Annotated in this window: 41 protein-coding genes and 1 tRNA gene; 31 read left to right on the top strand and 11 right to left on the bottom strand. The window is 62.6% G+C overall.

Annotated elements, in window-relative coordinates; genetic code table 11:
- The first annotated feature begins 197 nt into the window (after window positions 1-197).
- Together D460_RS0130830 and D460_RS0130825 are read left to right on the top strand one after the other, a co-directional pair.
- Window positions 198-274: transfer RNA gene (locus tag D460_RS0130830), tRNA-Met, on the top strand.
- 227 nt (window positions 275-501) lie between these two features.
- On the top strand, window positions 502-1,497 hold the full coding sequence (locus D460_RS0130825) for a hypothetical protein (protein ID WP_018902477.1): 996 nt from the start codon (window positions 502-504) through the stop codon (window positions 1,495-1,497).
- A gap of 20 nt (window positions 1,498-1,517) precedes the next feature.
- Here the strand turns inward: D460_RS0130825 and D460_RS34205 are convergent, their stop codons facing one another.
- On the bottom strand, window positions 1,518-1,757 hold the full coding sequence (locus D460_RS34205) for a hypothetical protein (protein ID WP_018902476.1): 240 nt from the start codon (window positions 1,755-1,757) through the stop codon (window positions 1,518-1,520).
- Between the two features lie 160 nt (window positions 1,758-1,917).
- Here D460_RS34205 and D460_RS0130815 point away from each other — a divergent pair, with 160 nt between their 5' ends.
- From D460_RS0130815 to D460_RS0130760, 12 genes are all read left to right on the top strand, one after another.
- Window positions 1,918-2,895, top strand: a complete 978-nt coding sequence (locus D460_RS0130815) for a MoxR family ATPase (RefSeq protein WP_018902475.1) — start codon at window positions 1,918-1,920, stop codon at window positions 2,893-2,895.
- Window positions 2,892-3,845 (top strand): DUF58 domain-containing protein, encoded by a 954-nt coding sequence (locus D460_RS0130810; protein ID WP_018902474.1) that lies wholly within the window; start codon window positions 2,892-2,894, stop codon window positions 3,843-3,845. The genes D460_RS0130815 and D460_RS0130810 overlap by 4 nt, the downstream gene beginning before the upstream one ends.
- Window positions 3,845-4,351 (top strand): DUF4381 domain-containing protein, encoded by a 507-nt coding sequence (locus tag D460_RS0130805; protein WP_018902473.1) that lies wholly within the window; start codon window positions 3,845-3,847, stop codon window positions 4,349-4,351. Before D460_RS0130810 ends, D460_RS0130805 begins: the two co-directional genes overlap by 1 nt.
- Window positions 4,338-5,327, top strand: coding sequence for a VWA domain-containing protein (locus D460_RS0130800; protein WP_018902472.1), 990 nt, complete (start codon window positions 4,338-4,340; stop codon window positions 5,325-5,327). Before D460_RS0130805 ends, D460_RS0130800 begins: the two co-directional genes overlap by 14 nt.
- Window positions 5,324-6,877, top strand: coding sequence for a VWA domain-containing protein (locus tag D460_RS0130795; RefSeq protein ID WP_018902471.1), 1,554 nt, complete (start codon window positions 5,324-5,326; stop codon window positions 6,875-6,877). Before D460_RS0130800 ends, D460_RS0130795 begins: the two co-directional genes overlap by 4 nt.
- Window positions 6,874-8,196: a BatD family protein gene (locus D460_RS0130790; protein WP_018902470.1), complete on the top strand. Its 1,323-nt coding sequence runs from the start codon at window positions 6,874-6,876 to the stop codon at window positions 8,194-8,196. The genes D460_RS0130795 and D460_RS0130790 overlap by 4 nt, the downstream gene beginning before the upstream one ends.
- A 197-nt stretch (window positions 8,197-8,393) precedes the next feature.
- On the top strand, window positions 8,394-10,058 hold the full coding sequence (locus D460_RS0130785) for an arylsulfatase (protein WP_018902469.1): 1,665 nt from the start codon (window positions 8,394-8,396) through the stop codon (window positions 10,056-10,058).
- A 78-nt stretch (window positions 10,059-10,136) separates the two neighbouring features.
- Entirely contained in the window at window positions 10,137-11,582 is a 1,446-nt protein-coding gene (locus D460_RS0130780; RefSeq protein ID WP_018902468.1) for a transporter substrate-binding domain-containing protein, read from the top strand.
- A 114-nt stretch (window positions 11,583-11,696) separates the two neighbouring features.
- Window positions 11,697-12,338 carry an alpha/beta family hydrolase gene (locus D460_RS0130775; protein WP_018902466.1) on the top strand — a complete coding sequence of 214 codons (642 nt, stop codon included), beginning with the start codon at window positions 11,697-11,699 and terminating at the stop codon, window positions 12,336-12,338.
- A gap of 157 nt (window positions 12,339-12,495) precedes the next feature.
- Window positions 12,496-13,404 carry a glycine betaine ABC transporter substrate-binding protein gene (locus D460_RS0130770; protein WP_280741340.1) on the top strand — a complete coding sequence of 303 codons (909 nt, stop codon included), beginning with the start codon at window positions 12,496-12,498 and terminating at the stop codon, window positions 13,402-13,404.
- Between the two features lie 92 nt (window positions 13,405-13,496).
- Window positions 13,497-14,111 (top strand): L,D-transpeptidase, encoded by a 615-nt coding sequence (locus tag D460_RS0130765; protein WP_155947899.1) that lies wholly within the window; start codon window positions 13,497-13,499, stop codon window positions 14,109-14,111.
- Between the two features lie 65 nt (window positions 14,112-14,176).
- Complete coding sequence (locus D460_RS0130760) at window positions 14,177-14,494, top strand: hypothetical protein (protein WP_245267847.1); 318 nt, start codon at window positions 14,177-14,179, stop codon at window positions 14,492-14,494.
- A gap of 56 nt (window positions 14,495-14,550) precedes the next feature.
- On the opposite strand, the gene D460_RS0130755 is transcribed toward D460_RS0130760, so the two are convergent.
- From D460_RS0130755 to D460_RS0130740, 4 genes are all read right to left on the bottom strand, one after another.
- The gene (locus tag D460_RS0130755) at window positions 14,551-16,794 is read right to left on the bottom strand and encodes a glycoside hydrolase family 2 TIM barrel-domain containing protein (protein WP_018902462.1); all 2,244 of its coding nucleotides are present in this window, start codon (window positions 16,792-16,794) and stop codon (window positions 14,551-14,553) included.
- A gap of 90 nt (window positions 16,795-16,884) precedes the next feature.
- A complete protein-coding gene (locus D460_RS0130750) occupies window positions 16,885-17,796 on the bottom strand; it encodes an SMP-30/gluconolactonase/LRE family protein (RefSeq protein WP_018902461.1) in 912 nt (303 codons plus the stop codon).
- A gap of 113 nt (window positions 17,797-17,909) precedes the next feature.
- Window positions 17,910-18,731 carry an SDR family oxidoreductase gene (locus D460_RS0130745; protein ID WP_018902460.1) on the bottom strand — a complete coding sequence of 274 codons (822 nt, stop codon included), beginning with the start codon at window positions 18,729-18,731 and terminating at the stop codon, window positions 17,910-17,912.
- A gap of 101 nt (window positions 18,732-18,832) precedes the next feature.
- Window positions 18,833-20,020 carry a phytanoyl-CoA dioxygenase family protein gene (locus D460_RS0130740; RefSeq protein ID WP_018902459.1) on the bottom strand — a complete coding sequence of 396 codons (1,188 nt, stop codon included), beginning with the start codon at window positions 20,018-20,020 and terminating at the stop codon, window positions 18,833-18,835.
- A gap of 105 nt (window positions 20,021-20,125) precedes the next feature.
- On the opposite strand from D460_RS0130740, the gene D460_RS0130735 reads away from it, so the two are divergent.
- The 6 genes from D460_RS0130735 (at window position 20,126) to D460_RS0130710 (ending at window position 28,375) form a co-directional block, all read left to right on the top strand.
- Window positions 20,126-21,142: a LacI family DNA-binding transcriptional regulator gene (locus tag D460_RS0130735; RefSeq protein WP_018902458.1), complete on the top strand. Its 1,017-nt coding sequence runs from the start codon at window positions 20,126-20,128 to the stop codon at window positions 21,140-21,142.
- A gap of 92 nt (window positions 21,143-21,234) precedes the next feature.
- Window positions 21,235-22,455, top strand: a complete 1,221-nt coding sequence (locus D460_RS0130730; RefSeq protein ID WP_018902457.1) for an adenylate/guanylate cyclase domain-containing protein — start codon at window positions 21,235-21,237, stop codon at window positions 22,453-22,455.
- 153 nt (window positions 22,456-22,608) lie between these two features.
- Entirely contained in the window at window positions 22,609-23,040 is a 432-nt protein-coding gene (locus tag D460_RS0130725; protein ID WP_018902456.1) for an OsmC family protein, read from the top strand.
- A gap of 350 nt (window positions 23,041-23,390) precedes the next feature.
- Window positions 23,391-23,999: a TetR family transcriptional regulator gene (locus D460_RS0130720; protein ID WP_018902455.1), complete on the top strand. Its 609-nt coding sequence runs from the start codon at window positions 23,391-23,393 to the stop codon at window positions 23,997-23,999.
- Window positions 24,000-24,055: 56 nt separating this feature from the next.
- Window positions 24,056-25,204 carry an efflux RND transporter periplasmic adaptor subunit gene (locus D460_RS0130715; protein ID WP_018902454.1) on the top strand — a complete coding sequence of 383 codons (1,149 nt, stop codon included), beginning with the start codon at window positions 24,056-24,058 and terminating at the stop codon, window positions 25,202-25,204.
- 24 nt (window positions 25,205-25,228) lie between these two features.
- Window positions 25,229-28,375, top strand: coding sequence for an efflux RND transporter permease subunit (locus D460_RS0130710; protein WP_018902453.1), 3,147 nt, complete (start codon window positions 25,229-25,231; stop codon window positions 28,373-28,375).
- A 256-nt stretch (window positions 28,376-28,631) separates the two neighbouring features.
- Here the strand turns inward: D460_RS0130710 and D460_RS0130705 are convergent, their stop codons facing one another.
- The 3 genes from D460_RS0130705 to D460_RS0130695 all read right to left on the bottom strand — a co-directional run bounded on the left by D460_RS0130705 (window position 28,632) and on the right by D460_RS0130695 (window position 31,616).
- Window positions 28,632-29,552 carry an ROK family protein gene (locus D460_RS0130705; protein WP_018902452.1) on the bottom strand — a complete coding sequence of 307 codons (921 nt, stop codon included), beginning with the start codon at window positions 29,550-29,552 and terminating at the stop codon, window positions 28,632-28,634.
- A gap of 73 nt (window positions 29,553-29,625) precedes the next feature.
- Complete coding sequence (locus D460_RS0130700) at window positions 29,626-30,960, bottom strand: ATP-binding protein (RefSeq protein ID WP_018902451.1); 1,335 nt, start codon at window positions 30,958-30,960, stop codon at window positions 29,626-29,628.
- The gene (locus D460_RS0130695) at window positions 30,957-31,616 is read right to left on the bottom strand and encodes a response regulator (protein WP_018902450.1); all 660 of its coding nucleotides are present in this window, start codon (window positions 31,614-31,616) and stop codon (window positions 30,957-30,959) included. The genes D460_RS0130700 and D460_RS0130695 overlap by 4 nt, the downstream gene beginning before the upstream one ends.
- Window positions 31,617-31,865: 249 nt before the next feature.
- On the opposite strand from D460_RS0130695, the gene D460_RS0130690 reads away from it, so the two are divergent.
- The 8 genes from D460_RS0130690 (at window position 31,866) to D460_RS0130655 (ending at window position 41,046) form a co-directional block, all read left to right on the top strand.
- Complete coding sequence (locus D460_RS0130690; RefSeq protein WP_018902449.1) at window positions 31,866-32,816, top strand: sugar-binding transcriptional regulator; 951 nt, start codon at window positions 31,866-31,868, stop codon at window positions 32,814-32,816.
- A 150-nt stretch (window positions 32,817-32,966) separates the two neighbouring features.
- On the top strand, window positions 32,967-34,280 hold the full coding sequence (locus D460_RS0130685; protein WP_018902448.1) for a sugar ABC transporter substrate-binding protein: 1,314 nt from the start codon (window positions 32,967-32,969) through the stop codon (window positions 34,278-34,280).
- A gap of 129 nt (window positions 34,281-34,409) precedes the next feature.
- Entirely contained in the window at window positions 34,410-35,282 is an 873-nt protein-coding gene (locus tag D460_RS0130680; protein WP_026283720.1) for a sugar ABC transporter permease, read from the top strand.
- A 1-nt stretch (window position 35,283) separates the two neighbouring features.
- Window positions 35,284-36,114 carry a carbohydrate ABC transporter permease gene (locus D460_RS0130675; protein ID WP_018902446.1) on the top strand — a complete coding sequence of 277 codons (831 nt, stop codon included), beginning with the start codon at window positions 35,284-35,286 and terminating at the stop codon, window positions 36,112-36,114.
- An 18-nt stretch (window positions 36,115-36,132) separates the two neighbouring features.
- Window positions 36,133-37,113 (top strand): ABC transporter ATP-binding protein, encoded by a 981-nt coding sequence (locus D460_RS0130670; protein WP_018902445.1) that lies wholly within the window; start codon window positions 36,133-36,135, stop codon window positions 37,111-37,113.
- A gap of 101 nt (window positions 37,114-37,214) precedes the next feature.
- Window positions 37,215-38,696 (top strand): mannitol dehydrogenase family protein, encoded by a 1,482-nt coding sequence (locus D460_RS0130665; protein ID WP_018902444.1) that lies wholly within the window; start codon window positions 37,215-37,217, stop codon window positions 38,694-38,696.
- Window positions 38,697-38,773: 77 nt separating this feature from the next.
- Window positions 38,774-39,463: an HAD family hydrolase gene (locus D460_RS0130660; protein WP_018902443.1), complete on the top strand. Its 690-nt coding sequence runs from the start codon at window positions 38,774-38,776 to the stop codon at window positions 39,461-39,463.
- A complete protein-coding gene (locus D460_RS0130655) occupies window positions 39,463-41,046 on the top strand; it encodes an FGGY-family carbohydrate kinase (protein ID WP_018902442.1) in 1,584 nt (527 codons plus the stop codon). Before D460_RS0130660 ends, D460_RS0130655 begins: the two co-directional genes overlap by 1 nt.
- Before the next feature lie 11 nt (window positions 41,047-41,057).
- Here D460_RS0130655 and D460_RS0130650 read toward each other — a convergent pair whose 3' ends face one another.
- Window positions 41,058-41,912, bottom strand: coding sequence for a MurR/RpiR family transcriptional regulator (locus D460_RS0130650; RefSeq protein WP_018902441.1), 855 nt, complete (start codon window positions 41,910-41,912; stop codon window positions 41,058-41,060).
- 219 nt (window positions 41,913-42,131) lie between these two features.
- Between D460_RS0130650 and D460_RS0130645 the strand changes: the two genes are divergently transcribed.
- The gene (locus tag D460_RS0130645) at window positions 42,132-42,845 is read left to right on the top strand and encodes a sulfate transporter family protein (RefSeq protein WP_018902440.1); all 714 of its coding nucleotides are present in this window, start codon (window positions 42,132-42,134) and stop codon (window positions 42,843-42,845) included.
- Window positions 42,846-42,847: 2 nt separating this feature from the next.
- On the opposite strand, the gene nth is transcribed toward D460_RS0130645, so the two are convergent.
- Complete coding sequence (nth, locus tag D460_RS0130640; protein ID WP_196809393.1) at window positions 42,848-43,654, bottom strand: endonuclease III; 807 nt, start codon at window positions 43,652-43,654, stop codon at window positions 42,848-42,850.
- Between nth and D460_RS0130635 the strand changes: the two genes are divergently transcribed.
- Window positions 43,653-44,165: a DUF2244 domain-containing protein gene (locus D460_RS0130635; protein ID WP_026283719.1), complete on the top strand. Its 513-nt coding sequence runs from the start codon at window positions 43,653-43,655 to the stop codon at window positions 44,163-44,165. The genes nth and D460_RS0130635 overlap by 2 nt on opposite strands.
- Window positions 44,166-44,245: 80 nt before the next feature.
- Entirely contained in the window at window positions 44,246-45,118 is an 873-nt protein-coding gene (locus D460_RS0130630) for a bifunctional helix-turn-helix domain-containing protein/methylated-DNA--[protein]-cysteine S-methyltransferase (RefSeq protein WP_018902437.1), read from the top strand.
- A 154-nt stretch (window positions 45,119-45,272) separates the two neighbouring features.
- Here the strand turns inward: D460_RS0130630 and D460_RS34200 are convergent.
- Window positions 45,273-45,533 (bottom strand): transposase (locus D460_RS34200; RefSeq protein WP_018900532.1); only part of this gene is annotated, 261 nt, incomplete at its 5' end.

The following is a 45,533-nucleotide window of genomic DNA, read 5'->3' as shown; positions in this document are numbered from 1 at the left end:
CATACAGAATGAAACTTCGACGCACCTCAGCTATAATGGTGCGTCCCTTACAGGAACAAAACCCATAGGGTTTTGCTCCGGCACGACGACGGAAACGTCGTACGGGAGCAACCGCTTCGCAGTTGCCCCGGCAGAACGACAAACCGCTACGCGGTTCGTCGATGTTAGGATGAGGCGCAAGCGCCTCACCTTGAGGACGCGGGGTGGAGCAGCCCGGTAGCTCGTCAGGCTCATAACCTGAAGGCCGCAGGTTCAAATCCTGCCCCCGCAACCAATCTTATCTCCCAAAGCACAGACTACACAAACTTCGGCGTAGACCGTCCGGCCGGTGGCCAACGGTCCGCCCATAATGTCGAGCGAGCTCAAGGGCGCGGTCCGCGCCGTAAAATTTACCGTAACGTACTTTCATAGATGTCTGATTGGGTGAAACATGAGCCCGGACAGCAAGGCTCTCAGCGCGATCCTTGCGAATGCGTGAATGCGCAATTTTGCAGGGCCCTCATGCCATCGAACTCATTCGATCAGCTGATGCCATCGGGACTTGCCCTGCCGCCCGGTCAGGTCAAGGAGGAATTGGATCGCATCCTGGATAGCCCGGACTTCAAGTCGACGACACGGCGCCGGAAGCTTCTCAGATATCTGGTCGAAGAGTCGCTTGCCGGTCGCGACAAGGGGTTCAAGGGCTATACGATCGCCACGATCGTGTTCGGACGCGATGAGAGCTTCGATCCCCAAAGCGACCCGGTGGTCCGGCTCGAGGCGCGGCGATTGCGCCATGATCTCAACAGCTACTATGTCTCCGCCGGTCGCAACAGTCCGTTGCGGATCACCATCCCGAAAGGGCAATACGCGCCTGTCATGGAGTGGTTCGACAGTACGAGCGCGTCGGATGATTTAATTGGACATCTCGATGTGGCCGACAGGCCGGGCCCCGATATGGCGCCGGCACCGGTCTCCGCGCACGTCATTGAGACATGGCGTTTCGCAGGCCGCTCTCTCCTTTTCTGGATGGTCATGTTCTTGGTCGCGGTCGTAACCGTCACGGTCGTGCTTCTTGCCCGAAACGCAACGACGCAGATCCATGGCCCGGCGCTGGCTGTGCTGCCCTTCAAGGCGTCCGACGTGTCGCAGCCGATCCTGGGCGAAGGTTTCTCCGACGAGGTGCTGGCGAGGTTGAGCCGTTTTCCCGATATCCGTCTCTATCTCCCGCAGAGTGCGCTGGAGCCGACGGCGGATCCTGTCGATGTCGGACGGCGGTTGGGGCTGACATATGTGATCGACGGCGTCATTCAGTCCGTCGCGGGTTCCGACAGCGTGCGCGTGACCGTTCGTCTCACAGAGGTCTCGACGCGGCGGCTTGTCTGGATCGGAAAGTATGAACGGCCTTATGCCAGCGGCGCGTTTCTCGCCATGCAGGATGACATCGCGGCGTCGATCGCGGCCGCGTTGGGAAAGACGCAAGCGGACATGCGGTCTCACGAGAAGGCAAATCCCTGATGGCTCAAGGTCGCGAATGGTTAGTGCCTGTTCCAATCGACGGAATGCTCGAGCAACTCCTGGATCTCCAACTCGATCTCCTCGCTCAATCGGCGGAAATCGTCAGCCTTGCGCTCGTCCGCGATCCAGCGTTCCAGCGCGCATCGCGCGGTCGCGTAGTCTTCGCAGAGGCTGCGGAATTCGGGCGCACGGGCATAGAGGCGACGAATGCTCAGTTCGTGCGCGGGAAACCGGCTGATAATCGCGGACAATTGCTCCATGGCGACCATTTCCGCATGGGAACTCTTTTGCGATTATTGCGCGCGTGGACGGCGGCGGTAGGTGCGCACATGTACGAACATGTTCAGTGCTTGCCGGGGTGTGGACCGGTAACTAGCTTACCGGAGATAGAGCTGACCGGGCAGCAGCGGAGGAACAGAAGTGACGGCACGTGAGGATATTCTTGACCTGGGAAAGCGTGTCGGGAAGTCGATCATCGGCCAGGATGCGATGGTCGAGCGGCTGCTGCTTGGCTTGCTCGCCAATGGCCATCTACTCGTCGAAGGCCTGCCCGGCCTTGCCAAGACCAGAGCCATCAAGAGCCTGGCGAAGAACCTGGATTCGGAATTGTCGCGTGTCCAGTTTACCCCCGATCTTTTGCCCGCCGACATCACCGGTTCTGAGATCTATTTTTCCGAGGGCGGGAAGGGTGAATTCAAGTTCCAGCAGGGGCCGATCTTCGCGAACCTGATCCTCGCCGACGAGATCAACCGCGCACCCGCCAAGGTGCAGTCCGCGCTGCTTGAAGCGATGGAAGAGCGGCAGGTGACCGTCGGGGGCAAAAGCTATCCTCTTCCCGACCTCTTCATGGTGATGGCGACGCAGAACCCGATCGAGCAGGAGGGCACGTACCCGCTTCCCGAAGCACAGCTCGACCGCTTCCTCATGCATGTCGAGGTTGGATACCCCGACGAGACGTCGGAAGGGGCGATCATGCGTCTCAATCGCGACGAAGAAAACGCCTCTCACGAGAAGAGGCCGAATTCGACGATCGAGCGGCTCAACCCCCAATCGATCTTTGATGCGCGCAAGGAGATCGGTGCGGTCACCGTCTCCGAGCCCGTCGAAAAATATATCGTCGCTCTCGTCATCGCCACGCGCTACCCGGATCGTTACGACAAGGATCTTGCCAAACAGCTGCAGGTCGGCGTGAGCCCGCGCGGGGTGATCGGGCTCGACAAGGTGTCGCGTGCTTACGCCTGGCTGCAGGGACGCGACTACGTGACGCCTGACGACGTCAAGGCGGTGGCGAACGACGTCTTCCGACATCGCCTCATTCTGTCCTACGAGGCGCATGCTTCCAGCACCACGGCCGACCAGGTCATCGATCGCATCGTTGAGCTGGTGGCCGTCTCATGAGCGGCAAGCGGGATCGCGAGGTTGGCGTTCATGTGACGACACAGCAGCTGGTCGCGCTCGAGGGGCGTGCGCGAGACCTTACCTTTGTCCAGAAGGCGCGCAGTCACCAGCAGTTGGCCGGGCGCATGCAATCGGCCATGCGAGGCCGCGGTCTCGTCTTCGAGGAGCTGCGCGAGTACCTTCCCGGCGACGACGTACGGTCGATCGACTGGCGCGTCACGGCACGCACCAGCAGGCCGGTCGTCAGGGTTTACGGCGAGGAGAAGGAGCGCCCCGCCATTCTCGTCGTCGATCAGCGGATCAACATGTTCTTCGGAAGTCGGCTGGCGATGAAATCGGTCGCGGCGGCGCAGGCTGCGATGCTGACGGCCTGGCGCATTCTGGGCTCCGGTGATCGCGTCGGCGGCTTTGTGTTCGACGACCAGACCATAAGCGACGTGAAGCCGCATCGCAGCCGAAATGCGGTGATCGCTTTCGCCGACAGGATAGCAAGCCTGAACGGCGGATTGAATTCGACCTACGCGGTTCTCCCGTCGCCGACTGCGCTCGATGAGGTGCTGCACCGGGTGGCCGAGATCGCCCAGCATGATTTTCTTGTCGTCGTTGTCAGCGATTTCAACGGCCACAGCGAGACGACGCGCCAGTTGCTGCTGCAGCTCTCCTCGCGAAACGACGTCGTCTGTCTGCTGGTCTACGATCCCTTCCTGCTCGAATTGCCGTCCTCTGGTGACATTGTCGTCAGCGGTGGAACGTTGCAGGCCGAGTTGCCACTGGGCCAGCCGGCGGTGCGCCGGTCCATCGACACGTTCGCCAAGGATCGTGGCGACGAACTTCGCGCCTGGCAGCGCCAGCTCGGGCTGCCGATGCTGCCGATCTCCGCAGCCGAAGAGGTCGCGCCTCAATTACGAAGCCTGCTGGAGCAATCCGCCTGGCGGCAACGGAGGCGGTGATGGAAGAGCAGGCCCGATCCGATCCGATCACCGAGGCTGCCCTTCGCTCCTTCAAGGACATCGCGGTCCCGCAGCCCGTCTCCTGGATGCCGCAGACTTGGGGGTGGCTCGCCCTGGCGCTGATCCTGCTGGCGGCAATCCTGCTGTGGGGGTTGCTTCTCTACAGACGCTGGCGCCGCAACGCCTATCGTCGCGAGGCGTTGCGGCTTCTCGACGAGATCGCGGGCGATTTCCAAAGCCGAGGAACGCGCGCTGGAGCAGGCGCGCGGCTGGGCGAATTGCTCAAGCGAACGGCGCTCGCGGCCTGGCCACGCAAGACGATCGCGGCGGTCTCGGGCGACGAGTGGGTCGGGTTTCTGAGCTCTCATGGCGAAATCGGCGACGCCTTGAAACGCTATCTCGACGATCTCGAATATCGCGGCGGCGCGATATTGGGCGCCGATGCCACGGATGATCTCCTGCGCGATGCGCGGCGCTGGATCGAGAGGCATCATGTATCAGCTTGATATGCCATGGGCGCTGCTGCTTCTGCCTCTTCCGCTGCTGGTCTGGTGGCTGGTGCCGGCGCATCGCGAGACCTCGGCGTCGGTCCGGCTGGCTTTCTTCGATCAGGTCGCCCGCGCCGCCGGTGTCGAGCCCACGGTTGGCTCGGTGGTCCCCAGACGGTCCTGGGCGCAAATAGTCGTCGATGTTCTTGTCTGGTGCCTCATCGTCGTCGCCTTGGCGCGCCCACAATATGTGGAACCGCCATTGGAGAAGACCGAGCCGCAGCGCGACATTCTCCTGGCACTCGACCTCTCCCAGTCGATGGACACCCGCGATTTCGTGGCGCCCGACGGAGCATCGAAGGCACGTGTCGATGCGGTGAGAGCTGTTGTCGCAGACTTCGTCGCCAAGCGTTCCGGCGATCGCATCGGCCTGATTGCCTTCGGCGATGCTCCTTATCCGCTGGCACCGTTCACGATGGACCATGCGTTGGTCGAGACATTGGTCGAGGGGTTGCTTCCTGGCATCGCCGGGCCGCGAACGGCGCTGGGCGATACGCTCGGTCTCGGCATTCGCATGTTCGAAAAGACCACGGTGCCCGAGAAGGTGATGATCCTTCTCACCGATGGCAACGACACGGCAAGCAAGATGCCGCCGCTCAAGGCGGCTGATATCGCCCGGACCAAGGGTATCCTCATCCACGCCGTCGGCATCGGCAACCCGGCCGCGACAGGCGAGGACAAGCTCGACACAGCGTCTCTGGAGAAGATCGCAGAAACCACCGGCGGGCGCTATTTCTTCGGCGGCGACCAGAAGCAGCTGCAGGATATCTATGACGAGCTCGACCGGATCACGCCACAGGATCAGAAGCAGCTTTCCTGGCGGCCGCGCATCGAGCTCTTCCACTGGCCGCTCGGCGCAGCCGTGGCACTCGCCGTCGCATGGTACGGCTTGACCGGCATGCTTGGCCTCATCCGCAGGAGGGCGAGCGCGTGATTTCGGACTTTCACTTCCTTCGCCCACTGTGGCTCCTTGCCCTTCTCGCGCCGCCCATCATCATCTGGATGGCATCGCGGGCGGGGGATACTCGCAACCGCTGGAAAGGATTGATCGCGCCGCATCTGCTCGACAGCCTGATCGTTCAGCCGGATCGCAGGCATCGCCATGCGCTCGCCTGGGTTCTCGCCGCGCTGCTTGCGCTCGCGACGCTTGGCGTCGCCGGGCCGACCTGGAAGCGCGAGGCGCCGCCGTTCGTAGCCGATACCGCCTCGCTGGTGATTGCCGTCGATCTTTCTCCCACGATGGATGCGATCGACATTTCTCCAAGCCGGATCGAGCGGGTTAAGCTGAAGATCGATGATCTGCTTGCGGCGCGCAACGGCGCGCGCACCGCCGTGATTGCCTATTCCGGAACCGCCCATCTCGTCGTGCCGCTGACCGACGATGCGGAACTGATCGAGACCTATACCGATGCACTGGCGACGCGTATCATGCCGAAGCCCGGCCGGGACACGGTGGCCGCGCTCAAGCTGGCCGACGCCCTCTTGAAACGGGATGGAACGTCGGGGACAATCGCGCTTCTCACGGATGGCATCGAACCGGCCGCCACCGCGGGCGTCAGGCAGATCGGCAGCGCCATCGTCGTTCTCGGTATCGGTACCTCGGAGGGTGGCGTGGTGAAGCAGGCTGACGGCAGCTTTCTTGACAGTGCCGGCGGTGCTCGGCTGACGGCCAAACTCGATGTCGATGCCCTGAAAAAGTTCGGCAGCGATACCGGCGCCGATGTCGCGACCATCACGCGGGACGATACCGATATTCAATGGCTAGCGCAGCGTGTCCGAACCAATTTCGTCCAGCAGACGGCGACCCAGGGCGACCGCTGGCACGACCTCGGCTGGTGGCTGATCGCCCCTGCGGCGCTGTTGTCGGCGTTGTCATTTCGGCGCGGCTGGCTTGTCAGGTTGTCCGCAGTCTTCCTCGCCGTTCATGTCCTCTCGCCAACATCGGCTTCCGCCTTCGATTTCGCCGACATGTGGCTGACGCCGGACCAGCAGGGGCGCCAAGCCTATCAAAAGGGCGATTATCCGACGGCCGCCGACCATTTTCGCGATCCGATGTGGAAAGGTACTGCGCTCTATCGCGCCGCCCGCTACCAGGATGCGCTCGACGCCTTTGCGTCCGTCGACACGCCGGAGAGCTGGTACAACCAGGGAAACGCGTTGCTGCATCTGGGCAAGCTCGAAGAGGCGGTCGCCGCCTACACCAAGGCATTGGAGCAGCGGACGGACTGGCCCGACGCCACCACGAACCTGGCGATCGCCCGGCAACTGCTGAAGCAACAACAGGACGCAGAGCAGGAGCAGGAACAGGACCCCAACCAAAAACCCGACAGCATCCAGTTCGACGACAAGGGGAAGAAGGGCAAGGCCGGCGAAATGGCGGTTGCCGAGCAGACTTCGGAGATGTGGATGAAGAACATCCAGGTCAGTCCCGCTGATCTCATGGCCAGGAAATTCGCGATCGAGGCCGAAGGAGCTCAACCGTGAGAAAGGCAATCCTCCTCTTCGCCTTGTTTTCCGTCCCCTCATTCGCACATGGCGCCGAACCTTTCGCCCGGACGACCGTGGAAGGGACAGGCGGCATCGTTGCCGGCCAGCAAGTCCTTGTCGATGTGGATGTTTACGTCCCTGACTTCTTCACGTCGCCGCCGCAGTTTCCGCTTTTCGATCTTCCCCATGCCCTGGTCACGCTTCCGGACGAGCGCTCGCAAAACCTCACCGAAACGATCGACGGCGTGCAATATACCGGTATCCGCAAGACATATGCGATCGTGCCGCAGGTTTCCGGCGCCTACACATTGCCGGCGTTTGGCATCGAGTTCGGCCACGCCTCCGACGGCAAGCAAACGAAGGCGACGGTGAATGCGCCGGCAGTGTCCTTCAATGTCGAGGGGGTGGCGGGCAAGGAGCAGCATGTCACGTTCGCGGCAAGCAATCTTGTGGTCGAGCAGTCGTTCGATCCAGACGCCCGCACCATGAAGGTCGGGGATGCGCTGACCCGAACGATATCGATCACCGCGCAAGACACCCAGGCGATGATGATACCGCCGCTGGACCCGGGAAACGCAGCCGGGCTTCACCGATATGAAAACGCACCCGCCATCCAGGATGGTATCGCCCTTGGGCGCAACACGGCCAGCCGGCGAACCGAGACATTTGTCTATACGGCCGACAGGGAAGGGGCGTTCGTCTTGCCGGAGGTATCCTACAGCTGGTTCGACGTCTTGAGCCACGAGAGCAAATCCGCCTCGTTGCCGGCGATGACGATCAACGTATCGGCTGCCTTGAGCCCCGCCGCCGAAATCAAGCCCGTGCTTGAAGATGCGCCCCGGCCGCTTCCCTATGTCCAGCGCCAGAAAGCGGCGATCGCCATCGCACTTTTTCTTGCTGTCTCGGGGCTGCTCTGGATCGGTTACCGGGCCTTGCCCACGATCAGGTCACGGATCGATCGTGCTCGCGAGCGGCGCCACTCGTCCTACAGCCATCGCCTAAAGGGGTTGCGAAAGACGATCCTGACCGCACCTGAAATGGAGGTCTACAACGCTCTTCAGCAATGGAGCCGCCACGTGGGGTTCCGCACGCTCGACATGTGGGCGCGAGCAGGGTCCGCCGAATTGTCATCCCAAGTGGAAGTGCTTTCGCGAAAGCTCTTCAAACGGGAAGGCGGTAATCTCGATCGCAAGGCTCTGGCGTCCGCAGTCGATGTCAGGAAAACGGCTGGCGCTGCCAATCAGAGCAGCCTTCCGCCACTGAACCCGGGACACGGCTACAGTACGAACGGTACGAACCTCTCGCGCGATATCTAAAGCGACGCTACCGTCCTGGTTGTCAGGCCTGCCTCGACCTCTGTGGCAAACAAGAGCTGACACCGATCACACGTAACGCATGACCTGCACGTCGCAATGTGTCGGAGTTTTACGCTCGATTTAACGCAACGTCCCTTTGCGGATGCGAGAAGTCGCGCTGTCTATCCTGGCACGGTTCCAATCGAGGAGACTACCAGATGGATAATACCGAAAGTGGCAACCGCGATTCCCAATCGGCATCTGTGAGCCGCCGCAACCTTCTGCTTGGCGGAAGTTCTCTTGCCGTAACCGCTCTGGCGGCTGCCTCCATGGGGAACACCGCCAGCGCTCAAGCACAACAGGCCGCCCAGCCGCAGTCGGGGACGACAGGCAAGAAGCCGAACATCCTCGTCATCTTCGGCGACGATATCGGCATTCCGCAGATCAGCGCGTACACGATGGGGCTGATGGGGTATCGGACGCCCAACATCGATCGTATCGCCAGGGAAGGCGCGATCTTCACGGATTCCTATGGCCAGCAGAGCTGCACGGCCGGACGCGCCTCCTTCATTCTCGGCCAGGAACCGTTCCGCACCGGCCTGCTCACCATCGGCATGCCGGGCGATCCCCACGGGATCCAGGACTGGATGCCGACGATCGCCGACGTCATGAAAACGCAAGGCTACGCGACGGGCCAGTTCGGCAAGAACCACCTCGGTGACCAGGACCAGCATCTGCCGACCAAGCATGGCTTCGACGAGTTCTTCGGCAACCTCTATCACCTCAATGCGGAAGAGGAGCCGGAAGGCTACTTCTACCCGAAGGATCCCGCCTTCCGCCGGCAGTTCGGGCCGCGCGGCGTGATCAAGGCCACCGCGGACGGAAAGATCGAAGATACCGGCGCGCTCAATACCAAGCGCATGGAGACGGTGGACGAGGAGTTTCTAGGCGCCGCCAAGGACTTCATCGGCCGGCAGGCGAAAGCCGACAAGCCGTTCTTCTGCTGGTTCAACTCGACGCGAATGCACGTCTTCACGCATCTGAAGGCGGATTCGCTCGGCAAGACCGGCAAGGGCATTCACGCCGACGGGATGGTGGAGCATGACGGCCATGTCGGCCAGCTTCTTGACCAGCTGGACGAACTCGGCATCGCTGACAACACCATCGTCCTCTACACCACCGACAACGGCGCCGAGCTTGCGCTGTGGCCGGATGGCGCGATGACGCCGTTCCACGGTGAAAAGGGCACGACATGGGAGGGCGGCTTCCGCATTCCGATGATGGTGCGCTGGCCTGGCGTCGTAAAGCCGGGAACCGAGGTCAACGACATCGTCACCCTCATGGACTGGATGCCGACATTCGCCGGCGCGGCGGGCATCGCCAACATCAAGGAAGAGATGAAGGCCGGGTTCACCTCGGGAACCAAGACCTTCAAGGTGCATCTCGACGGCTATGACCTCGCCCCCATGCTGAAGGGTGAAGTGAAGACCGGTCCTCGCGACGCGGTCTATTATTTTGATCAGGGCGGCAATCTCAACGCCATCCGCTGGAACGACTGGAAGCTCAGCTTCGCGATCAACAGCGAAGGCAACATCGCCACGGCGACACGCGAGGTTCCGGCCTGGGCCAACATCGCCAACCTGCGCATGGACCCCTATGAACGCGGGCTGCACGAAGGCGGCGGCGCCATCGAGTTCCTCGCCCGCAACATGTGGCTGCTGGTGCCGGTCCAGGCAAAGATCAAGGACTTCTTCTCCGACTTCACCGAATACCCTTACCAGGAAGGCAGCAGCCTGAACGCAAGCAACATCAACTACGGCCTGCTGCGCCAACAAGCAGCCTTGAAGCGGCTGAACGAGCTCGAGCGGCTCGCGCCGCAATAGTTCTCTTGTATCGCCGCGGCAGCGCGCGCAATGCTGCCGCAGCGCTCATCGGATGATGGCCTAGGCTGGGAGGCTGCAATGAGGTTCCATTTGAAGGCGGCGCTCACTCTGGTCGCGGTCGTGGCGCTCTTCGCCCCCATGGCTGCCGAAGCTCGTGAGCCCGCAGCCCGCTCCCTGATCGAAAAGCACGTCATCGATCTCCAGGCGATGAAGGAGCGCCGCATCGTTCGAGTGCTCGTGCCGTTCAGCAAGACGGTCTATTTCATCGATAAGGGGCGCCAATTCGGGACGGCGGTGGAATTCGGGCGGGAGCTGGAGAAGGTCCTGAACAAGGATCGCAAGAAGCAGATCGATCATATCACCATCGTCTTCGTGCCCATGCCGCGCGACAGGTTGCTGCCGGCGCTCAACGAAGGTCTCGGCGATATCGTCATGGCCAACCTCACCGTGACCGACGATCGTTTGAAGGAGGTCGATTTCGCCGATCCGCTCTATAGCGATGCGCAGGAGGTCTTGGTCGCCGCCCCTGGAAGCCCAGCGCTGGAGAACATCGATGATCTCTCGGGCAAGCATGTCGCCGTCCGGCCATCGAGCAGCTATCACGAGCATCTGCTGGCGAAGAACAAGGAACTGGCCGCCGCCGGCAAGCCGGAGATCGTCATCGATCCGATGGATGAAAGCCTGGAGGATGAAGACCTGATGGAGATGGTCAACGCCGACCTTCTGCCCTTCACCATCGTCGACCGATACAAGGCCGACATCTGGTCGCATGTCTTCTCCGACATGAAGGTACGCGATGATGTCGTCTTGTCATCTGAAGGGAAGATCGCCTGGGCCATCCGCAAGAACAGTCCCGAGTTGATGATGGAACTGAATGCCTTCGTGGCAACGCACAAGGTGGGCACCACCTTCGGCAACATCTTGCGCAACAGCTTCTTCAAGCAGGACAAGATCGTCAAACGCGCCTATTCGCCCTCGGACGTCGAGCGCTTCCAGACGCTCATCGAGATATTCCGCAAATACGGCGACACCTACACATTCGATTACCTGATGCTGATGGCCCAGGGCTATCAGGAATCGCAACTCGACCAGTCCCGGCGCTCACCGCGCGGGGCGGTCGGCATCATGCAGATGCTGCCATCGACGGCCAAGGACAAGGTCGTCGGCATCAGCGGCATCGAGAAGGACCCGGATCGCAATGTCGAGGCGGGCGCCAAATATCTGCGGCATCTGATCAAGACATATATCGACGATGAGGCCCTTTCGCCGAAGGACCGACAGCTTTTCGCTTTTGCGGCCTACAATGCCGGTCCCGGCAATCTCCGGAAATTTCGAGAGAAGGCAAGGACGATGGGGCTCGATCCCAACGTCTGGTTCGGGAACGTCGAAAACGGTGCGGCTGCGATCGTTGGACGCGAAACGGTGCAATATGTCAGCAACATCTACAAATACTACGTCGCCTACTCGCTGCTCGTCGATCGGATGGGTGAGCGAAAGCAGGCGGGCTTGCCGCGGGCGGATTAGCTGTCCTCGGGATCTGTTTGCAGCAATCCGGTGAGCAACCAATTGCCGGACATCAAAGCCCCAGCTGGACACGCCCCCTGTCGGCGCGCGGACTTATCCTGTAATGAGATCGGCATGAGCACGTCTTTCCTGTCTGCCGGTCCCGACAACGCCCCCGTGACGATCCTTCTCGCGCATGGTGCCGGCGGTGCCATGGATTCCGCGGGCATGGAGCGGTTTTCCGAGGCTATCGCTGCGGCCGGAATGCGGGTCGTTCGGTTTGAGTTCGGTTACATGGCCGAGCGGCGGCGATCCGATCGGCGTCCGCCGCCGCCCAAGGCGGAGACGTTGATCCCGGAATATCTGGCGGCGGTTCGTGACCTTGGCGCCAGCGGTCCGCTTGTCATCGGCGGCAAGTCGATGGGTGGGCGGATTGCCAGCATGGTTGCGGATGATCTCTATCGCTCGGGCGATATCGCCGGATTGCTGTGCCTTGGCTATCCGTTCCATCCGATGGGAAAGCCGACGCAATTGCGCACGGCGCATCTGAGCGCGATCGAGACGCCGACACTGATCTGCCAGGGGACGCGGGATGCGTTCGGGACGCGCGAGGACGTCGCGGGCTATTCGCTTTCGCCCGCGATCGATATCTTCTGGCTCGAGGATGGCGATCATGATCTGAAGCCGCGCAAGGCTCTCTCCGGCTTCTCGGCGGCGGATCATATGGCGGCGATGGCATCGCGCGTCGGCGCATGGGCTTCCGGCCTGCGGCGTTGATCTTCCTTTTCTAAAACACTCTACGCTTGACTAACCGCTCCCGCTTCTGCATCCTTGCGTTGAAATATCAGCATGCGATCCGATCAGTGTCTGCCGAGGGGGGAACATTGTGAGAGATGATGCCGGTTGCGGCGTTTTCGTCGTTTTATTGTCCGTCTTGGGGGCTGGGGCGCCTGTCCTTGCGGATGATCTCAAGATCGCCATGCCGAACTGGCCATCCGGTCAGGCAACGGCTTTTATTCTCAAGGTCGCGATCGAGAAAGAGTTCAAACAGCCTGCTCTCGTCCAGGAAATGGGCACGCTCAACGCCTTTGCCGGGCTGGAGAAGGGGAGCGTCGACATCCACCCGGAGGTCTGGCAGCCCAATCTCGCCGATGTCATCGAGAAATTCGTGACCGAGAAGGGTGTGGTCGTTCTGGCCAAGCACACGGTTCCTGCGTGGCAGGGCATCTGCGCGACCCCTGCGGCGGCTGAGAAGGGGATCACTGATATCGCCGATCTCAGCGATCCTGAAAAGACCAGTCTTCTCGATACGGATGGCGACGGCAAGGGGGAGATGTGGATCGGTGCGCCGACATGGTCGTCGACGGGGATCGAGCGCGTGCGGGCGAACAGCTACGGTTACGCCAAGACGATGACACTGGTGGAGGCCGAGGAAGAGGTGGCGATGGCCGGCATCGATGCTGCGGTCGCGACCGGCCAGCCGGTGGTGTTCGCCTGCTATGCGCCGCATTTCGTCTTCGATCTGCACAAGATCGTCAGGCTTGAAGAACCCAAGCACGATGCGGCCAAATGGTCGTTGGCAAGTGCGACCGATCCGCTTTGGATCAAGAAGTCCTCGGCCTCGACGGCCTGGGACACGGCGACCTTTCGTATCGCCTATTCAACAGCGCTTGCCAGCAAGCACCCGGAGATCGCGGCCTTCCTCGAAAAGGTCGACCTGACGCCGGAGGAGGCGACGGCGATGAGCTATGCGCTCGAGGTGGAGCGGCAGGCGCCGCTCGGCTATGCCAAGGCGTGGGTGGAGCGCAACGCGGCGCGGATCGATGGGTGGGCGAAGCCATGAGGGTTCGGTCTTCTTCTCTGGCGAAATGCAATCGGACGTTCAGCTGGGTAAGCCGGCGTTTGCGCAAGGGGCTGCCGGTTGCGGCGGCCGCGATGTTGCTTGCGCCCGTCATCGTGCTGGCGCAGACGCAGATCTATGACGCCAAGACGCGAACATGGGTCGATTACGACAACAAGAAGGCCCGGCAATATTACGCGCGCAACAAGCAATCGCCGGAGGCCTTTCGCAGGCAGATGGTGACATTTCGCACCGCGGAGCCGCCGGGGACGATCATCATAGACGGCAACCAGCATTTTCTTTACCTCGTGCAGCCGGGCGGGCAGGCGATCCGCTACGGCATCGGTGTCGGCCGCGATGGGTTCGGCTGGGCGGGGATCGTCAGGGTCGGGCGCACGGCCGAGTGGCCGGTATGGACGCCGCCGGCCGAAATGGTGGCGCGCGATGCGAATGCGGCAAAATGGGCGGCCGGCATGCCGGGTGGGCCAGAGAACCCGCTCGGGGCGCGGGCGCTTTATCTCTACGCCGGCGACCAGGACACGATCTACCGCATTCACGGCACGGCCGAGCCCTGGACGATCGGGCTCGACGTGTCGTCCGGGTGCATCAGGCTCAACAATGACGATGTGACGGACCTGCATTCGAGGGTTCAGATCGGCGCCAAGGTCATCGTGCTCATGCAGGGGGCCGCGCTTTACAAGGGTATCTGATCGATAGCGCCGGCATTGGTCGGGGATTGATCAGGCCTCAAATTATCAACGTCTGGAGGGGACAGATGTCGAGAGAAGAGTTGAAGCGAGGCGGTCGGGCTCTTCTGGCCCTGGCCGGACTGTTGTCGTTGGGCGCCTGTACGCCCGCGCCGCCGCCACCAGAAGCCATGGCGCGTACAACACTGATGACGGCGCCGGCAGATCTGCAATTGCTTTGCGCGAATGCGGTGACAAGCAGCGCCGGAGCCGGCGTCAAGGTTCTGCCGACAGGCTCACGGCTACAGCCGGATGGGACGTTCGCCGTCGATCTGGATGCAGGCGGTAAGAAATACTCCTGCATTGTCGACAACAACGGCAGTGTTCGCTCGGTCGCTCCGGTCTGAGCGCCGTAGGGAACGCATCGAGCCCTGGCTTATGAAGACCGGGGCTCTGGGCGCCGTCACACGGCGGCAAGCGTCAGTGTGACTTTACCGAAGCGGGGGCAGGTGGCTTCCAGCGTGATCTCGCCGGTCAGGCCCGTGGTCTCGATCCAGAGACCAGCCGTGCCGCCCTGGAGCGGGATGGTGCTGGGGCCGACAATCTTTGCCGGGCCCTTAAGGCTGATCGTGACGACTTCATTCAGGAAGGGCAGGCGCTGGCCCTGCTGGTCCAGCGCGCGCAGAACGACGCGGGTGGTGTCGCGTTCGCGTGCCTTCAGCCGGATGCTGTCGGCCACCACCTGCAGCGTCGTCGGCAGCGGATCGGCGACCAGCGTCAGCTGCGCGACGGGCGCGCCGCCGACATAGCCGGTGAAGCTGCCGTCGATCCATTTCTGGCCCCAGATGCCGAGTTCGTCGGCGGTGAAGTGGCGGTGGTCGAAGACCACAGGCGGATGCGGCAGGTGCGGGAAGTTCTCGTAGTCGGGGCCGACGCGCTTGGTCACCGAGCCATAGGTCAGCTCGACCTCGTCGCAATTCGTCAGCACGATCAAAGGGAGCACGCCGCCGATATTGCGCTCGCCGCGTGCCCAGAAAGTCACCGGCTTCATGATGACGTCATCGGACGGTTCGCACTGGCTGGCATAAGCGTAGGCGGCGAATTTCGGTTCGCGGAACATGTCCATGACGCCGTGATAGCAGATGCGGTCGCCGGAGCCGAAATCCTTGTGGGTGTTGTAGTCGAACATGCACCAGCCGATGGCGCCCGCTATGTCGGGATCGCCATAGGCGGCATTCAACACTTCGAGGTGGCGGCGGACATGTTCGGCCTGGCGCGCTTCCTGGTCGTAGATCTTGGTCGGGTACATGTGACCACCGAATTCGGTGATCATGTAAGGCACCTTGTAGGAGAGGCCGGTGCTCTCCTGCTGCGGGCGCAGCGGCGTGCGCGGGCGGTTGGTGCCGGGCAGCTCCTCGTTGCCGAGGATGAAGTCGTTCATCGTGTAGACGTCCTCGAGCAGCTCGCTATCGGTGATGTAGCGAACGCCGCCGGTCGGGCGGGTGGGGTCTAGCTCGCGGGCAAGCCGGTTGGTCTCGGCGTAGAAATGGTGGCTGTCCTGGCTCTCGTTGATGCGCACGCCCCAGATGACGATCGACGGATGGTTCCAGTCGCGCTCGATCATCCGGCGGACGTTGCGGATCGATTCATGCTGCCATTCCTGGTCGCCGATGTGCTGCCAGCCGGGGATCTCCTCGAACACGAGCAAACCGATCTTGTCGCAGCGGTCGAGAAACCACTTCGACTGCGGATAGTGCGAGGTGCGGACCATGTTGCACTTCAGCACGGATTTCATGATGTCGGCGTCGCGTTCCTGCGCGGAGCGCCCGGCGGCGTAGCCGACATAGGGGAAGGATTGATGGCGGTTGAGCCCGCGCAGCTTCAGGGGGCGGCCGTTCAGCCGGAAGCCCTCAGGGGTGAACTCGGCGGTGCGGAAGCCGAAGCTGGTCGTCAGCCTGTCGGAACCGTGGCTGGTCTTCAGCTCCACCGTCATCCGGTAGAGTTCCGGATTGTCGATATCCCAGAGAGCGATACCGGTCAGGCCGCTGAAATCGAGCGTTGCGTCGTCGCCGGTCGTGTCCGCTGACGCGGTGGCAAGCACGTTTCCATCGATATCGGCGAGCGAGGCCGTCAGCGTTGCCAGGAAGTGCACGTTGCGGGGGTTGGAGAGATGGACGCGGACGGAGGCGGACTTTTCTTCCGAGAGCACATCCGTGGTCTCGATCTTGACGTTGTGGATCGAGACGGGATCGGTGACCTTCAGCCAGACCTCGCGATAGATGCCGGCGTAAGTCAGGTAATCGATCGCGCCGCCGAAGGGCGGGATGGCGGGGTTCTCGCTGCCGTCGATGGTGACTGATATCAGGTTGTCGCCGCGTTGCAGGCCGTTGGTCAGGCGCGCCTCGAAGGGGGTATAGCCATCCTTGTGGGCGATGATTTCCTCGCCGTTCAGATAGACCACGGCGTCGGCCATGGCGGCGTCGAACACAAGCGAGACCTCGCGGCCCTCGAATTCCGGCATCCAGCGCAGCAGTTTCTGATAGGTGAAAGCGCGCTGATAGCTCGCTTCATCGAAATAGTTGAACGGGAGTTCAACCGCCGTATGCGGCAGGTTGACGATGAAGCGGCCGTCGAAATCGCGCAGCAGATGCTGGCCGGCACCCTCATGGAAAGCCCAGGATTCGTTATAGGGAACGATGGAACGCATGTCAGTCTCTCACGGCAGTAACGGTATCGGGGACGGAAGCGCAACCGGACGCAGCAAGTGGCCCGGCGCGCTTTCAATGTCAGTTTTGGCTTACGGGTACTGGGCGCCGTTGGTCGTCGTGTAAATGGCGTAGACCGATTGCGTCGCGGTTATGAACAGGCGGTTTTTCTTCTGGCCACCGAAGGTGATGTTGGAGACCGTCTGCGGAACCTTGATCTTTCCGAGAAGGGTGCCGTCTGGCGCGAAGCAGTGAACGCCGTCGGCGGCACTGCTCCAGAGGTTGCCGGCAACGTCGAAACGGAAACCATCGGGCACGCCGTTGTCGATCGAGCAGAAGTAGCGGCTGTTGGTCAGCTTGCGGTCGTCGACGACGTCGAAGACGCGGATATGGCGCGGCACCTCGTGGTTCGAGGAGCCTGAATCGGCGATGTAGAGCTGCTTTTCATCCGGCGAGAAAGCAAGCCCATTGGGCTGGATGAAGTCGGTGGCGACCGCTTCGATTTCGCCGGTTCCGGCATCGATGCGGTAGACGTTTCTGGTTTCCTGCTCGGGCTCGGCCTTGTGGCCTTCATAGTCGGACATGATGCCGTAGCTCGGATCGGTGAACCAGATGGAGCCGTCGGAGCGGACGACGACGTCGTTGGGAGAATTCAGGCGCTTGCCCTTGTAGCGATCGGCGAGCACGGTGATGCGGCCATCAGGTTCCGTGCGGGTGACACGGCGGCCGCCATGTTCGCAGGAGACAAGCCGGCCCTGGCGATCGCGGGTGTTGCCGTTGACGTAGTTGGATGGGGAGCGGAAGACCGAGGCGCCGCCATCGGGCACCCAGCGCATGATGCGCTCGTTGGGGATGTCGCTCCAGAGCAGGCAGTTGAGATCGGAGAACCAGACGGGACCCTCGGCCCAGCGGCAACCGGAATAGAGTTCTTCCAGCCTGGCGCTGCCCGCGATCAGGCGATTGAAACGATCATCTCTGATGTCATAAAGCGCATCTTGCGACACAGGCTGCTCCTCCCAAAGCGATTTGATCTCCTTCGTAAACGTAAACGAAGCGACGTGCCAGAGCCCGGCGGCGCAAAAGGCCGAGGCTCTGGTGTTTTTGGCTTTGGCATGTTTCAGAGTGGGACTTGCGGGTGCGGCGAGCCGTCGTAGGCACCCCAGATAGATTGGTCGAAGCAGATCATCGAGCCGGTCATCAGGCCGGATTCGGGCGATGAGAGATAGGCGCAGGCGCGGGCCACTTCCTCGGGGTCGACGAGGCGGCCGAAGGGCTGGGCGGCGGCGGCTTCGTCCAGCCAGTTGGCGGCGGCGCCGTGGAACTCGCGTTGAATGCGGTCCTCGCCTTCCGAGGCCATCCAGCCGATGTTCAATCCGTTGACGCGGATGCGGTTGCGCAGCAGCGCGTAGGCGGTGTTCTTGGTCAGCGTTTCGAGCGCGCCCTTGGAGGCGCAATAGGCGGCGATGAAGGGCTGGCCGGCCTTGGCCGACATCGAGCCGATATTGACGATCGTGCCTTCGGTTTTTTCGCGGCGCATGATTTTCACGCTTTCCTGGATCAGGAAGAAGGGCGCGCGGACGTTGATCGCGAACATGGCGTCGAAGAGTTCGGGGCTGGTGTCGAGAATGGTGCCGCGATCGGTGGTGGCGGCGGCGTTGACCAGCGCATCGACGCGGCCGAAAGCCCTGTCGCAGGCCTGCACGACCTTGCTGGCATCCTCCACCTTCGAGAGATCGGCCTGGACATAGACCACCTCGGCGCCGGTCGCGCTTGAGATCTCCTCGACCTTTGCGCGGCCCTTGTCGGCGTTGCGGCCGCAGATGACGATGCCCTTGGCGCCGCGCTCGGCAAACAGCCGGGCGATGGTGGCGCCGAGGCCCTGCGTGCCGCCGGTGACGATGGCGATCTTGCCGTCGAGGCGGCTGTGGTCTGTGCTCATATATGGTTCCTCCCAATAATCTGTGACTGATGATGCGCGAATGGCCCCTCGCGATGCGAGAGGCCTTTTTCGTTGTTGCAATTGAGTGCCGTGCTGCGTGCTCAGCTCAGCTTCTTCTCCGCCTGTTTGGCCAGTGCCTCGGCGAACATCTCGTCGCTCCAGCCCGCAGCCAGCGCCTCGTGCATCAGCTGCGCCTGCGTCTTCGGCGCGAGGCCGCCGACCGGCGGGTCGCGGTCGAGGTTGGTGGGGAAGGAGTAGCCCTCGGCGCAGGCCGCCACCGCGTTAGCGATTTCGGCTTTCGAGAGCGTGTCGGAAAGTCGCTTCAGCGCTGGGAAGAGGGTGGCGCTCATGCGCTGGCGGTCGACCGTTTCCATGGCGCGGCCGAAGGCTGAGGAGACCTGCAGCAGGTTGGCGACGCGCTTGATGTCGGCCGAGCGGTTGGTGCCGGCGGCATGGAAGAGCGCCGGGTTGAAGAAGACGACGTCGCCCTTCTTCAGCGGCAGCTGCACGTGGTTTTTCTCGAAATAGTCGCGGAATTCCTGGCGCTTGAGGGCGAGATAACCGGGCACATAGGTCTGGCTGTTCGGCAGGAAGAGCGTCGGTCCGCTTTCGAGCGGCATGTCGCAATGGGCGACCGCGCCCTGCAGCGTCAGCACCGGCGAGAGCCTGTGGACGTGGACGGGAAACTGCTCGATCACCTGAGAGGACTGGAAGCCGAGGTGATAATCACGGTGCGCGGATTGGGCAGCGCCACCGGGGTTCACGCGGTTGACCTGCGCCGTCATCTGGTAGCTCGGGCCAAGCCATGCCTGGCTTGCCAGCGCCACGATCGGGTTGGCGTAGTATTCGGCGAAATTGTCGGGGTCGGCGAGGCAGTGTTTTTCGAGCGAGTTCCAGATGCGGTCGTTGGCGCCGGCCTTGGCGAAGTGATCACCGCCGCCGGTCGACGTGCGGTGCTGTTCGGTAATGATGTCGTCGAAGATCTTGCTGGTGCGGTCGATGACGCCGGTGTCCTCATAGGCGCCGGTGAAGACGACGACGCCGGGGCCCTCGGCGAAGGCTTCGCAGATCTCGGCCAAGAGCGCGCGCTTGCCCTCGGGATCCGCGATGACAGCCCTCACATTGCGGCTGTCATAGATCAGCACGTTTTTCTCGACCGCGGCTGCATTCGGGTAATCGGCGAGCGATGTTGTCTTTTCGGCCAGCGCCCGGAAGTCGTCGAGATCGCAGGCATCCTCGGTGAGCCAGACGCGGTCGGCGCGCAGCTTCTGCAGATTGTCGGTTTTCATCAGATGCTCCTCCATTCCTGATGAAGGCACTATACGGCGCGGCGAGGGCTGTGATAGATCAGGAATCCATCAAAAATACATCAAATTGGATCGGAATCTCACGGCATGGCGCATGTCTTTCTCGTCAAGGATATCGCCTTTCAGGCGGGCTTGAGCACGGCAACGGTGGATCGGGTGCTGAACGGCCGGCCGGGTGTGCGGCGGCAGACGGAGCTGCGGGTGCGGGCGGCGATCGCCGAGCTTGAGAAGCAGCAGACGGAGGTGGCCGCGGGCGGGCGGACGATCGCGATCGACATCGTGATGGAAACGCCCGAGCGCTTCAGCACGACGGTCCGCGCCGCCTTTGAGGCTGAAGTTGCGACCTTTCTGCCGACGGTGTTTCGCTGCCGCTTTCACTTCGCCGAGGTGATGAAGCCGGCGGAGATCGTCCAACTTCTCGACCGGATACGGCTGCGCGGCACCAAGGCGGTCGTGCTGAAGGCGCCGGATGTGCCAGAGATCGACACCGCCGTGTCGCGACTGGAGGAGGCGGGCATCCCCGTGGTGACGCTGGTGACCGACCTGCCCAATTCGGCGCGGATCGCCTATGCGGGAGCGGATAACCGGGCAGCGGGCGAGACCGCTGCCTATCTGATCGGCGAGCGGTTTGCCGGCGCGCCCGGGCGGGTGTTGGTGACGCTCTCGAGTGGGCGGTTCCGTGGCGAAGAGGAGCGCGAGATCGGCTTTCGCCGGGTCATCCGCGAGCGATACCACGAGATCGGCATTACCGAGATCAGCGAAGGGCACGGAACGGACGCGGCGACCGGCATTCTGGCGGCGCGGGCGATCGCGGCCGACGAGACGATCGATGCGGTCTATTCGATCGGCGGCGGAAATCGCGCGGTGCTGGCGGCATTCGAGGCGGCGGGGCGGCCGATCCGGGCGTTCGTCGCGCATGATCTCGATGCCGATAACCGCGCGCTCTTGAAAGCCGGCAAGATCGGCTTCGTACTGCATCACGACCTGCGCTCCGATGCGCGTACGGCGTTCCGCGCTGTGATGAGCCGCGGTGTTTCCGGACGTATCGCGCCGGCATCCTTGTCGGCGGTGGAAATCATCACACCTTACAATATGCCGGTATGAGATTGCGGCGGGACATGACGTTTGTCAGCTTTGCCGTTCCGTCGGTCGTCAAATCACGGTAAGGCTTGCGTATCAGACAAGGTGAATGTGGCATGGAATACAGTGATATCGGTACGGTTGCGACGTGGCTGACGGAGCAGGGTCTGAATGGCGCGACTGAAACAGAGTTGCTGACCGGCTTCTGCGACACCTGCCGCAGGCTTGGCCTTCCGCTAGACCGCAGCCTGGCGCTGATGGATACGCTGCACCCGGTGCATGAGGGGCGCGCCTTTCGCTGGGATAGCGAGCAGGATGTCGAGCCCGAGTTTGCCTATGGCCCGATGGGCGGCGATGGGAACTCGCTGGAAAACTGGCAACGCTCGGCATTCTATCATCTTTGGACAGGCTCCGAGAACGAGGTTCGCCGGCGGCTCGCGTTCGGTGATCCGGCCGATTTCTATATGCTGGATACGATGCAGGCGGAAGGGCATACAGATTTTGTCGCGATGGTGCGCAAGTTCGACAAGGCCGGCACGATCGGCGAGATGGATTGCTTCTTCGTGCATTTCGCCACACGCCATCAGGAAGGGTTTTCCGATCAGCATATGATGGTGCTGCGCAAGCTGGCGCCGGTTCTGGCGCTGGCGATCAAGTGCATCGCGCTCGGGCGCATCGCCCGCACGATCGCCGAGGTCTATCTCGGCGAGGATGCGGCGCGCCAGGTGCTGGATGGCAAGATCAGCCGGGGCAAGTCGGAGCGGATTTCGGCGGTGCTGTGGTTCTCGGATCTGGTGAACTACACGAAGATCTCCGACAGCGCCTCGCCCGAGGAAATCCTGCCGATGCTGAACGCCTATAGCGATCTCGTCATCACGGCGGTGCATGAGGCCGGCGGCAATGTGCTGAAGCTGATCGGCGACGGGGTGCTGGCGATCTTCAAGGCCGACGCGCCGGCCGACGCCTGTTCGGCGGCGCTGAAGGCCGAACGGGTGTTGCACGAGCGATTGGTGACGCTGAACAATGAGCGCGCCTTCGAGGAGCGGCCGACCACCGACGTCTATATCGGCCTGCATATCGGCGACGTGTTCTACGGCAATATCGGCAGCCAGGAGCGGCTCGACTTCACGGTCATCGGCCCCGCCGTCAACGAGGTCAGCCGCATCGCCTCGCTTTGCCGGTCCGTCGATTTCAACGTGCTGATGTCGTCCGATTTCGCCGCCGCCGTTCCTGAAGCCGAGCGCGGGGCGTTGGCCTGCGTCGGGCGCTACGCGCTGCGCGGCGTGCAGCGGCCGCAGGAACTCTTCACGCTGGAGACGGCGGGCACGATCCGCTGATCAGCGCAGCACGGATGCAATCAAATTTTACAAGACTGTCGCCTTCCTGGATTAGAGGCTTATATGCTCGGGCGAAGGGGTTTTCGCGCCTCTTGACCGGATGACGCGGCGGGTCGCTGCGTTGGAGAACACTCAGTCCAACAGGAGAACGGCATGCAGATCAATCGCACAGGTTCCGCACAGTGGTCGGGCGGCATCAAGGACGGCAAGGGTCAGATCTCGACGCAGAGCGGCGCGCTCAAATCCTACCCCTATGGCTTTGCCAGCCGCTTCGAAGGTCTCCCGGGCACCAATCCCGAAGAACTGATCGGCGCCGCCCATGCGGGCTGCTTCACCATGGCGCTCTCGCTCATCCTCGGCGAGGCCGGCTTTACCGCAACCAGCATGGAAACGACGGCGAAGGTGACGCTCGAGAGCGTCGAGGGCGGCTTCGCGATCAGCGCCATCCTCTTGACGCTGCGCGGCACGGTCCCGAACTGCGACGAGAAGACCTTCATCGAGCTGGCCGGCAAGGCCAAGGCCGGTTGCCCGGTTTCCAAGGCGCTGGCCGCGGTGCCGATCACGCTGGATGCGCAGCTGGCGTAAGCGGGTATTTATCGATGGTTTGAGATGCCGCGGTGCCTTGCGCCGCGGCATTTTTCGTTTGTGGGTGTGGCGAAGACCCCTCCCCAACCCCTCCCCACAAGGGGGAGGGGCTAACTCGTGGCATCGTACGTGCCCAATGCCCTCACAGCGGCGGTTGAGAGCTTGCGGCTTTGGGCAAGACATCGTGCCCAGCAAAGCCCCTCCCCCTTGTGGGAGGGGTTGGGGAGGGGACTTTTGCGAGGGCGAGGAGGGGGATCTGCCGCAACGCAAAAGATTGACAATCGTCTCCTGATGCCTTACGACTGACGAAATTCAAAAATCGTCAGTCGTAAATCAACACGGCAGAGATCATGAGCGACACCGCTGAAAGCATTCTCGAAGCGACAAGACAGGAGAATGCGACCCGCATTCTCGATGCGGCCGAGCGGCTGTTTCGTCACTATGGCTACGCCAAGACCACGGTCGCCGATATCGCCCGCGATCTCGGCATGTCTCCGGCCAATGTCTATCGCTTCTTCTCCTCGAAAATAGAAATCCACCAGGCGATCTGCGGGCGCATGCTCGCGGCCAGCTACCAGCAGGCCTACGAGATCTGCCATCTGCCGCTCAGCGCTTCCGAGCGGCTCAGCCGCTTCGTGCGCGGGCAGTACCAGATGACGGTCGAGACCATGCTCGACCAGGAAAAGGTGCACGAGATGGTGGTCGTCGCCATCGAGCGTGACTGGCATGTCATCGAGAGGCACGTCGACAGCATTCACGATCTGCTGGCCGAGGTGATCCGCGAGGGTATCGAGACCGGCGAGTTCGTCGATCAGGATCCTGCCGTCGCGTCGCGCTGCTTTGGCGCCGCCACGGTGACGCTCTGCCACCCGATCATGGTGGCGCAATGTCTTGCCAAGACCAACCGAGCGACGGTGGACGAGCTGATCGACTTCTCCATCAGGGCTCTGAAGAAATAATCCGGCGGTACAGCCGCCAATCTATTCAACACACAAACATACCGGGAGTGCGAAAGATGATTTCGCTGAAGACAGTCAAGTTGCCGTCCGTTGCCAGTCTGGTCCTTGTCGGTGCCGTTTCGCTCGCGCTTTCAAGCTGCAGCGAAGAGAAGAAGGCAGAGACCAAGGAGATCCTGCGGCCGGTCAAGGTCGTGGAAATCGCCAAGGCCGGCGAGACCCGAGCGCTCGATTATTCCGGTGCGGTGAAGGCGCGCGTCGAGATGAACCTCGGCTTTCGCGTGGCCGGCAAGATCACCGAGCGACGCGTGAATATCGGCGACCGTGTCCAGCCGGGTGACGTGATCGCGCGCATCGACGCCACCGACTACGAGCTCGCGACGAAGACGGCGGAAGCCAATCTGGCGGCGGCCGAAAAGGGCGTCGGCACGGCGGATCTCGCCAACAAGCGCGCTCAGCAGCTGTTCGACAAGAGCGTGACGGCGAAGTCGCAGCTCGAGCAGGCGTCGCTCAGCTATGACCAGGCCGTCTCCACGCGCGACGCGGCTCGCTCCTCTCTCGATCAGGCGAAAAACCAGGTGAGCTACGCCGAGCTGAAGGCCGACCAGAGCGGCATCGTGACGGCGATCAGCGCCGATACCGGCACGGTCGTCGCCGCCGGCACGCCTGTTGCGACCGTCGCGCTCGACGGCGAAAAGGAAGTGCAGATCGCGGTGCCTGAGAACGACATCGCCGAGTTCAAGCCGGGCAAGACGGTCAAGGCGAGCTTCTGGTCTTCGGCCAAGCTGGTGCTCGACGGCAAGGTGCGTGAAGTCTCCGGCAGCGCGGACGCGCAGTCGCGCACATTCGCTGTTCGTGTGAGCCTGCCGCATGACGATCGCGTCCTGCTTGGCATGACGGCGACGATCGAGGCCAGTGTCAGCAACGCCAATACCCATGTCGCCATCCCGCTCGCGGCGCTTGCCGAGAAGGATGGGAAAAAGATCGTCTGGGTGGTCGATCGCGACCAGCAGACCGTGCATCCCCGCGACGTCACGATCGCCGATTTCACCGGTGACGGCGTCAATATCGCCGACGGGTTGAAGACCGGCGATCTCGTGGTTGCCGCCGGCACGCAGTTCATGACCGACAATCTCAAGGTCAAGCTGCCGGGCCAGCAGTCGGCATCCGCCGAAACTGCGGCCGAGACCGGCGACGTCGTTCGCTAAGCGGTCAGGAGAGGGAACGGGACAATGGACAACTCCACCACCGAGAAGAAGCCCTTCAACCTGTCGCGCTGGGCAATCGGTCATCCGAGCATCGCGCGCTTCCTGTTCGGCCTGATCCTCATCACCGGCGTGCTCGGGCTGATGCGCATGGGGCAGAAGGAAGACCCCGATTTCACCTTCCGCGTCATGGTGGTGCAGGCCGTGTGGCCGGGCGCCTCGATCCAGGAAATGCAGGATCAGGTCGTCAACAAGATCGAGCGCAAGCTGCAGGAAACCCCGCATATCGACTGGGTGAAATCCTATACGCGCGCCGGCTCCGCCGTCATCACGCTGCAGATCAAGGGCGATACCAACGGTGCTGAAGTCGCCGACGCCTTCTACCAGGTGCGCAAGAAGGTCGGCGATATTTCCAACGAGCTGCCGTCAGGCCTGCTCGGCCCCTATTTCAACGACGAGTTCGGCGATACTTTCATCACGCTGCAATCGATCAGCGGCGATGGCTACAGCTATCCGGAACTGAAGAAATTCGCGATCCAGGCGCGCGACATGCTGCTGACGACGCCGGGGGTCGAGAAGGCCGTGATCATCGGCGATCAGCCGGAGAAGATCTTCATCGACGTGTCCTCGCAGGCGCTTGCCGAACGCGGCCTGACGATCGTCGACCTGCAGAACGCCATCAAGGGCCAGAACAGCGTCGACCCCGCCGGTTCCGTCGATACGGGCACGCGCTCGGTTCGCATCGCCGTCGAAGGCGACGTGACCAAGGCCGCGGATATTCGTGAGCTCCGGCTCAAGGCCGGCAACCAGGTGACCCGCCTCGGCGATATCGCCACCGTCTATTCCGGTCTCGAAGATCCCTATCAGCGCAAATACCGCTTCAATGGTCATGAGAGCGTCCAGGTCGGCGTCGTCATGGCCAAGGGCTACAAGGTCACCGATGTCGGCAAGGATGTCGAAGCGACCTACAAGCGCTTCGAGGAATCGCTGCCCTACGGCGTCTCGGTCGATCAGATCTCCAACCAGCCCGACGTGGTGACCGATGCGGTCAGCGAGTTCATGCATGCGCTGGGCGAAGCGCTGGCCATCGTTCTCGTCGTCTCGTTCCTGTCGATCGGCTGGCGTTCGGGCCTCGTCATCGCGATTGCCATTCCGCTGGTGCTGGCTGCCACCTTCGCCATCATGTACGAGCTCGGCATCGACCTGCAGCGCATTTCGCTGGGTGCGTTGATCATCGCGCTCGGCCTGCTTGTCGACGACGCGATGATCGTGGTCGAGTTGATGGAGCGAAAGCTCGAAGAGGGGTTGGTGAAGATCGAGGCGGCGAGTTTCGCCTATTCGTCCACCGCCTTTCCGATGTTGACGGGCACGCTGATCACCACGGCCGGGTTCATTCCGGTTGGCTTCGCGGCCTCCACCGCGGGCGAGTATGTTCGCACGCTGTTCTACGTCGTCGGTATCGCGCTCGTGGTCTCGTGGTTCGTCGCGGTCTATTTCACGCCGTGGCTCGGCTACATGATCCTGAAGCAGCGCCAGCATGCCGGCGGCGCGCATCATGATGCCTTCGACACCAGCTTCTATCGACGGCTGCGATCGACGGTCGGCTGGGCCGTGCGCCATCGGATCATCGTGGTTGCGATGACGCTGGTCACCTTCGCCACCAGCCTCTGGGCCTTCCAGTTCATTCCGCAGAACTTCTTCCCGCAGTCCTCGCGCCCCGAAATCCTCGTCGATCTCTGGCTGCCAGAGGGCACCAGCATCAAGGAAGTCGAGACGCAATCGAAGGCGCTCGAAGCCAAGATCATGGACGACAAGGACAAGAAGTTCGTCGCCACCTATATCGGCGAAGGCGCACCGCGCTTCTTCCTGCCGCTCGACCAGCAGCTTCCGAACCCGAATTTCGCGCAGCTGCTGATCATGGCCAATGACGAACCGGCCCGCGAACGACTGATCGTCAAGCTCAGGACCATTCTTGCCGAGGACTTCCCCGATATCCGCGGCAAGGTCGATCGTCTCTTCCTTGGCCCGCCGACCGGCTGGCCGGTGCAGATGCGCGTCATGGGTCCGGATCGCCAGGAAGTGCGCAAGATCGCCGACGAGGTGAAGGCGAAGTTCCAGGAAAATCCGCTGCTCGGCGCCATCCACGACGACTGGCTGGAGCAGGTGCCGGCAATGAAGCTGGTGATCGACCAGGACCGCGCCCGTGCGCTCGGCGTCACCTCGCAACGCGTCCGCCAGATGCTGCAGACGGCGATGTCCGGCGCGCCGCTCGACGATTTCCGCGATGGCGAGGAGACGGTGTCGATCGTCGCCCGCGAGCCGGAAGCCAATCGCTCGCTGCTGTCGGCCGTCAACTCGGTCTACGTGCCGACGGATTTCGGCGGCTTCGTGCCGGTCTCGCAGATCGCCAAGGTGGTGCCGGTTCTCGAGCAGGGCATCGAATGGCGGCGTGACCGCCTGCCGACGATCAGCGTGCGCGCAACGCTGCCTGATGGCGTGCAGTCGAACGACGTGGTCATGAAGATGTATGCCGACCTGCAGCCGCTGCGCGACAGCCTGCCTGCCGGCTACAAGGTGGAGATCCAGGGCGGTGCCGAGGATTCGGCCGAAAGCCAGGCCTCGATCGCCGCCAAGGCGCCGATCATGCTCGTCGTGATCGTGCTGCTCCTGATGGCGCAGCTGCAGCACTTCGGCAAGGCGATGCTGGTGCTGGCGACCGGTCCGCTTGGGATCATTGGTGCCGCAGCAGCTCTCCTGATCTCCGGCGCGCCGTTCGGCTTCGTCGCGATCCTCGGCGTCATCGCGCTGCTTGGCATCATCATCCGCAACTCGATCATCCTGATCGATCAGATCGACCAGGACATCAAGGCGGGCATGCATCGGCAGGAAGCGATCGTCGGCGCGGCCGTGCGCCGTTTCCGCCCGATCATGCTGACGGCGCTGACGGCGGTTCTCGCGCTGATCCCGATCTCGCGCGGCGTCTTCTGGGGCCCGCTCGCCTACGCCATGATGGGCGGCATCCTGGTCGCGACCGTGCTGACGATCCTGGTTCTGCCGGCGGCCTATGCGCTGTTCTTCGGCAAGGAGCCGAAGGGCAAGGAGGATGAGGCTGTGTCATCCGGTGAGGATGACGCGGTTGATCACCGGCATCCGCCGGCGATGGCGGCGGAGTGAGAATGCGGACGGCGCGGTGAGAACCGCGCCGTTTTTGGTTTGTGCGTATGGGGCTAAAGCTTCCTCAAAGTTCGTGACAAGTCCCCTCCCCAACCCCTCCCCACAAGGGGGAGGGGCTAAGTCGTGGCACCGTCCGCGCAAGGTCGCGCAACTGGCGATCTTTGAGAGGTTTCTGTTTCGTAGAGAGGGCGCGCCCAGCGAGCCCCTCCCCCTTGTGGGGAGGGGTTGGGGAGGGGACTTTTGTCCTAGGTAGCCTCTACCCCACCATCTCCGCTTCCGCCTTCAATCCCAGCAACGCCGCCCCAATCAGCCCGGGTTCAACACGGCATTCGCTGCGCACGACCAACGGTCGGTCGAATTTGCGCAGGATGCGCTGGCGCACGGCCTTGTCGAGTTCATCCAGCAGCGGCTCTACATTGGAGAGGCCGCCGGCGACGGGGACGATGGTGGCGCCGGTGATGTTGACTGTTAGCGCCAGGGGGGATGCGAGGAGATCGATAAAGACGTCGATCGTGCGGGTCGCTTTTTCCTCGCCGCGCAGCCACTGGCCGATGATCTCCTCGCTGGTGAAATCGAGGCCGTGCAGCGTCTTGTGCAGGCGTTCCATGCCGCGCGCGCCGCCGACGGAATCGACGCAGCCGCTCTGGCCGCAGCCGCAGGCATAATGCGGAATCTCGACCGGCGGGTGGCCTGCGCGCAGCGCGACGATCGGGCCGTGGCCCCATTCGCCGGCAAAGCCGCCCGCCTCGTTGATCAGCCGGCCGTTGGCGATCACGCCGCCGCCGACGCCGGTGCCGAGGATGACGCCGAGCACGATGCGGTGGCCGCGACCGGCGCCAAGGCCGGCTTCGGCCATGGCGAAGCAGTCGGCGTCATTGGCGACCAGCACCGGCACGCCGAGCTCGGCCTGGAGATCGGCGGCGATGGTGCGCTGGTGGATGCAGGGAATGTTGGCGCAGGTGAGCAGCTGCGTATCGGGATCGACGACGCCGGCGATCGAGATCGACAGCAGTGTCGGCGTGCCGCCGGCCTCCGCGATGAAGGTTCTGAGCGTATCGACGAAGGCGCCGAAATCATCGAGGGGGGTAGGACGGCGGCCGAGCGGCGTGATCTCGGTTTCGGAAAGGGCAACGCCGCCCTTGATCGCCGAGCCGCCGATGTCGAAGGAGATGATCATTCGTATTCTGCTTGTTCCAAACGGTTAGAATCTGCTCGCATCGTTCGGTGCGATTTGCAAGCCCAAACCCTGATCAGGCAGGCAGCGTGATGCGGGCCTCGAAGCCTGAGTTTTTACCGCTGGCGGGAGACATCAGGTCGAGCGTTCCGCCCATCTGCGAGACGATGCGCTCGGCGATTGCCAGGCCAAGGCCGGATCCCGATGCGCTGGTATTGCCGCGCCGGAAGCGCTTCTTCAGCGTCGCGATATCGCTTTCGGCTACCAAAGGTCCGCCATTGACGACGCGGACGACGCCATGCTCGTCAAGGCTGACATCGACCGGTAGCTCCGGGTCGCCGTGGACCAAGGCGTTTTCGATGAGGTTGCGCAGGATGATGCCGAAGGCGTCCATATCGGCGTTGCGGACCAGCTTTGTCGCAGGCGCGGCGGTGTAGCGCAGGCGACCCTGCGAGCGGCTGTCGCGTTCGTAATCGGTGACGATCATGTCGAGCACCGGGCGAAGGTCCGTCGCCGTGGCGCTGCCGCCGATGCCGGCCTCGGCGCGGGCAAGCTGCAACAGTTTTTCGGCGAGGCGCCCGAGATTGACCAGCGAGCTCTCGATCTGGTTGGCGCGGGTGCGTGTCGGGCCGGGGGGCAGTTCCTCGGCAAGACGCTGCGTCTGCGCGAGCGCACCGGCGATCGGCGTTCTGAGTTCGTGGGCGCTGTTGGCGGTAAACTCGCGCTCGGCCTCAAGCGCGGAGCGCAGGCGCCCGAGCAGAAGGTTGACGGAGCGAGCGATCGGCTTCAGCTCCTTCGGCAGGCCGGTGCTCTCCAAGGCCGCCAGGTTGCCGCCGTCCTTAGTGCCGATATCCTGGCGCAGCGTGTCCAGCGGCTTCAGCGCGCGGCCGACGATGAACCAGATGGCGAAGATGCTGGCCGGGATCAGCGCGATCAGCGGGATGAGCAGGGTGACGGCGCTTTCGCGCACGGCTTCGCGCCGGTTCTTGAAGCGGTCGGCGACCTGCAGGAAGAGCGTGCCGTCGGATGTCTTTTCCGTATAGATGCGCGCCGTGTCGCTGTCGTAGAAGCCCGGCTCGAGCGGCGCCGGGAAGGGCTCCGACAGGGCGTCGTTGGAGCGCAGCACGACTTTTCCGGAGGCGTCGCGCACCTGGTAGGTCAGATATTCCCGATTGGCTGATGTGTTCAGCATGGCGACGCCATGCGGATCGCTGATGCCGCGCTGGTCCATGTCGTCGAGGATCAGCGCCAGCAGGCGTTCGGTGGTTTCCTGCTGGGCGCTGTCGAAGATCTCGTCGAACTCATGCTGCATCACGCGGATGCTGAGGCCGATGGCGACGAGCCAGAAGACAACCATCACCGTGGTCAGCGCGGTGATGAGCGGGCGGGTGATACTGCGTTCGCGCTTCATTGTGATCCGAGTGTGTAGCCGATGCCGCGCGCCGTGCGGATGCGATCCTTGCCGATCTTCTTGCGCAGGCGGCTGACATAGACCTCGACCGTGTTGCTCTCGATTTCCGAGCCGAAGGCGTAGAGCGCCTCCTCGATGCGGTCCTTGGAGACGATCGCGCCGGGCCGCGCGGTCAGGAGGTCGAGCACCGCCCATTCGCGGCTGGTGAGGATGACCGAGGCACCGTCGACGGAGAGCTTGTGCTGCGGCCGGTTGATTTCGATATCGCCGATCTGCACCACCGGGTGCGGGTTGGCGTCGTAGCGGCGGGCCACCGCCATGATGCGGGCTTCAAGCTCGCCAAGGTTGAAGGGCTTGACGAGATAGTCGTCGGCGCCGGCGTTCAATCCCTCGATGCGGTCGGAGATCTGGTCGCGGGCGGTAAGGATGATCACGGGAGCGCGGATGTCGCGGCTGCGCAGCTTGCGCAGGAAATCGACGCCGCTGCCATCGGGAAGATTGAGGTCGAGCAGCACCAATCCGTATTCGACGGGACCCGTGGCGGCTTCCGCGTCGGCGAGGTTCTTCACCCAATCGACGGCATGGAAGGACGCGGCGACGTGATCGCGCACGGCCTCGCCAATCATCTTGTCGTCCTCAACCAGCAGAATTCGCACGATATTTCCCTCTAGGACACAGTTAGCGCGGTGTTCGATGTCAGGTCAAGCATGGCTTTGCCGGCAAAGATGGCGGCGCGATGGCGGGGTGCGGCACCATCCACTGCTTGCATCGGGACTAAAATAGATTGCGCAATTTCTCAATGCACTCGACATTTGCCCGAATTTTGTTTTGATCTGGCGCGAACATAGCTTCAACCACATGCTTTGCCGGCGAAAGCCGGCCCAGTCGCGCGCAATGGATAGTCGATGGTGAAAAGGTCCGAAACTTCTGGTCGTCTCGATGACGCGGCGCGCGCCGGCTGGCTCTATTACGTGGCCGGGCGCACGCAGGACGAGATCGCCTCGTCCATGGGGATTTCGCGACAATCGGCGCAGCGGCTGGTGTCGCTTGCCGTGGCCGAGCGACTGATCAAGGTGCGGCTCGATCACCCGATCGCCGCCTGTCTGGAGCTAGCCAATGCCGTGCGCAACAAATACGGGCTGCGGCAGGTGGATATCGTGCCGAGCGATCCGGGCGCCGGTGCCGCGACCGTCGGCATCGCCGAGGCGGCGGCGGCCGAGATCGAGCGCTGGCTGAAGAAGGCCGACCCGATCGTGCTCGCCGTCGGAACCGGACGAACGCTGAAGGCCGCGGTCGATCAGCTGCCGGCGATCGAATGCATCAACCACCGCATCGTCTCGCTCACCGGCAACATCGCGCCTGATGGTTCGGCCGCCTATTACAACGTCATTTTCAGCATGGCCGACGCCGTCAAAGCACGGCATTTTCCGATGCCGCTGCCGGTTCTGGTCACCTCGGCGGAAGAGCGCGAGACATTGCATGCCCAGCAACTGGTGCGCTCGACGCTCGACATGAGCGCGCAGGCCGACGTGACCTTCGTCGGTATCGGCGAACTCGGCATCGACGGACCGCTCTGCGTCGACGGCTTCCTCGAGAAGGGCGAGATGATGGAGCTGATGGACAATGGCGCCGTCGGCGAGATCTGCGGCTGGATTTTCGACAGCGAAGGCAAGCTGCTCGACAACCCGATCAACGAGCGCGTCGCGTCCGCTCCGATCCCCTCGCGCGAGACCTCGGTGGTCATCGGAATCGGCAAGGGCAAGCGCAAGATGAAGGCAATCAAGGCGGCCGTTACCGGTCATCAGATCAACGGTTTGATCACCGATGAAGAGGTGGCCGAGTATTTGCTCACCTAGTGGGCAAAAATTTATTTCCTTTTGAATCAGCAGGATAGCTCATCGTTTCGCGGCTGCAGCAACGATTGGAGCTTGACATTTGTCGTCTGCCATTGAGTAATTGCCCATGAGCAAAGCGAATGCTCGCTAACATCTTCTGGGAGGAAGATCATGACATTTAAAACTTTTCTGCTCGGCGCCTGCTCCGTCCTGGCGTTCGCGGGCATGGCTTCGGCTGAAACGCTGACGATCGCGACCGTCAACAACGGCGACATGGTCCGCATGCAGAAGCTCACGGATGACTTCAAGGCAAAGAACCCCGGCATCGATCTCGAGTGGGTAACGCTCGAAGAAAACGTGCTGCGCCAGAAGGTCACGACCGATATCGCGACCAAGGGCGGCCAGTACGACGTTCTGACGATCGGCAACTACGAAGTGCCGATCTGGGCCAAGCAGGGCTGGCTTCTGCCGCTCGACAACCTCGGCGACAAGTATGACGCCAAGGATCTGCTGCCCGCGATCAGCGCTGCGCTGACCGTCGACAGCAAGCTCTACGCCGTGCCGTTCTACGGCGAAAGCGCGATGATCATGTATCGCACCGACCTCTTCGAAAAGGCCGGTCTGAAGATGCCCGACGCGCCGACCTGGGACTTCATCGCCGATGCGGCGAAGAAGATCACCGACAAGAGCGGCGAAGTCTACGGCATGTGCCTTCGCGGCAAGGCCGGCTGGGGTGAGAACATGGCGTTCATCACCGCGCTCGACAACTCCTTCGGCGGCCGCTGGTTCGACGAAAACTGGAAGCCCCAGTTCGACAGCCCCGAGTGGAAGGAAGCGCTTGGCTTCTACGTCAACCTGATGAAGGAAGCCGGCCCTCCCGGTGCATCCTCGAACGGCTTCAACGAAAACCTGGCGCTCTTCCAGACCGGCAAGTGCGGCATGTGGATCGACGCGACGGTCGCCGCTTCGTTCGTTTCCAACCCGAAGGAATCGAAGGTTGCCGACAAGGTCGGTTACGCCCTGTTCCCGACCAAGGGCGAGATGAAGAACCACGGCAACTGGCTGTGGTCTTGGAACCTCGCGATCCCGGCAACGTCGACCAAGGCTGAAGCCGCGCAGAAGTTCGTCGCCTGGGCGACCGACAAGGCTTACGGCGATCTGGTTGCAAGCAAGGAAGGCTGGGCAAACGTTCCTCCGGGCACGCGCACCTCGCTCTACGAAAACGCCGACTACCAGAAGGCCGCTCCGTTCGCCGCCAAGACGCTTGATGCGATGAAGGCAGCCGACACGCAGAAGCCGACCGTCAAGCCGGTGCCTTACACCGGTGGCCAGTTCGTCGCGATCCCTGAATTCCAGGGCATCGGTACGGCCGTCGGCCAGCAGTTCTCGGCAGCTGTCGCCGGTCAGATCTCCGTCGATCAGGCCCTGCAGAGCGCTCAGCAGCTGACGACCCGCGAAATGACGAAGGCGGGTTACCCCAAGTAAGCCTCCCGAGACATGCGGCGTGCGCCTGCACGCCGCACCCCTAGGCCGCCGAATTGCCCGAACTGCATCGGCGGCCCTTTTTGTCCCTAAGGCCTTGCAGCCATCCGCTTTCAGAAAAGACGGTGAACCATGGCAACGTTACACACCCGCTCCGCGGCGCGCATGATGATGGCACCTTCGGTGCTCCTGCTCTTCGCGTGGATGATCGTCCCGCTCGTGATGACGATCTACTTCTCGTTCATCGACTACAATCTGTTGATGCCGAGCGACAATCGCTTCCTCGGCTTCCTCAATTACGAATTCTTCCTGACGGACCCGGCCTTCTTCGACGCGTTGATCAATACGCTCGTGCTGGTCTTGAGCGTCCTCGTCATCACCATCGTCGGCGGCATCGCGCTGGCGCTTCTGCTCGACCAGCCGATGTTCGGCCAGGGGATCGTGCGCATTCTCGTGATCGCGCCGTTCTTCATCATGCCGACCGTTGCAGCGCTGGTGTGGAAGAACATGTTCATGAACCCGGTCAACGGGTTGTTCGCCTATATCTGGCGCGTCTTCGGCGCGCAGCCGGTCGATTGGCTCGCCAACATGCCGCTGTTTTCGATCATCCTGATCGTCGCCTGGCAGTGGCTTCCCTTCGCCACGCTGATCCTCTTGACCGCGCTGCAGTCGCTGTCGGAAGAGCAGAAGGAAGCGGCCGAGATGGATGGCGCGGGCTTCTTCTCGCAGTTCGTCTACATCATCCTGCCGCACATGGCGCGCGCGATCACCGTCGTCATCCTGATCGAGACGATCTTCCTGCTGTCGGTCTTCGCCGAAATCCTCGTCACCACCAATGGCGGCCCGGGCACGAGCAGCACGAACCTGACCTACCTCGTCTATAACAGGGCACTCCTGCAGTTCGACATCGGCGGCGCTTCGGCGGGCGGTATCATCGCGGTCATCCTCGCCAATATCGTTGCTATCTTCCTCGTCCGCATCGTCGGCAAGAACCTGGAGACTTGAGATGGCCAGACGCATCACAACCCAGCGCAAGGTGATCGTCACGGCGGTCGCCTGGACCATCGGCATCGTGCTCTTCTTCCCGATCCTTTGGACCTTTCTGACAAGCTTCAAGTCGGAAGCCGACGCCATCGCATCGCCGCCGCAGTTCCTGCTCTTCCACTGGACGACGGAGAACTATCTGGAGGTGCAGAGCCGATCGAACTACTTCAGCCACTTCCTGAACTCGGTGATCATCTCCTTCGGCTCGACGCTGCTCGGCCTGATCATCGCGGTACCTTCCGCCTGGGCGATGGCGTTCTCGCCGACCAAGCGGACCAAGGACGTCTTGATGTGGATGCTGTCGACGAAGATGATGCCGGCAGTCGGCGCGTTGATCCCGATTTATCTCATGTTCCGCAACACCGGCCTGCTCGACAGCCGCATCGGCCTCGTCGTGGTGCTGATGCTGATCAACCTGCCGATCATCATCTGGATGCTCTACACCTACTTCAAGGAAATCCCCGGTGAGATCCTTGAGGCGGCGCGCATGGATGGCGCCTCGCTCAGCAAGGAAATCATCTACGTGCTGACGCCGATGGCGGTGCCGGGCATCGCCTCGACGCTTCTTCTCAACATCATCCTGTCCTGGAACGAAGCCTTCTGGACGCTCAACCTCACGGCCTCCAAGGCTGCGCCGCTGACGACGTTCATCGCTTCCTATTCCAGCCCGGAAGGACTTTTCTACGCCAAGCTTTCGGCAGCATCGACCATGGCAATCGCCCCGATCCTGATCCTCGGCTGGTTCAGCCAGAAACAACTCGTCCGCGGCCTGACGTTCGGCGCGGTGAAATAAGAAACAAGGGAGAGAAACATGGGCAGCATTACCCTTCAGACAGTTTCGAAGGTCTTCGGCGAAGCCAAGGTCATCCCTTCGATCGATCTCGAAATCAAGGACGGCGAATTCGTCGTCTTCGTCGGCCCGTCGGGCTGCGGCAAGTCCACGCTCTTGCGTCTGATCGCAGGGCTTGAGGATGTCAGCGGCGGCAAGATCGTGATCGACGGCAAGGACGCCACCGAGAGCGCGCCATCCGAACGCCGGCTCGCCATGGTGTTCCAGTCCTACGCGCTCTACCCGCATATGAGCGTGCGCAGCAACATCGCCTTCCCGCTGAAGATGGCGGGCATGGCAAAGCCCGAGATCGACAAGAAGGTGGCGGACGCAGCCCGCGTCCTCAACCTTACCGACTATCTCGACCGCAAGCCGCGCGCGCTCTCGGGCGGCCAGCGCCAGCGTGTCGCGATTGGTCGCGCCATCGTGCGCCAGCCCTCGGCCTTCCTGTTCGACGAACCGCTGTCGAACCTCGATGCGGCGCTGCGCGTCAACATGCGTCTCGAGATCAGCGAGCTGCACCAGCAGCTGAAGACGACGATGATCTACGTCACCCACGACCAGGTCGAAGCCATGACCATGGCAGACAAGATCGTGGTGCTGAACCGCGGCAATATCGAGCAGGTCGGCTCGCCGATGGAGCTCTACTCCAAGCCGCGCAATCTCTTCGTCGCCGGCTTCATCGGCTCACCGAAGATGAACTTCGTGCCGCAGGGCTCGCAGACGCTGGGTGTGCGCCCCGAACATATCCAGCTTTCGATGGAGAGCGGCGAATGGAAGGGCAAGGTCGTGGTCGCCGAACACCTCGGCTCCGACACCTTCCTGCATGTCAACGTCGAGGGCATTGGCCAGATGACGGCGCGCGGCGACGGCAGCTTCCCGGCCAAGGCCGGCGACACCGTTTACCTGACCGCAGACAAGGCCCGCATTCACAGGTTCAACGAGCAGGGCCTCGCCATCTAACGAGGCATCCGGGGTGGGGAAGAGTGCGCGTGCCGGACGAGGTGCCCGGCGCGCCAGTACCGGGGTCTTTAGACCCTGAAGACCTTCAAGAGGACTGAGACATGACGTGCAAACTATCGCTGGCAACGCTTTCCGACGCGGCTAAGACAGCCGCCGTACCGGCCTATGAGCGGGCGTCGCTGAAGGCGGGCATCGTGCACTTCGGCGTCGGCAACTTCCACCGCGCCCACCAGGCAATCTATCTCGACGACCTGTTCAACAAGGGCGAAGCTCACGACTGGGCAATCATCGGCGCCGGCATCCTGCCGTCCGATGCCGCCATGCGCGACAAGCTCGCTGCCCAGGACTTCCTGACGACTGTCGTCGAGCAGGACAACAACAAGACCTCGGCGCGTGTGACCGCGCCGATGATCGACATCCTGCCCGTTGGCGATGCAAAGACCATCATCGCAAAGCTCGCCGATCCGGAGATCCGCATCGTCTCGATGACGATCACCGAGGGTGGCTATTTCATCGACGCCTCCGGCAAGTTCAATCCTGATCATCCGGCAATCGCGGCCGACGGCAAGAACCCCGCCGATCCGAAGACCGTCTTCGGCCTGATCGTTGCGGGTCTCAAGGCGCGCAAGGACAAGGGCCTCGTGCCGTTCACCGTCATGTCGTGCGATAATATTCCGCACAACGGTGTCGTCACCCGCAACGCCGTGGTCGGCACGGCGGCGCTGTCGGATCCCGCCTTCGCAGAGTGGATCAAGGCCAATGTCGCCTTCCCGAACGCCATGGTCGACCGCATCACGCCGGCCACCGGCCAGCGCGAGATCGACCTCTTGAAGGACGTCTTCGATATCGAGGACAACTGGCCCGTCTATTGCGAAGAGTTCAAGCAGTGGGTGCTGGAAGACAAGTTCACTGCCGGTCGTCCGGCGCTGGAGAATGTCGGCGTCACCTTCGTGCCCGATGTTACGCCCTACGAGCACATGAAGATCCGCATCCTCAACGGCGGCCATGCGGCGATCGCTTATCCGGCGGCGCTGATGGACATCCACTTCGTGCACGACTCGATGGAAGATCCGCTGATCCGCGCCTTCCTCGCCAAGCTCGAGAAGGACGAGATCATCCCGATCGTGCCGCCGGTGCCGAACACCTCGCTGACGGACTATTTCGCGCTGATCGAGCATCGCCTTCTCAACCCGAAGATCGCCGACACCATCCCGCGCTTGGCGCAGGACGGCTCCAACCGCCAGCCGAAGTTCATCCTGCCGTCCACGCTCGACAACCTGAACCAGGGTCGCGACGTGATCGGCCTGTCGCTGGTTTCGGCTCTCTGGTGCCGCTACTTCGCCGGCAAGACCGATACCGGCCAGGACATCGTCTTCAACGATGCCAGCGCCGACCGGCTGCATGCCGCGGCGATCAAGGCCAAGGACGACCCGATGGCGTTCCTCGCCTTCGACGACATCTTCGGCGAGGTCGCCAAGTCGGAGCTCTTCCGCAAGCGCTTCGCGCATGCGCTGAAGACGCTGTGGGAAAAGGGTACGCGCGAGACGCTGCAGCTTTACCTCGACAACAAGCTCGCGGCATAAGCATCAAGCGGCGGGCGTTCCCCGCCGCTATCCACCCACCTCTGCCTGCAATGTCTTGAACCCTGATTGGATGTGTCATGGCTGATGCTGAAACACGGCTTGTGATCTTCGACTGCGACGGCGTCCTCGTCGACAGCGAGCCGATCTCTGTCACCGTTCTCGTCAAGGCCATGAACGATCTCAACGTGCCGATCACCGAGGACGAGGTGTATGGCCGCTTTCTCGGACGCAGCCTCGCGACCGTGATCGAGACGATGAAGACGGAATATAACGTCCATCCCGGCGAAGCCTTTCTGGAGCAGATCCGCACCGATCTCTACGCGCGCTTCCGCACCGAGCTGAAGCCAATCGCAGGCATCGCGGATACGATCGACGCGCTCGACATTCCCTGCTGCGTCGCCTCGTCGAGCCAAGTCGAGCGTATCCGTCTGTCGCTGACCGTCACCGGGCTGATCGACCGGCTGCCCAATATCTTCAGCGCCTCGATGGTGAAGAACGGCAAGCCGGCGCCGGATCTCTTTCTGCATGCGGCAAGCCAGATGCAGGTCGATCCCGCCAACTGCGTGGTGATCGAGGACAGCCCCGCCGGCATCGAGGCCGCCAAGGCCGCCGGCATGACCGTCTTTGCCTTCACCGGCGGCTCGCATGCCAACTTCGCCGGCTATCGCGACGAACTTGACCGCCTTTCCCCCGACGCTACGTTTGACGTCATGCCGGATTTGATCCACCTTATCAAAAAACATCAGCGGGACGGGAACGACCTTTAATGCCTCAGCATGTGGTTGCTGTTGATATCGGCACGGGCAGCGCACGCGCCGGCGTCTTCGATGCGCACGGCCAGCTGCTGGGCAAGGCCGATCATCCGATCATCATGAACCGGCCCCGCGAAAACCACGCCGAGCACGATTCCGAGGATATATGGTCGGCGGTGTGCATCGCCGTGCGCCGCGCGATGGAGCAATCGGGCGCCGCACCCGAGAGCATCGGCGCGATCGGTTTCGATGGTACCTGTTCGCTCGTGGTCCGGGATATCGATGGCGGGCAGATCAGCGTGTCGACGGGCGGCGAGCGTCGGTTCGACACCATCGTCTGGCTCGATCACCGGGCTTTGAAGGAAGCGGATTTCTGCACGGCGACCGGCCACGAGGTGCTGGAGCATTCCGGGCATTTCATGTCGCCCGAGATGGAAATGCCGAAGCTGATGTGGCTGAAGAAGAAGCTGCCCGGCACATGGGCGAATACCGGCTATCTCTTCGACCTCGCCGATTTCATGACCTGGAAATCCACCGGCTCGCTGGCGCGGTCGCGCTGCACGCTGACCTCCAAGTGGAACTATCTGGCCCATCTCAAGGATGGCTGGCGCAAGGATTTTCTCGAGCAGATCGGCCTCGACGACCTGCAGGCGCGCGGGCAGCTGCCCGACGACACGATCGAGGTCGGCGGCAGCGTCGGCACGCTGACGAAGGAGGCGGCCTCGGCGCTAGGGCTCACCACGGCCTGTCACGTCTCCTCCGGCATGATCGACGCCTATGCCGGCGCGCTCGGAACGCTCGGCGGCGACGCGCATGATCCGGAACGGCTGGAACGACAGCTGGCGCTGATCGCCGGCACGTCGAGCTGCATCGTTTCGTTTTCGCGCAAGCGACGCCCAAGCCACGGCATGTGGGGACCCTATTACGAAGCCGTATTCCCCGGCACCTGGCTCGTCGAGGCCGGGCAGTCTGCGACGGGGGCTCTGCTCGACCATGTCGTCCGGATGCATGCGGCCGGCGGCGAGCCGACGGCGGCACTGCACCAGAAGATCGTGTCGCGGATATCGCAGTTGCGTTCGGAGGAGGGCGATGCCTTCGGCGCCAGGATTTTCGTGCTGCCCGATTTCCACGGCAACCGATCGCCGCTTGCCGACCCGCACGCGGTCGGCGCCGTCAGCGGTCTGACGCTCGACACATCGTTCGACGGGCTCTGCGCGCTCTACTGGCGCACCGGCGTGGCGATAGCGCTCGGCATCCGTCATATCCTCGAGCGCATGAAGGAATATGGCTACGCGCCCGACACGCTGCATGTGGCCGGCGGGCATGTGAAGAACCCTGTGCTGATGGAGCTCTATTCGGATGCGACCGGCTGCAAGGTGGTGGTTCCAAAGATGAACGAGGCGGTGCTTCTGGGAACCGCGATGGCGGCCTCCGTCGCCTGCGGCCTGCACGCGGACCTCGCCACGGCGGGTTCGGCCATGTATCCCGGCGGCGACGTGCATGTGCCCGACGAGAGCAAGCGCGCGCTTTACGACCGCGATTACCGCCGGCTGCTCGCCATGTATCGCCATCGCGCCGAGCTCGAGGCGATGGAATAGATTTCGGATCGCTACCGGTTGGGCTCTTCGCCCAGCATGACGCTGAATTCGGTCATGCGGCTGGCGCGCGCGACGGCTTCGTCACCGACAGCGCTGACAACAGCCGAGGACAGGCAATCGAGCAGCGCGATCACCGGCGGCAGGTTGTCCAGTTCGCCCGGCCGGGTCGGAGGGAGCGGCAGGATGAGATTGGCCTGGTCGAGCACCCAGTTGGCGCTCTGGGCGCTGATGAGCACGACCTTGTATCCGTAGCGCCGGGCGATACGGGCTAGCAGACGGGCCTTCTTGAAGCGCTGACTGTCGATGATCACAAGCAGCGCGCCTTCGCCGCTGACACGCGCGAAGAGCTCGGCGAAGCGGTTTCCGCTGCCGTCGAGCGCATGCACGCCATCGCGCGCTTGCGTCAGCCGCTGGCTGAAATGCGTGGCGAAACTTGCTTGCGAGACATGGGTGGCGATGAACACCTCGCTTGCCGCGCGGATCATCGCCACCGCGTCGCTCCAGTGCTGCTGTCCGGTGAGATGATAAATGTGGTGGAGCGCCTGGATCTGCTCGGCAACCAGCACGGCGAGCGGCTTGCCATCGGCGGCATCGACCTGCAGTTCCGACATCGAGGCCTGCATCTGCGTGGCCGAGACACCGGCGACGTCGCGGATCTGCACCTTGACGCTATCGAGCCCCTGATAGCCCAGCGCCCGCAGGAAGCGGCCGACGGTCATCGGGCTCAAGTCCAGCCGGTCGGCCACCGAGGCTGCCGTTTCGAACGGAAGATCACTCAAGTGTTCGGTGAAATATTTTGCGATGCGACGTTCGGCGGGCGTGCCGGATTTCGCGTATTGGCGGAGCTTCTGAACAAAGTCTTCCACGGCAGCTGTCCCGATTTTGGGTGATGTTTCCTGTCTGCTTGAAACAAATCCTTGCGTCCGCAAATATTCGGAGCGCCCTGCAAGTAATCTTAGATGCTGATTTAAATATATATTATGAAAGGCTTTTGAACAACAATTCCCTCAATCCGGCGAAATAATTTCAGCCTTGCCGTTCAAAGATCAGATTCCTACATCATCGCCACAACCGGAGACGTCACCATGATCCTCGAAGCGGCGCGCCTTTCCATCACCAATCTTTTCGCCCCGGAAACGCGGTCGGTGTTCTGGAAGGTGCTCGGGCTCACCGTGCTCGCGCTGATCGGCCTGTGGCTGGCACTGCGCAGCGCTTTCATGGCTTTCGTCTTTCCCTGGATCGCCAGCTTCTTTCCCGCAATGCCTGATTGGGCAGGCTGGCTGGGCTTCGTCTTCGCCATCATGGCGGGGATCGGGCTGGCGTTGGGGCTGGCACTTCTGCTGTCGCCGGTCACCGCGCTGATCGCTGGATTGTTTCTCGACGATGTCGCCGACGTGGTGGAAAAGCGCGATTATCCTGAAGACGTGCCGGGCACTGCCATGCCGCTCGGACCGGCCATGCTGAGCTCGATCAAGTTCCTCGGCGTCGTCATCGTCGGCAACATCGTGGCGCTGTTCCTGCTGTTCATCCCCGGCGTCAATCTCGTCGCCTTCTTCCTGGTCAACGGCTACCTGCTCGGGCGGGAATTCTTCGAGTTCGCCGCCATGCGTTTCCGCCCCCCCGCCGAGGCGCGGCTCTTCCGCCAGAAACATGCGCCGACGGTGTTTCTCGCCGGCCTCGTGATCACCGCTTTCCTGGCCATCCCGATCGTCAACCTGCTGACGCCGCTCTTTGCCGCGGGCATGATGGTGCATCTGCACAAGCTGCTCTCGCGCAGGGAACTCGGCGTGCGGGTCTGACCTTACTCGACGGCCTCGCCGATCACCTGCGGCGGCAGCTCGACCAGCGGCGCAGGCACGTCGCAGCTTTTTTCGGGCGAGCGACAGAGATCGGCGATGACGCAGTGCTCGCATTCGGCACGACGGGCCTTGCAGGTGTAGCGGCCGTGCAGGATGAGCCAGTGATGGGCGTGGTAGAGGTAGTGCTTGGGCACCACCTTCATCAGCCGCTCCTCCACCTCGTCCGGCGTCTTGCCCGGCGCCAGCTTGATGCGGTTGGCGATGCGGAAGATATGCGTGTCGACAGCCATGGTCGCCTGGCCGAAGGCCATGGAGAGCACGACATTGGCGGTCTTGCGGCCGACGCCTGGGAGCATCACCAGCTCGTCGCGCGTCTGAGGCACCACGCCGCCGAACACATCGACCAGCATGCGCGACAGGGCAATCACGTTCTTCGCCTTGTTGCGATAGAGGCCGATCGTCTTGATGTAATCACGCACTTTCTCCTCGCCGAGATCCAGCATCTTCTGCGGGGTATCGGCCACCTTGAAGAGCGCGCGCGTCGCCTTGTTGACGCCGGCATCGGTTGCCTGCGCCGAAAGCGCCACGGCAACAACAAGCGTGAACGGGTTGGAGTGCTCCAGCTCGCCCTTCGGCTCCGGCCGCTGCACGGAGAAGCGGCGGAACATCTCCTCGCGCTCGGCCTCGCTATAGACGGAGCGGACGCTCGCCTTCTTCTTGCGGCGAACGACAGGTTTTTCGGGCTGCGACGATGTGGCGGAGGATTTGAGTTTCGGACTGGACATGGACAATCTATACTCGGCAGCCATGATGGAAAGCAACGCCGACAGCGCTGGTCAGCAGGCGGTTTTGGACCAGCCCGTGTTTTCAGCCGAGCTCTTTCCCCACCGGTCTCTCGGCCGCAAGGGGTTCAGGGTGCTCCTGCTGCTGTCGGGTGGCGTTTGCCTGCTCTACGGCCTGTTCTTCATCGCTACCGGCGCCTGGCCGATCGGCTTCTTCTTCGGCCTCGATTTCCTGCTGCTCTACAGCGCCTTCCGGCTGAACTATCGCTCGGCCAGGGCGCGCGAGATGGTGACCGTGTCGCGTACCGATATCGCGGTGCGCAAGATCGCGCCCTCGGGGCGCACGGTCGAGCATCACTTCAATCCGTTCTGGACGCGCTTTTCCGTGCGCCGCCACGACGAGATCGGCATCCTCTCCATGCATATCTATGGACAGGGGCGGGCGACGGATATCGGCGGCTTTCTCAATCCCGATGACCGCGAGAGCTTCGCCAAGGCGTTCAAGCGGGCGCTGGCGACGGTCAAGCAGCGTATCTGATAATCATCTAATTCAGGCGCAAGAATCGGGTGGCTTCAACGATGCCGCTTGACTATCTCCTTGTGACAAGGAGAAAGATCATGAACATGGTAGCCAAGCTGAACCAAGACATCACGCCCGATGGTCCCGACTACGAGACCGTCCGCCAGGTGATCGAGCTGATCACCGAGGATTACCGTGAGCAGCCGTCGCTGGAAGCGATCGCCATGCGCCTCAACCAATCGCCGACGCAGCTGCAAAAGACCTTCACCCGCTGGGCCGGCCTTTCGCCCAAGGCCTTCCTGCAGGCGGTGACGCTCGATCATGCCAAGCGGTTGCTGCGCAAGGAAGAGCTGCCGTTGCTGGAGACCTCCTTCGAGGTCGGCCTCTCCGGCCCCGGGCGGCTGCACGATCTCTTCGTGACGCACGAGGCGATGTCTCCCGGCGAATGGAAGGCGCGCGGCGGTGGTCTCACGATCCGCTACGGTTTTCACCCGTCGCCCTTCGGCATCGCGCTGGTCATGGCGACCGACCGCGGCCTAGCCGGCCTTGCCTTCGCCGACATCGGCGGCGAGGCGGCCTGCCTCAAGGACATGACCTGCCGCTGGCCAAACGCCGACTATGTCGAGGATCGCGAGGCGACGGCACCTTACGCCGCGCGCATCTTCGAGCCAGGCCGCTGGACGTCCGAGCAGCCGTTGCGCGTGGTGCTGATCGGCACTGATTTCCAGGTTCAGGTCTGGGAGAGCCTCCTGAAGATTCCGTTCGGCAAGGCGGTCACCTATAGCGACATCGCCAGCGATATCGGCCGACCGACGGCGATGCGGGCGGTGGGGGCGGCGGTGGGCGCCAACCCGATCTCGTTCGTTGTGCCGTGTCACCGGGCGCTCGGCAAGAGCGGGGCGCTGACGGGCTATCACTGGGGGCTGACGCGCAAGCGGGCGATGCTGGGGTGGGAGTCGGCGCACGCTTGAGTGGGGCTAGGGGAGCGCGCGGCTATCGATAGGTCAGTGGGTGCGGCCCCCTCATCCGACCCTTCGGGCCACCTTCTCCCCGCTGGGGAGAAGGGGAGGTTGGCGCGAGCGGCGAACCCCGAGTCTCTTCTCCCCAGCGGGGAGCAACCATGTCTCATCCATTCACATATTTCGGCGTCCATTCGGTCTGCCTGGTGAGGATGGTGTTGGCGAGAATGACGAGTTTTCTGGCGACCGCGATGACCGCGCACAGGTGCTCCTTGCCGTTGCCGCGCAACCGCTTGTAGAAGGCCGCCAGATCCGGATTGTGCCGGCTGGCGGTGAAAGCGCACATGAACAGGCTCTTGCGCAGCCTTTCGCGACCGCCCTGGATCCTGCGCCTGCCGCGATGCTTGCCGCTGTCGTCATCATAGGG

This window comes from Rhizobium sp. 2MFCol3.1, assembly GCF_000377565.1.
Classification (GTDB): Bacteria; Pseudomonadota; Alphaproteobacteria; order Rhizobiales; family Rhizobiaceae; genus Rhizobium.
This window is presented reverse-complemented; position numbering and strand designations above follow the sequence as displayed.

Coding starts and splice junctions, on each gene's coding strand:
- D460_RS0130700 (WP_018902451.1), bottom strand. CDS start 30,960: ATGAAGCGCGAACGCAGTATCACCCGCCCGCTCATCACCGCGCTGACC.
- D460_RS0130810 (WP_018902474.1), top strand. CDS start 2,892: ATGAGCGGCAAGCGGGATCGCGAGGTTGGCGTTCATGTGACGACACAG.
- D460_RS0130740 (WP_018902459.1), bottom strand. CDS start 20,020: ATGAAAACCGACAATCTGCAGAAGCTGCGCGCCGACCGCGTCTGGCTC.
- D460_RS0130665 (WP_018902444.1), top strand. CDS start 37,215: ATGACGTGCAAACTATCGCTGGCAACGCTTTCCGACGCGGCTAAGACA.
- D460_RS0130785 (WP_018902469.1), top strand. CDS start 8,394: ATGGATAATACCGAAAGTGGCAACCGCGATTCCCAATCGGCATCTGTG.
- D460_RS0130760 (WP_245267847.1), top strand. CDS start 14,177: ATGTCGAGAGAAGAGTTGAAGCGAGGCGGTCGGGCTCTTCTGGCCCTG.
- D460_RS0130825 (WP_018902477.1), top strand. CDS start 502: ATGCCATCGAACTCATTCGATCAGCTGATGCCATCGGGACTTGCCCTG.
- D460_RS0130725 (WP_018902456.1), top strand. CDS start 22,609: ATGCAGATCAATCGCACAGGTTCCGCACAGTGGTCGGGCGGCATCAAG.
- D460_RS0130675 (WP_018902446.1), top strand. CDS start 35,284: ATGGCCAGACGCATCACAACCCAGCGCAAGGTGATCGTCACGGCGGTC.
- D460_RS0130765 (WP_155947899.1), top strand. CDS start 13,497: ATGTTGCTTGCGCCCGTCATCGTGCTGGCGCAGACGCAGATCTATGAC.
- D460_RS0130735 (WP_018902458.1), top strand. CDS start 20,126: ATGGCGCATGTCTTTCTCGTCAAGGATATCGCCTTTCAGGCGGGCTTG.
- D460_RS0130705 (WP_018902452.1), bottom strand. CDS start 29,552: ATGATCATCTCCTTCGACATCGGCGGCTCGGCGATCAAGGGCGGCGTT.
- D460_RS0130630 (WP_018902437.1), top strand. CDS start 44,246: ATGAACATGGTAGCCAAGCTGAACCAAGACATCACGCCCGATGGTCCC.
- D460_RS0130745 (WP_018902460.1), bottom strand. CDS start 18,731: ATGAGCACAGACCACAGCCGCCTCGACGGCAAGATCGCCATCGTCACC.
- D460_RS0130780 (WP_018902468.1), top strand. CDS start 10,137: ATGAGGTTCCATTTGAAGGCGGCGCTCACTCTGGTCGCGGTCGTGGCG.
- D460_RS0130670 (WP_018902445.1), top strand. CDS start 36,133: ATGGGCAGCATTACCCTTCAGACAGTTTCGAAGGTCTTCGGCGAAGCC.
- D460_RS0130645 (WP_018902440.1), top strand. CDS start 42,132: ATGATCCTCGAAGCGGCGCGCCTTTCCATCACCAATCTTTTCGCCCCG.
- D460_RS0130730 (WP_018902457.1), top strand. CDS start 21,235: ATGGAATACAGTGATATCGGTACGGTTGCGACGTGGCTGACGGAGCAG.
- D460_RS0130655 (WP_018902442.1), top strand. CDS start 39,463: ATGCCTCAGCATGTGGTTGCTGTTGATATCGGCACGGGCAGCGCACGC.
- D460_RS0130720 (WP_018902455.1), top strand. CDS start 23,391: ATGAGCGACACCGCTGAAAGCATTCTCGAAGCGACAAGACAGGAGAAT.
- D460_RS0130715 (WP_018902454.1), top strand. CDS start 24,056: ATGATTTCGCTGAAGACAGTCAAGTTGCCGTCCGTTGCCAGTCTGGTC.
- D460_RS0130685 (WP_018902448.1), top strand. CDS start 32,967: ATGACATTTAAAACTTTTCTGCTCGGCGCCTGCTCCGTCCTGGCGTTC.
- D460_RS0130710 (WP_018902453.1), top strand. CDS start 25,229: ATGGACAACTCCACCACCGAGAAGAAGCCCTTCAACCTGTCGCGCTGG.
- nth (WP_196809393.1), bottom strand. CDS start 43,654: ATGGCTGCCGAGTATAGATTGTCCATGTCCAGTCCGAAACTCAAATCC.
- D460_RS34205 (WP_018902476.1), bottom strand. CDS start 1,757: ATGGAGCAATTGTCCGCGATTATCAGCCGGTTTCCCGCGCACGAACTG.
- D460_RS0130680 (WP_026283720.1), top strand. CDS start 34,410: ATGGCAACGTTACACACCCGCTCCGCGGCGCGCATGATGATGGCACCT.
- D460_RS0130660 (WP_018902443.1), top strand. CDS start 38,774: ATGGCTGATGCTGAAACACGGCTTGTGATCTTCGACTGCGACGGCGTC.
- D460_RS0130800 (WP_018902472.1), top strand. CDS start 4,338: ATGTATCAGCTTGATATGCCATGGGCGCTGCTGCTTCTGCCTCTTCCG.
- D460_RS0130805 (WP_018902473.1), top strand. CDS start 3,845: ATGGAAGAGCAGGCCCGATCCGATCCGATCACCGAGGCTGCCCTTCGC.
- D460_RS0130635 (WP_026283719.1), top strand. CDS start 43,653: ATGATGGAAAGCAACGCCGACAGCGCTGGTCAGCAGGCGGTTTTGGAC.
- D460_RS0130690 (WP_018902449.1), top strand. CDS start 31,866: ATGGTGAAAAGGTCCGAAACTTCTGGTCGTCTCGATGACGCGGCGCGC.
- D460_RS0130775 (WP_018902466.1), top strand. CDS start 11,697: ATGAGCACGTCTTTCCTGTCTGCCGGTCCCGACAACGCCCCCGTGACG.
- D460_RS0130755 (WP_018902462.1), bottom strand. CDS start 16,794: ATGCGTTCCATCGTTCCCTATAACGAATCCTGGGCTTTCCATGAGGGT.